At 56.6% G+C, this 54,641-nt stretch carries 57 protein-coding genes and 1 tRNA gene; 34 read left to right on the forward strand and 24 right to left on the reverse strand.

The genetic code is table 11. The annotated features are described in order from the left end of the window. Positions 1-101: 101 nt before the first annotated feature. Positions 102-1,622, reverse strand: a complete 1,521-nt coding sequence (locus tag HZB29_00145) for a hypothetical protein (protein ID MBI5814004.1) — start codon at positions 1,620-1,622, stop codon at positions 102-104. A gap of 153 nt (positions 1,623-1,775) precedes the next feature. Here HZB29_00145 and HZB29_00150 point away from each other — a divergent pair, with 153 nt between their 5' ends. Both HZB29_00150 and HZB29_00155 read left to right on the forward strand, forming a co-directional pair. Next, on the forward strand, positions 1,776-2,759 hold the full coding sequence (locus tag HZB29_00150; GenBank protein MBI5814005.1) for a hypothetical protein: 984 nt from the start codon (positions 1,776-1,778) through the stop codon (positions 2,757-2,759). Positions 2,760-2,773: 14 nt separating this feature from the next. Beyond that, complete coding sequence (locus HZB29_00155; GenBank protein ID MBI5814006.1) at positions 2,774-3,139, forward strand: hypothetical protein; 366 nt, start codon at positions 2,774-2,776, stop codon at positions 3,137-3,139. A 39-nt stretch (positions 3,140-3,178) separates the two neighbouring features. On the opposite strand, the gene HZB29_00160 is transcribed toward HZB29_00155, so the two are convergent. The 6 genes from HZB29_00160 to HZB29_00185 all read right to left on the reverse strand — a co-directional run bounded on the left by HZB29_00160 (position 3,179) and on the right by HZB29_00185 (position 8,847). Beyond that, positions 3,179-3,255 (reverse strand) — tRNA-Ile (locus HZB29_00160). A 64-nt stretch (positions 3,256-3,319) separates the two neighbouring features. Beyond that, on the reverse strand, positions 3,320-5,059 hold the full coding sequence (rpoD, locus tag HZB29_00165) for an RNA polymerase sigma factor RpoD (protein MBI5814007.1): 1,740 nt from the start codon (positions 5,057-5,059) through the stop codon (positions 3,320-3,322). A gap of 40 nt (positions 5,060-5,099) precedes the next feature. After that, entirely contained in the window at positions 5,100-6,866 is a 1,767-nt protein-coding gene (locus HZB29_00170) for a DNA primase (GenBank protein ID MBI5814008.1), read from the reverse strand. A gap of 36 nt (positions 6,867-6,902) precedes the next feature. Continuing rightward, positions 6,903-7,349, reverse strand: coding sequence for a GatB/YqeY domain-containing protein (locus HZB29_00175; GenBank protein ID MBI5814009.1), 447 nt, complete (start codon positions 7,347-7,349; stop codon positions 6,903-6,905). A 71-nt stretch (positions 7,350-7,420) separates the two neighbouring features. Next, the gene (locus HZB29_00180; GenBank protein ID MBI5814010.1) at positions 7,421-8,206 is read right to left on the reverse strand and encodes a TPM domain-containing protein; all 786 of its coding nucleotides are present in this window, start codon (positions 8,204-8,206) and stop codon (positions 7,421-7,423) included. Positions 8,207-8,247: 41 nt separating this feature from the next. After that, a complete protein-coding gene (locus HZB29_00185) occupies positions 8,248-8,847 on the reverse strand; it encodes a LemA family protein (protein ID MBI5814011.1) in 600 nt (199 codons plus the stop codon). A gap of 77 nt (positions 8,848-8,924) precedes the next feature. On the opposite strand from HZB29_00185, the gene HZB29_00190 reads away from it, so the two are divergent. From HZB29_00190 to rsmI, 4 genes are read left to right on the forward strand one after another with little or no spacing between them, the layout of a single operon-like run. Beyond that, positions 8,925-9,269, forward strand: coding sequence for a histidine triad nucleotide-binding protein (locus tag HZB29_00190; protein MBI5814012.1), 345 nt, complete (start codon positions 8,925-8,927; stop codon positions 9,267-9,269). Positions 9,270-9,305: 36 nt separating this feature from the next. Continuing rightward, the gene (gene rsmB, locus HZB29_00195; protein MBI5814013.1) at positions 9,306-10,682 is read left to right on the forward strand and encodes a 16S rRNA (cytosine(967)-C(5))-methyltransferase RsmB; all 1,377 of its coding nucleotides are present in this window, start codon (positions 9,306-9,308) and stop codon (positions 10,680-10,682) included. Continuing rightward, positions 10,679-11,629, forward strand: coding sequence for a PASTA domain-containing protein (locus HZB29_00200; protein ID MBI5814014.1), 951 nt, complete (start codon positions 10,679-10,681; stop codon positions 11,627-11,629). The genes rsmB and HZB29_00200 overlap by 4 nt, the downstream gene beginning before the upstream one ends. Then, complete coding sequence (gene rsmI, locus HZB29_00205; protein MBI5814015.1) at positions 11,626-12,366, forward strand: 16S rRNA (cytidine(1402)-2'-O)-methyltransferase; 741 nt, start codon at positions 11,626-11,628, stop codon at positions 12,364-12,366. Before HZB29_00200 ends, rsmI begins: the two co-directional genes overlap by 4 nt. Positions 12,367-12,375: 9 nt before the next feature. On the opposite strand, the gene HZB29_00210 is transcribed toward rsmI, so the two are convergent. Together HZB29_00210 and HZB29_00215 are read right to left on the reverse strand one after the other, a co-directional pair. Then, positions 12,376-13,086 (reverse strand): hypothetical protein, encoded by a 711-nt coding sequence (locus HZB29_00210; protein MBI5814016.1) that lies wholly within the window; start codon positions 13,084-13,086, stop codon positions 12,376-12,378. Then, positions 13,083-13,478, reverse strand: coding sequence for a hypothetical protein (locus HZB29_00215; GenBank protein ID MBI5814017.1), 396 nt, complete (start codon positions 13,476-13,478; stop codon positions 13,083-13,085). The genes HZB29_00210 and HZB29_00215 overlap by 4 nt, the downstream gene beginning before the upstream one ends. 126 nt (positions 13,479-13,604) lie before the next feature. Here HZB29_00215 and HZB29_00220 point away from each other — a divergent pair, with 126 nt between their 5' ends. Beyond that, on the forward strand, positions 13,605-14,783 hold the full coding sequence (locus tag HZB29_00220; GenBank protein MBI5814018.1) for a PQQ-binding-like beta-propeller repeat protein: 1,179 nt from the start codon (positions 13,605-13,607) through the stop codon (positions 14,781-14,783). Positions 14,784-14,804: 21 nt separating this feature from the next. Here HZB29_00220 and HZB29_00225 read toward each other — a convergent pair whose 3' ends face one another. Beyond that, entirely contained in the window at positions 14,805-15,554 is a 750-nt protein-coding gene (locus HZB29_00225; protein ID MBI5814019.1) for an ankyrin repeat domain-containing protein, read from the reverse strand. A 43-nt stretch (positions 15,555-15,597) separates the two neighbouring features. Next, positions 15,598-17,022 (reverse strand): amidophosphoribosyltransferase, encoded by a 1,425-nt coding sequence (locus HZB29_00230; GenBank protein MBI5814020.1) that lies wholly within the window; start codon positions 17,020-17,022, stop codon positions 15,598-15,600. Between the two features lie 172 nt (positions 17,023-17,194). On the opposite strand from HZB29_00230, the gene polX reads away from it, so the two are divergent. Then, positions 17,195-18,913, forward strand: coding sequence for a DNA polymerase/3'-5' exonuclease PolX (gene polX, locus HZB29_00235; GenBank protein MBI5814021.1), 1,719 nt, complete (start codon positions 17,195-17,197; stop codon positions 18,911-18,913). Beyond that, the gene (gene nth / locus HZB29_00240) at positions 18,910-19,542 is read left to right on the forward strand and encodes an endonuclease III (GenBank protein MBI5814022.1); all 633 of its coding nucleotides are present in this window, start codon (positions 18,910-18,912) and stop codon (positions 19,540-19,542) included. The genes polX and nth overlap by 4 nt, the downstream gene beginning before the upstream one ends. 44 nt (positions 19,543-19,586) lie before the next feature. Here nth and HZB29_00245 read toward each other — a convergent pair whose 3' ends face one another. Further along, a complete protein-coding gene (locus HZB29_00245) occupies positions 19,587-19,997 on the reverse strand; it encodes a hypothetical protein (GenBank protein MBI5814023.1) in 411 nt (136 codons plus the stop codon). Between the two features lie 236 nt (positions 19,998-20,233). Here HZB29_00245 and HZB29_00250 point away from each other — a divergent pair, with 236 nt between their 5' ends. Then, positions 20,234-20,869 (forward strand): hypothetical protein, encoded by a 636-nt coding sequence (locus tag HZB29_00250; protein MBI5814024.1) that lies wholly within the window; start codon positions 20,234-20,236, stop codon positions 20,867-20,869. A 32-nt stretch (positions 20,870-20,901) separates the two neighbouring features. On the opposite strand, the gene HZB29_00255 is transcribed toward HZB29_00250, so the two are convergent. From HZB29_00255 to udk, 3 genes are read right to left on the reverse strand one after another with little or no spacing between them, the layout of a single operon-like run. Next, on the reverse strand, positions 20,902-21,204 hold the full coding sequence (locus tag HZB29_00255) for a hypothetical protein (protein MBI5814025.1): 303 nt from the start codon (positions 21,202-21,204) through the stop codon (positions 20,902-20,904). Positions 21,205-21,238: 34 nt separating this feature from the next. After that, positions 21,239-22,897, reverse strand: coding sequence for a phosphotransferase (locus tag HZB29_00260; GenBank protein MBI5814026.1), 1,659 nt, complete (start codon positions 22,895-22,897; stop codon positions 21,239-21,241). Between the two features lie 34 nt (positions 22,898-22,931). Next, positions 22,932-23,573 (reverse strand): uridine kinase, encoded by a 642-nt coding sequence (gene udk / locus HZB29_00265; GenBank protein ID MBI5814027.1) that lies wholly within the window; start codon positions 23,571-23,573, stop codon positions 22,932-22,934. A gap of 59 nt (positions 23,574-23,632) precedes the next feature. Here udk and HZB29_00270 point away from each other — a divergent pair, with 59 nt between their 5' ends. From HZB29_00270 to HZB29_00310, 9 genes are all read left to right on the forward strand, one after another. Then, on the forward strand, positions 23,633-24,265 hold the full coding sequence (locus HZB29_00270; GenBank protein ID MBI5814028.1) for a hypothetical protein: 633 nt from the start codon (positions 23,633-23,635) through the stop codon (positions 24,263-24,265). Between the two features lie 70 nt (positions 24,266-24,335). Continuing rightward, positions 24,336-25,889, forward strand: a complete 1,554-nt coding sequence (locus tag HZB29_00275) for a hypothetical protein (protein ID MBI5814029.1) — start codon at positions 24,336-24,338, stop codon at positions 25,887-25,889. Then, positions 25,886-27,256 (forward strand): diguanylate cyclase, encoded by a 1,371-nt coding sequence (locus HZB29_00280; GenBank protein ID MBI5814030.1) that lies wholly within the window; start codon positions 25,886-25,888, stop codon positions 27,254-27,256. Before HZB29_00275 ends, HZB29_00280 begins: the two co-directional genes overlap by 4 nt. 46 nt (positions 27,257-27,302) lie before the next feature. Then, complete coding sequence (gene plsY, locus HZB29_00285) at positions 27,303-27,959, forward strand: glycerol-3-phosphate 1-O-acyltransferase PlsY (protein MBI5814031.1); 657 nt, start codon at positions 27,303-27,305, stop codon at positions 27,957-27,959. Between the two features lie 295 nt (positions 27,960-28,254). Further along, positions 28,255-29,151 carry a DnaJ domain-containing protein gene (locus HZB29_00290; protein ID MBI5814032.1) on the forward strand — a complete coding sequence of 299 codons (897 nt, stop codon included), beginning with the start codon at positions 28,255-28,257 and terminating at the stop codon, positions 29,149-29,151. A gap of 476 nt (positions 29,152-29,627) precedes the next feature. Further along, on the forward strand, positions 29,628-30,941 hold the full coding sequence (locus HZB29_00295; protein ID MBI5814033.1) for a KamA family radical SAM protein: 1,314 nt from the start codon (positions 29,628-29,630) through the stop codon (positions 30,939-30,941). Then, entirely contained in the window at positions 30,938-31,951 is a 1,014-nt protein-coding gene (locus tag HZB29_00300) for a D-alanine--D-alanine ligase (GenBank protein MBI5814034.1), read from the forward strand. The genes HZB29_00295 and HZB29_00300 overlap by 4 nt, the downstream gene beginning before the upstream one ends. Positions 31,952-32,101: 150 nt before the next feature. Further along, positions 32,102-33,682, forward strand: a complete 1,581-nt coding sequence (lnt, locus tag HZB29_00305) for an apolipoprotein N-acyltransferase (GenBank protein MBI5814035.1) — start codon at positions 32,102-32,104, stop codon at positions 33,680-33,682. 1 nt (position 33,683) lies between these two features. After that, positions 33,684-34,601, forward strand: a complete 918-nt coding sequence (locus tag HZB29_00310; protein MBI5814036.1) for a glycosyltransferase family 9 protein — start codon at positions 33,684-33,686, stop codon at positions 34,599-34,601. Here HZB29_00310 and HZB29_00315 read toward each other — a convergent pair. From HZB29_00315 to HZB29_00325, 3 genes are all read right to left on the reverse strand, one after another. Then, positions 34,571-35,383 carry a glycosyltransferase gene (locus HZB29_00315; protein ID MBI5814037.1) on the reverse strand — a complete coding sequence of 271 codons (813 nt, stop codon included), beginning with the start codon at positions 35,381-35,383 and terminating at the stop codon, positions 34,571-34,573. The genes HZB29_00310 and HZB29_00315 overlap by 31 nt on opposite strands. Positions 35,384-35,414: 31 nt before the next feature. Further along, complete coding sequence (locus tag HZB29_00320) at positions 35,415-36,107, reverse strand: hypothetical protein (protein MBI5814038.1); 693 nt, start codon at positions 36,105-36,107, stop codon at positions 35,415-35,417. Between the two features lie 87 nt (positions 36,108-36,194). Continuing rightward, entirely contained in the window at positions 36,195-36,719 is a 525-nt protein-coding gene (locus HZB29_00325; protein MBI5814039.1) for a hypothetical protein, read from the reverse strand. A gap of 321 nt (positions 36,720-37,040) precedes the next feature. Between HZB29_00325 and HZB29_00330 the strand changes: the two genes are divergently transcribed. Genes HZB29_00330 through budA form a run of 3 tightly spaced genes read left to right on the forward strand, consistent with a single transcriptional unit; the run spans position 37,041 to position 39,240 of the window. Continuing rightward, positions 37,041-37,526 carry an SH3 domain-containing protein gene (locus HZB29_00330; protein MBI5814040.1) on the forward strand — a complete coding sequence of 162 codons (486 nt, stop codon included), beginning with the start codon at positions 37,041-37,043 and terminating at the stop codon, positions 37,524-37,526. Beyond that, positions 37,523-38,416, forward strand: coding sequence for a M48 family metalloprotease (locus HZB29_00335; protein ID MBI5814041.1), 894 nt, complete (start codon positions 37,523-37,525; stop codon positions 38,414-38,416). Before HZB29_00330 ends, HZB29_00335 begins: the two co-directional genes overlap by 4 nt. Before the next feature lie 50 nt (positions 38,417-38,466). Beyond that, a complete protein-coding gene (gene budA, locus HZB29_00340; GenBank protein MBI5814042.1) occupies positions 38,467-39,240 on the forward strand; it encodes an acetolactate decarboxylase in 774 nt (257 codons plus the stop codon). 40 nt (positions 39,241-39,280) lie between these two features. On the opposite strand, the gene HZB29_00345 is transcribed toward budA, so the two are convergent. Beyond that, a complete protein-coding gene (locus tag HZB29_00345; protein MBI5814043.1) occupies positions 39,281-39,499 on the reverse strand; it encodes a DUF1858 domain-containing protein in 219 nt (72 codons plus the stop codon). A 100-nt stretch (positions 39,500-39,599) separates the two neighbouring features. On the opposite strand from HZB29_00345, the gene HZB29_00350 reads away from it, so the two are divergent. Both HZB29_00350 and HZB29_00355 read left to right on the forward strand, forming a co-directional pair. Then, positions 39,600-39,794 (forward strand): 50S ribosomal protein L28, encoded by a 195-nt coding sequence (locus tag HZB29_00350; GenBank protein ID MBI5814044.1) that lies wholly within the window; start codon positions 39,600-39,602, stop codon positions 39,792-39,794. A 77-nt stretch (positions 39,795-39,871) separates the two neighbouring features. After that, positions 39,872-40,324 (forward strand): GNAT family N-acetyltransferase, encoded by a 453-nt coding sequence (locus tag HZB29_00355; protein ID MBI5814045.1) that lies wholly within the window; start codon positions 39,872-39,874, stop codon positions 40,322-40,324. A gap of 49 nt (positions 40,325-40,373) precedes the next feature. Here the strand turns inward: HZB29_00355 and HZB29_00360 are convergent, their stop codons facing one another. The 4 genes from HZB29_00360 to HZB29_00375 all read right to left on the reverse strand — a co-directional run bounded on the left by HZB29_00360 (position 40,374) and on the right by HZB29_00375 (position 45,367). After that, positions 40,374-40,697, reverse strand: a complete 324-nt coding sequence (locus HZB29_00360; GenBank protein MBI5814046.1) for a putative addiction module antidote protein — start codon at positions 40,695-40,697, stop codon at positions 40,374-40,376. 35 nt (positions 40,698-40,732) lie between these two features. After that, complete coding sequence (locus HZB29_00365; protein ID MBI5814047.1) at positions 40,733-41,062, reverse strand: type II toxin-antitoxin system RelE/ParE family toxin; 330 nt, start codon at positions 41,060-41,062, stop codon at positions 40,733-40,735. A gap of 207 nt (positions 41,063-41,269) precedes the next feature. Next, positions 41,270-43,096: an excinuclease ABC subunit UvrC gene (gene uvrC / locus HZB29_00370; protein MBI5814048.1), complete on the reverse strand. Its 1,827-nt coding sequence runs from the start codon at positions 43,094-43,096 to the stop codon at positions 41,270-41,272. Positions 43,097-43,099: 3 nt separating this feature from the next. Next, a complete protein-coding gene (locus HZB29_00375) occupies positions 43,100-45,367 on the reverse strand; it encodes an adenylate/guanylate cyclase domain-containing protein (GenBank protein MBI5814049.1) in 2,268 nt (755 codons plus the stop codon). Between the two features lie 64 nt (positions 45,368-45,431). On the opposite strand from HZB29_00375, the gene HZB29_00380 reads away from it, so the two are divergent. From HZB29_00380 to HZB29_00420, 9 genes are all read left to right on the forward strand, one after another. Beyond that, a complete protein-coding gene (locus HZB29_00380) occupies positions 45,432-45,755 on the forward strand; it encodes a nucleoside triphosphate pyrophosphohydrolase family protein (protein ID MBI5814050.1) in 324 nt (107 codons plus the stop codon). Next, positions 45,752-46,714, forward strand: a complete 963-nt coding sequence (locus tag HZB29_00385) for a glycosyltransferase family 4 protein (GenBank protein ID MBI5814051.1) — start codon at positions 45,752-45,754, stop codon at positions 46,712-46,714. Before HZB29_00380 ends, HZB29_00385 begins: the two co-directional genes overlap by 4 nt. Before the next feature lie 151 nt (positions 46,715-46,865). After that, positions 46,866-47,408, forward strand: a complete 543-nt coding sequence (locus HZB29_00390) for a DUF177 domain-containing protein (protein ID MBI5814052.1) — start codon at positions 46,866-46,868, stop codon at positions 47,406-47,408. Positions 47,409-47,422: 14 nt separating this feature from the next. After that, positions 47,423-47,605 carry a 50S ribosomal protein L32 gene (gene rpmF / locus HZB29_00395; GenBank protein ID MBI5814053.1) on the forward strand — a complete coding sequence of 61 codons (183 nt, stop codon included), beginning with the start codon at positions 47,423-47,425 and terminating at the stop codon, positions 47,603-47,605. A gap of 25 nt (positions 47,606-47,630) precedes the next feature. Beyond that, positions 47,631-48,785 (forward strand): phosphate acyltransferase PlsX, encoded by a 1,155-nt coding sequence (plsX, locus tag HZB29_00400; protein MBI5814054.1) that lies wholly within the window; start codon positions 47,631-47,633, stop codon positions 48,783-48,785. 3 nt (positions 48,786-48,788) lie between these two features. Then, the gene (locus tag HZB29_00405) at positions 48,789-49,775 is read left to right on the forward strand and encodes a ketoacyl-ACP synthase III (protein ID MBI5814055.1); all 987 of its coding nucleotides are present in this window, start codon (positions 48,789-48,791) and stop codon (positions 49,773-49,775) included. Between the two features lie 127 nt (positions 49,776-49,902). Beyond that, a complete protein-coding gene (locus tag HZB29_00410) occupies positions 49,903-50,628 on the forward strand; it encodes a cytidylate kinase-like family protein (GenBank protein MBI5814056.1) in 726 nt (241 codons plus the stop codon). Positions 50,629-50,743: 115 nt separating this feature from the next. Further along, entirely contained in the window at positions 50,744-51,901 is a 1,158-nt protein-coding gene (locus HZB29_00415; protein ID MBI5814057.1) for a tetratricopeptide repeat protein, read from the forward strand. A gap of 175 nt (positions 51,902-52,076) precedes the next feature. Further along, positions 52,077-53,210, forward strand: coding sequence for a Fic family protein (locus HZB29_00420; GenBank protein MBI5814058.1), 1,134 nt, complete (start codon positions 52,077-52,079; stop codon positions 53,208-53,210). A gap of 9 nt (positions 53,211-53,219) precedes the next feature. On the opposite strand, the gene larE is transcribed toward HZB29_00420, so the two are convergent. After that, a complete protein-coding gene (larE, locus tag HZB29_00425; GenBank protein ID MBI5814059.1) occupies positions 53,220-54,077 on the reverse strand; it encodes an ATP-dependent sacrificial sulfur transferase LarE in 858 nt (285 codons plus the stop codon). A gap of 131 nt (positions 54,078-54,208) precedes the next feature. On the opposite strand from larE, the gene HZB29_00430 reads away from it, so the two are divergent. Beyond that, the gene (locus tag HZB29_00430; GenBank protein MBI5814060.1) at positions 54,209-54,526 is read left to right on the forward strand and encodes a hypothetical protein; all 318 of its coding nucleotides are present in this window, start codon (positions 54,209-54,211) and stop codon (positions 54,524-54,526) included. The last annotated feature ends 115 nt before the right edge of the window (positions 54,527-54,641 follow it).

Genomic DNA, 54,641 nt, shown 5'->3' on the forward strand with positions numbered 1-54,641 from the left:
ATCCATTCTTCCCTTGCCAGTTTTCCCGTTACCGTTTACTCTTTTCATGTGACCTCCTTGCTTTCCGTTGTTTTCGTTCAAAAACATGGTAGCAGGTGAGGTCATACCTTCGTTTCAACTAAGTTTAGGACACTTTCCCCGTGCGACTTAAGTTCGTCCGTCAGCGGATTGAATGAAAGAGTCCCCGCCAAAGCGTATGCAATGACTATCTCCGGGCTTGAAATGAACGCCCGGGTGGCGGCGCTTCCATCGTTGCGTTTCGGGAAATTGCGGTTGTAGGAGGTGACTATCGAGTTTGGCGTGTCCTTGCCCATCTCGTCCCGGCGCCATTGGCCGATGCACGGGCCGCAGGCGTTGGCCAGCACGGTCCCGCCGATTTTCTCGAACGATTTCATCTGCCCGTCGCGCTCTATGGTGGATTTTATGAGGCGCGAGCCGGGGGTCACAAGGAATGGGACGGCAGCTTTCAATCCCATCGCCGCGGCCTGTTCCGCCACGTCCGCCGCCCGCGCTATGTCCTCGTACGATGAGTTTGTGCACGAGCCAATCAGCGCCGCCGAAAGTTTCACCGGGTAATCGGCGGAGCGCGCCTCCTCGGCCATCAGCGACACCGGGCGGACCAAGTCCGGCGTGTGCGGCCCCGTCAATTGAGGCTCCAGTTCGTCCAGATCTATCTCGATCACCCGTTCGTAATAGTTTTCGGGATCGTCCAGAGTTTCCGGATCCGCCCGCAGAAGGTGGGCGATCTGGTCCGCCGCCTCCGCGCAAAAGCCGCGCCTTGTGGCGGCAAGATACACCCGCATCCTGTCGTCATAAGGGAAAATTGATGTGGTGGCTCCGATCTCCGCCCCCATGTTTGTTATTGTCGCCTTGCCTGTGCAGGATATGGAGGCGCAACCTTGGCCGAAATACTCGATGATCCGGTTCGTCCCCCCCTTTGTGGTGAGTATCCCGGCAAGATGCAGGATCACGTCTTTTGGCGCCGCCCAGCCGTGCAACTCCCCTGTCAGTTTCACCCCGATGATTTTCGGATAAAGCGTCTCCCACGGCATCCCAGCCAGCGCGTCCACCGCGTCCGCCCCGCCCGCGCCGATGGCGATCATCCCAAGCCCGCCGGCGTTTGGCGTATGGGAGTCCGTGCCGATCATCATCTGGCCGGGGAAAGCGTAGCGCTCCAGCGCCACCTGGTGGATTATGCCAGAGCCCGGCTCCCAGAACCCGACGCCGTACTTTAAAGAGACCGTCCGCAGGAAATCATACACCTCGGCGTTCTCGGAGGTGGCGGTGGCAAGGTCCGTCCCGGCGCCTTTATGCGCCCGGATAAGATGGTCGCAATGGACTGTGGCTGGGACGGCCACTTTGGGTATCCCGGCGCTCATGAATTGCAAAAGAGCCATCTGCGCGGTGGCGTCCTGCATCACCACCCTGTCCGGATTGAGTTTCAGGTAGCTTGCGCCCGGGATCAATTCCTGTCCGGCGGGATCTGCCAGGTGCCCCAGCAGTATCTTTTCCGCCAGGGTCATGGGGCGTGAAAGCCGTCCACGGACCATCGCCAGTGTCTGCTCCAGTTTCGTATAAACCTTCTCGACGGTTTCCGGTGTCAGATTTATGCTGTCGCTCATGGTTCGATCCTTAATTTATGGCGCAAGACATCACCTAAACCAGTTTATCTTTTAAAAGGAGACGAAATCAAGGATGGTAAAGTCCGGCCATGATTGGATACAATTCAATCAGCGGGGGCGTTGCGCGCTCCGCTTAATTCGGGGGTGGTCATCATGCGAGGACGGCTTGTTCACGCGATAGTTCTTGCCACAGGGCAGGAGAGCGCCGCCAGCGCGGAGATCGCCTTCAAGTCCACCAAAAGCTCCCCCAGCTACGAGGCGTACTGGCCCACATACAAGATCATCTCCCAGGAAGAAAGCTCCTGGCCGTCGCTTGAAAGGCCGGTTGCCACGAGGGTGAAGTCCTTTAAAGGGGCCTTTGTGGTGGTGGAACTGGAGACTGATTTCGCCGCCGCCGCATGTTCACATGCGCAAGCCGTCAAGAACGCCCTGCACGAGCGCGGACTTTCAATCGCCAGGAATTATTCGCCCGGCGCCGATTACGAGGAATACACGTTCTTTTGCGTGTGTGAATACAGCGATTACGACCGGTTCCTTTCTGAAAACGGCCTGCTGGTAAGCCAGCTATTAAAGGATGAATCAGCCACGCTGGCGGCCGAGGAGATAAACGAGACGCTGCAAAGCTCCCTGCGGTACGACACGGAGGACCTGACCGTGATCGAATGGGACGGCGCCCTGCTGCTGGACAAGAACGGCGACTTTGAGGACAACATGACCCTGCTGGAACTGGCCAACATCCAGCTTCTCGCATTGAGGACGCTGGACGCAAACCTCACGCGGGAGATAGACCGCTTCAAGCAGTTCGGCGACATCAAGACGGTGAACCTGTTCCGGCTTTCCACATTTTTAAAGTCCATCATCAAGGTGCGCACCCGGAGCCTTTTTGAACTGGAGGCGATAGACAACTCCATAAAGCTTTTCGGCGACTGGTATTCGGCCAAGGTCTATTCCATCGCCGCCAAAAAGCTGTACCACACACGGTGGCGCGAGTCCGTTGACAAGAAGCTTGCGCTGCTGGAAAAAATGTTCGAGATGGTCTCCCACCGCCAGATGGAGACCTTCAACGTGGTGCTGGAGTTTTCCATCGTGCTGCTTATCGTGGCGGAGATAGTATTGATACTGGGGGGGAAGATGTGAATGGGCGGAAAACCATGAAAGTGGAGATAGGAATTAAAAACACAAAATCCGCGCTGGACGAATTTGCGATGGCAGGAGAAGCTATCGGACGGGGTGAGAGGGTGCGGCCGGAGGAAAAAGTATATTTTGAAAGCCTCGCAGGCTTCAGGAAAGCATTGACTCCCAAACGCCTTGAGCTTTTGCGCCTGATACGGGAGCGCAATCCAAAAAGCATGCAAGAGCTTTCCCGCTTGTCGAGCCGCCACATGAAAAACGTGCTGACCGATGTTTCACTCCTGGAAGGGCTCGGCCTTATAACAGTCCGGCGAGCCACAAAGGGGCGCAAAGAAGCAGCGCCACATGTGAACTATGCGCGGATAAATCTTGAGATAGCGGTGTGAGGGCTGGGCCAGTTGATTTGGCCATCATAAAGGGGAAATTGGTGGGCCCACAAGGACTCGAACCTTGAACCGCCCGGTTATGAGCCGGAAGCTCTAACCAGTTGAGCTATGGGCCCCCACCAAAACCGTGACAAGACGGGGCAGCCGCCCCGCCTTATTTAGTAATTATAACGCCGAAGCCTAGCTTTCGATGAACGAGCGGAGCTTCTTGCACCTGCTCGGGTGGCGCAGCTTTCGCAACGCCTTGGCCTCTATCTGCCGGATGCGCTCGCGCGTCACCTCGAAGTCCTGCCCGACTTCTTCAAGGGTGTGCTCCGAGTCCATCCCGATGCCAAAGCGCTTGCGTATCACCCGCTCCTCGCGGTTGCCAAGCGTCGCCAGTATCTGCGCCGTCTGGTCCCGCAGGTTCGTGCGGATAACAGACTCTATCGGGCTCATCACCTTCTTGTCCTCGATGAAGTCGCCCAGATGGCTGTCTTCTTCTTCGCCTATCGGGGTCTCCAGCGAAATGGGCTCCTTGGCGATCTTCAGCACCTTGCGGACCTTGTCCACAGGCATGCTCATCTTCTCGGCGATCTCCTCTGGCGTCGGCTCGCGCCCAAGCTGCTGCACAAGCTGGCGCGAGGTGCGGATGAGCTTGTTTATCGTCTCGATCATGTGCACCGGGATGCGTATCGTCCGCGCCTGGTCGGCAATGGCCCTTGTTATCGCCTGGCGTATCCACCATGTGGCGTATGTGGAGAACTTGTAGCCCCGCCGGTATTCAAACTTGTCCACCGCCTTCATAAGCCCGATGTTCCCTTCCTGTATAAGGTCCAGGAACTGCAGGCCGCGGTTCGTGTACTTTTTCGCGATGGACACCACAAGCCGCAGGTTCGCCTCCGCCAGTTCTTTCTTTGCGGCGCGTTCTTTCATGTACCCGCGGGTGATCGCCTCGATGGTGGCCTTAAGTTCGCTGACAGTAATTTCGGCCTCCGCCTCCACCTTCTTTATCTCTTTGCGCGCGTTGGAGACGATGCCCGAAAGCTCCGCCTTGCGCTCGGCGCTGATCACCTTTTTCTTGGCGTTTTTGCGGACCACTTCCACACGCCGGGGGGCCCGCAGGCCAAGCTTCTCCTCGGCGTCCATGATCACCCGCTCCCAGGCGGCGCAAGACCTGCCAAAGCCTGTGATCTTGCCGATGATATCGTCCATCCGCGAAGGGTCCAGCTTGATGTCCTTGATCAGATCGGCGATAGTCTTGCGGACCTTCCCCTCTTCCTTCGCGTACTTTTCGCGTTCTTTTACCGTGAGCTTTTTAAGCCCCAGTTTTTTCTTCACCGCGGCGTGTTTTTCGCCGGCGGTCTTAAGTTGCCGGACAAACCCCATCACCCTTTTGGTGGCGGCCTTGAGCTTGGCCTCGGATGTTTCCTCCGCTGGTTCGTCCCAGTTGATGAAGGTCTGGAGGGAAATCTCCTCCTTTTTCACCTGGTCGGCCAGGGAGACGATCTCGTTTATGGTGATCGGGCAGTTTATGACGGCGTTGATAACCTCGTTCTGCCCGGCTTCGATCCGCTTGGCGATCTCCACCTCGCCCTCGCGGGTGAGCAGGGAGATGGAACCCATCTCCTTAAGGTACATCCGGACGGGATCCTCTGACGAGGCGAAGCTTTCCTCTTCGGCTTCAGCGCCTTCGGCTACGCCCTTGTCTAAAAAGCCGGACTCGCCTTTTTTCAAGGCGTTGGGGCGGCCCTCTGCTTCCGGCGAGTCAACAACGCTGATTCCCAGTTCGTCGAACCGCGTCATGATACCTTCAATCTTATCGGGCGCCACCAGGTCTCCGGGGAGGGAGTTGTTCACCTCCTCGTAGGTCAAAAAGCCCTTTTCCTTGCCACGCGCGATCAGCTTGTCAATTCCAGCGGTTTTCGCGGCTTTCCCCATCCACCAGTCTCCTTTAGCCTTGGGAAAACGTAAACTCACATCATATCTCTTTTTTCCGTATTTCAAAATATTTTTTTTGCGCCTTTTCCGCCCCTTCTTTATCCCCTCTCAAAGCGGCGCCGGTGAAGTCCGCCATCGCCTCCTTGCGTTTGGGTTTGTCCGCCCGGAGCCGTTTCGCGCAATCGCGCGCCGCCGCCTCCATCACCTCCTCGTCAACAAGCCCCCTGTCGAGCATTATGGAGGTGACCGCGCGGCGCACCTCTTCGTCCTGAACCGAGTTTAGAAGGTCCGCCGCCGCCGCCGGTTCGCCTTTGAGGAAAAGGTCTTTTATCAGAGTGAATATCGCCCGGTGGGCCGCATCGGAGAATTCATCTTCCCCGACTCCATAGGCGGCGGTCTCCAGAAATTCCGGATGGGACATCAACGCCCGCAAAAGGACCCGCTCCGCGTTGAGTATGGGTGATAGTTTTGAAGGTTTGCCCGCGGCCGGTTTTACCGGAACCCGCTCCATCTCCGCCTTGCCCATGGCCTTTGCAAGCTTTTGGCGGACAAGTTTCGGGTCGGTCTTCGTCCTGTCCGCCAGCGATTGTATGTAATGGCTTCTCTCTATCTCTTCTTTAATTCCTTTGAAACTTATTACTATTTCGTCAATCGCCGCCACTTTGGCGTCAATGTCGTTCACGTCCACCCCCTTGAGGATGTTGTCCATGATGAACTGATGGAACGGCGGGGCCTTGGCGGCCAGCGCCTGAAACTCCTCCTTACCGTTCTTTTGAAGATATTCATCCGGGTCCTTGAAACCTTCCAGGGTGAGCACCCGCACCTTGATCCCCTGGTCAAGCAGCACGGGCCCGCTCCGCTTTGCCGCCGTGACCCCCGCCGTGTCCGAATCGAACAGTAACGTCACCCTGTCGCATACCCGCTTGATAAGCTCCGCCTGCCCTGGGGTGAAGGCAGTGCCAGACACCGCCACGCAGTTTTCCACCCCGGCCCGGTGCAGCGCCGCCAGGTCCATATACCCTTCCACTACAATCATGGAGTTTTCCCGCCGGGCCGCCTGCTGGCCAAGATGAAAGCCGTACAGGAGCCGATTCTTCACATATATGGGAGTTTCCGGGCTGTTGAGGTATTTGGGCTCGCCCGGCTTGTCTTCCAACACCCGCCCGCCGAAACCCAGCGCCTTGCCGCCGGGGCTGAATATGGGGAACAACAGGCGCGCCCGGAACCGGTCTATGTAATTGCCCCGCGAAGATGGTTTGCAAAGCCCCGCCTTTTCCATCACCGCCTGGGAAAAACCCTTGCGCCCCAGATGCAGGGCCAGTCTGTCCCACTCCTCTTTCGCCCAGCCGAGCTTCAATTTTGCGATCATCTCATCCGGCAGCCCTCTTTTCGCCAGATACCGCCTCACCTGCGAACCGGCGTTTTCGTTTAGCAACGTCTGGTGATAGAACTCCACCGCTTCTTCCACAACGGCATACACCTCTTCGAGCGCAGAGTCGCTTTTTTTCCCGGTCTCCGGGACCGCCACGCCGTATCTTTTCGCAAGGAACCTAACCGCCTCCGGGAACGCGATCCCCTCCCGTTTCATCACGAAGGAGATCACATTCCCCCCCTCGCCGCAGCCGAAGCAGTGGAATATCTGCCGTTGCGGATTGACGTTAAAGGAGGGGGACTTTTCCTGGTGAAACGGGCAAAGGGCGCGGAAATTGGCCCCGCTTTTTTTCAAGGGCAGATAGCCGGAGATCACCTCCACAATGTCCGCCCGGCGGCGGACTTCCTCTATCACGTGATCGGGTATCTGGCCCATGCGCTGTTTCGGGATATTTCCGGCGATTGGGCCGGACTAGCCTCCCAACGCCTCTTTCACAAGGCGGTTGACCACCGCGCCATCGGCCTTCCCCTTGGTCTTGGGCATAAGGGCCTTCATCACCTTGCCCATGTCATTCGCGCCGGAGGCCTGTGTTTCGGCGATTGCCTCGGCGACGAGATTTTTCACCTGCTCTTCGGAAAGCTGCTCCGGCAGATAGGTCATAAGGATAACTATCTCCGCCTCTTCCTTCTCCGCAAGTTCGTTCCTGCCGCCGGCCCTGTATTGCTCCGCCGAATCTCGCCGCTGCTTGATGGCGGTTCCGATCACAGCCTCCACCTCGCCGTCGGTGAGCGGATGGCGAAGGTCTATTTCCTTGTTCTTGATCGCGCTTGTGACCATGCGGATGGTGGACAGCTTCAGCGCATCCTTGGCCTTCATCGCCGTTTTCATGTCTTCGGTCAGTTTTTCTTTTATGCTCATAGGAATACCTTTCCGTTACGGTTCGCCAGTATTGTATCCCGAATTTGGCGGCCGATCGGGCATTTCACGGCTCACCAACTGTCCGACGAGCCGCCTCCCCCCGATTCTCCGCCACCGCCGGAAAACGAATCGCCCCCGGAACTTCCGCCCGAATCGCCGCTGGAGCTTCCGCTGTCCGGAAAGCTTGTGTAAGTGGTGCTGTTGTCACTCCCCAGGCCGCGACGTGAGATTGCCCCCGGCCTTCGCCTGACGTGGCGAGTGAATTTGAACACAGAAAGGATTATGAAAAGTATCGGTACACCAACGGACAAGGCGAGAAACCAGAACATATCATCGTCACCTTGCGTGCCAGTGGCGTGACGCGGTTGCGGAGCAGGGAGGTTTTCTCCGGAGGCTGCTTGCATGATGGCGCGAGTCCCCTCGATGACGCCGCCGCCGAAATCCCCCTGTTTAAAACGTGGGACGATGATTTCGCTTGTGATCCGTTTTGCGATGGCGTCCGGCAATGCCCCTTCAAGGCCGTAGCCCACCTCGATGCGAAGCGTCCTGTCCTGCGCGGCGACTAGCAGCAGGACGCCGTCGTTTATTCCCTTGCGGCCAAGTTTCCATTTTTCCATCACGCGGATGGAGTATTGCTCTATGGTCTCCGGCTTTGTGGTGGGTACGGTGAGCACAGCCAGCTGGCTCCCTTTGCGCCGTTCAAAGTCCTTTAGCGTCCGGTTCAGCTCGTCCCGTTGCGCCCGGGTCAGTATCCCCCCCACGTCTGTGACCGGTGATTTGAGCGGAGGTATGGCCATGTCGGCCATCGCAGGGGAGGCGAAGGTGAGCAGCAGGGCAAGAAACAAAGCATGCTTCATCAGATCACCAGGAGGCGATGGCGGCATGGCTCATCGCTGTTTTACTTTCCCCCGCCAAACTCCACCTTGGGCGCATGTGAAATTTCCTTCTCGTTCTCCACCGCGAAGTTTGGCTTCACCGTGTATCCGAATACCATCGCCGTAAGGTTGTTCGGGAAGGTGCGGACCGAAGTGTTGTATTCCTGCACGGCCTTGATGTACCTGTTGCGGGCGACGGCGATGCGGTTTTCCGTCCCCTCAAGCTGCGCCTGGAAATCGCGGAACGCGCCATCGGCTTTCAACTGCGGATAATTTTCAGCCACCAGCAAAAGCCGGGATATGGCCGATTTGAGCTCAGTCTGCGCCGCCTGGAACTTCTGGAACGCCTGCTCGTTGTTCACAAGCTCCGGGGTGGCCTGGATGGAGCCCACCTTCGCCCTCGCCTCGGTCACCTGGGTCAGCACATCCTTTTCATGGGCGGCGTATCCTTTCACCGTGTTCACAAGCCCCGGGATAAGGTCGGCCCTGCGCTGGTACTGGTTTATCACTTCCGACCAACTGGCCTTGATCTGCTCGTCGGTGGCCTGGAAGGTGTTGTAGCCGCAGCCTGAAAGAAAGACCGCCATCAGCGGCGCTATTATGGCCAATATCGTTCGTCGCATCTTTGGAACCGTCCTTTAAACTTGTTATGCCACCTGCGGGTTGCCCCCGATAACCGCCATGATATACAATCACAAACATGAGCGCATGCATATTCTGCAAGATAGCGGCGGGTGAGATACCGTCGAAAAAGGTGATGGAGACGGACACGATCTTTGCGTTCGAAGACATCCATCCACAGGCGCCTGCACATATATTGATTGTGCCCAAAAGGCACATCGAGTCGAGCCTGGCTTTCTCGAAAGACGAAGCTTCGCTGTTGTGCGAGATATTTCTCGCCGCCAACGACATAGCGCGCCAGCGCGGGCTGGACAAAAAGGGATTCCGGATTGTCACAAACACCGGCCTTGAGGCGGGGCAGTCCGTTTTTCATGTGCATTTCCACCTGCTCGGCGGCAGGCCCATGGGCTGGCCGCCGGGCTAGGCTTATATCAACCGCATCCAACCTTAAGATTATCCCTTGACCGACCTGCCAAGGCTGACAGCGCTCAAAATACTCCACAAAGCGAGCCAGAAAGGGGCTCGGCTGGAGCCTGTGCTGGAATCCCATCTGGCCAAAGAAAAGATGGAAGATCGCGACAGGGCCTTCGTTTCCGAGCTTGTTTACGGCGTCGTAAGGTGGCGCCGGGGGCTTGACGAAATCATCCAGGGGGCTTCCGGCCGGCCGGTGAAGGCCATTGATCCTTACGTTCTGGACATTCTCAGGCTGGGCCTAGTCCAGATGACGGTGCTGACAAAGGTGCCGGTCTCCGCGGCGGTCAACGAGTCTGTCAACCTGGCCCGTTCCGCCTCCAGCACAAGGCCATCCACCGGATTTGTCAACGGCGTGCTGCGGGGGATCATCCGTAAATTCGGATTGAACAAGAAGCGCCGGACGGTGATGGAGATGGCCGAGTCCATAGTTCCCAAAAAGGCGCCGCCGCGCGAGAGGCTTGCGGTCAAATATTCATTTCCGGACTGGATGGTGAAACGCTGGGCCGCAAAATACGGCGAGAAGGGGGCGGAGACGATATTGGCCGGGTCGCAGAAGCAGGCGCCCGTCTTTTTCCGTTTGAACGTGAGAGAACATGCGGCCGGAGAAATCGAAAAGAAATTCGCCGAATGGGGGATCGCGGCGGAAAAGTTCGAATACGTGGAAAACGCATACCGGCTGACCAAGGGGAAGATCACCCCGCGTTCCCCGTTTTTCATGCAGGGGCATGTCCAGCCTCAGGACGGCGCCTCCATGATCGCCGCAAGCCTGCTCGAACCGGCGGAAAACGGCCTTTCCGCGGACATTTGCTGCGGCAAGGGGATCAAGACAGGCTTTTTTGCGTCGCGTATCAGGGACGGCAAAATTGTGGCCATGGACAATTCGTTTCTAAAACTTTCACACCTTAAAACGAACATGAGGCGGCAGGGGATCGCCAACGTGAAGGCCGTCGCCACGGACGCGGCATCCCCATGGCCGGTGAAGGCCCGGTTTGGAGCGATATATATAGACGCCCCCTGCTCCGGCTCCGGGCTTTTCAGGCGACATCCGGAAGGGAAATGGAACAAGGGGCTGGAGCTTGTGCATGAAATGGCCAAATTGCAGCTTGCCATGCTGGGCCGCGCCGCGGTGGAACTGGCGGCTGGCGGCGTGATGGTCTATTCCGTCTGCTCCATCGAGCCTGAGGAGGGAGAAGAGCAGGTGGAACGTTTCCTTTCCGGCGACAGGCGGTTCAAAAGAGACAATATAAAGTCAAAGCGTCCCGATCTGGCCGAATTCATCACGCAAAAAGGGGACATCCTGATCCTGCCGGGGCAAAAGGGGATGGACGGATTTTTCGCGGCGCGTCTTGTCCGGGCAAAATGAGCAAGGCGGCGGAATACCTCCAGGCATTCGCGCTTCTGCTGGCCGTCGCCGTGGTCAGCGGGATTCTGGTGATGCGGCTTGCGATGGCGGGAGGGGGCGAGACGGTGGACACGCCAGACCTTCGCGGCAAAGGCATAATCGCGGCGCTGGAGACGCTGGACAAATACGGGCTGTACCTTCGCGTCACGGGGCTTGAGGACGATCCACTTATCCCCAAGGACCATGTTGTAAGCCAAGACCCTATTCCCGGCGAGCCGGTGAAAAAAGGGCGCGATGTCAAAGTGGTGGTGAGCAGGGGAGCCAAAAGCGTTGTCACCCCGGATGTGGCCGGATCGTCGGTGGAGCGTGCGGAGGCGATACTGGCGCGCAACGGGATCAAGATGGTCAGGAAGCTTTCTATATACTCGGAAAAGCCGGAGGGGACCGTGCTGAAAACCCGGCCGGGCGCGCAGGTGGAGATAAGCAAAGGGGGAAGCGTCGCGATGCTTGTTTCGGCCGGGCCGGAGCCCGAGTACATAATCACTCCAGACTTCACCGGCGGCAAGCTTTCTGAAGCCATGGAAAAGCTGGGCCGGGCGGGGCTCAAGGTTGGGAAAGTTCTGCATGAAACTGGAGGGGGCAGGGAACCGGGGACGGTGACAAAGCAGGAGCCCAGGGCGGGGGCGCGTTCGGAGGCCGGGTCTTTTGTCACGCTAACAGTCTCGGAAGGCCCGGGAAGCGGAGGCGGAAAGCCGGAGTCGTACAACATCCTGTATTACACCATTCCAAAGGGGCGCGGCCAGTCCAAGGTTACGATAACCCGTGACAACGCTTCCGGATCCAAAGAGGTCTACAATGGCGTCCACAAACCGGGAGACACGATTTCACTGCTTGTGGAGATTCAGGGAAAGACTTCTGTGCGGATATATCTGGACGCAAGCCTGGCCGAAGTGAGGAGCTTTGAATGAAAGAGGAAAACAGCGCGCCTGGAATCCTGTACCTTGTGGCCACGCCCATCGGCAACCTTTCGGACATGACGCCAAGGGGGGTGGACACATTGAAGCTTGCCGATGTTGTCGCCGCCGAGGACACGCGCCATTCCAGGATACTTTTTGAGCGGTTCGGCGTGAGCCCCAAAAAGCTTGTCTCATACCATGCCCACAATGTGGAAAGACGGACCCCGGAGCTTGAACGGGCGCTGCAAGACGGCCTGTCGGTGGCGCTCATTTCCGACGCGGGAACTCCGGGGATAAGCGATCCCGGCTATGCGCTGGTGTCCGCCGCCGTACGCATCGGGGCCAGGATATGCCCCATACCGGGAGCCTCGTCGCCGGTGATGGCGGTGGCCGCGTCGGGTTTTCCGTCACACCGTTTTGTTTACGAGGGATTCCTTCCAAGGAAAAAGGGGCGCAAGACCATCATCGAGTCCTGGAAAGACGAGAAGAGGACGGTGGTGTTCCTCGAATCGCCCCACCGGATAGTAAAGACGCTGCGTGATATCGCCGGATATATTGGCGAGAGGATGGTGTGCGTGGCCCGGGAGATGACCAAAGTGCACGAGGAGTTTATCAGGGGGCGCGTTTCACAAGTGGCGGACAGGATCGAAAAAAGCGGCGCGGCGAGGGGGGAGATAACGGTGGCGCTGGCGCCGGAGCGGGCCGGCGGCCGATGGGAAGAGCAAGGGCTTGAGGAAGAAGGGGACTGACCAGCCCCGTCACTTCTTCTTTTTCTTCTTCTTCGTTTTCATGTAAAGGGCCGCCGCCTCGCTTTCAGGGGAGGTGGGGGCGTTTTGCCTGGCCAACTCCTTGAGATTGGCCTGCACTTTCGCGGATTCAATCTTGGCGTAAATTTTCTTTTTGGCTATGCGCCTCGCGGCGAATATGGCCGTCCACAGCAGGATGGACAGCGCCATGGTGGCCAGGAACGTGTCCACCCCGTTGATAAACGCCTTGTTTGTGAGCGCGGGGACGTTTCCCCCGGCGCTCATCACGAAACGTTCGCCCGGATTGACCGGCGTTGAAGACGACACGTTGACCATGTAAACGCCCGCCGCGGCCGCGTCAAAATAGCCGTGGCTTACTCCCTCCATGCCACCCATGAAATACTTGAGAAGCTTGTTCGGATACACTATGACCGAATTGCCCGCCGGGTCTTTCACGGAAAAAGAGAATCCCGCCGGGAAACCTGGCTTTGCGATTATTGATTCGCCCTTAATGATGCTTTTGTGTTCGTGGTAAACGTAATAGCGGCCAGGCTCGTCGATCTTCATCGTCAGCGAGCCCGGGACGAACTCCCGCCTCGTAGTGTCCTGCACGTTCCAGAATCCCCGCACCACGATCACCGCGGCGACCAGGGCGCCCATGAACATCACCAGAATGATGATCAGATAAACTTCTTTTTTGGGGGTCACATCCTGTTCGGTCATTTGTTCCGTCCCGCGCGAAGGTTTAACGCCGTGGCCGCCAGCATCACGAGGAATACCGCCGCTGAAAGCGACGCGCCGGTGTACGCTATCTCCCAGTCGCTCGCGTTCTGGTCCGCGTCACCGGTTATAAAGGCGGGAATGCTGCTCGCCACCATCCCCGCGAAAGCCGACGCGATGTTCACGATTGATACCGGGTAATGCCCGCGGATGATTATTAACGCCACCCCGAATGTGAGGAACATCGGGTTGAATGTCAGCAGCAGTATCACGAACAGGTAGGACGCTCCGGGCATGAACAGATAGAACACCGCCGTGAAGAAAGCCGTGGCCAGGGCTGTGGCGCTTACGACCATGTAGTACGTCTGCCACGGATTGCGGGCCGTCTGTTCCATGTCTGAAACCGCTCCATCAATAAAAAAGAAAATGATTATACATCATGCCCCCCGTAAAAGTGGAAGCGGCGGCGAAAAGACGTCTATAATGTGAGCCTTACTTTAAACGAAGGCGGTGCTATCAAGATGGGAAAATGCAGGGTGATCACGGCATGCCTGGTGGCTGCCTTTTTGGCGGGATGCTCCGGCGGCGCTTCGCAGGGGAGTTTTACCGGCGACACGGGGCGCAAAATAACCTCCGCCGGAGAGGCGATGTACCGCGGTGGGAGCGAACGCAACGGCGTGTACAACCACACGGGCCTTGCAAAGCTCAACGGCCTAAAATGGAAGTTCACCGCAGGCTCTCTGTTAAACAAGTATACCGGCTCCCTATGGATATACTCCAGCGTGGCGGTGGCGGACGGGATTGCCTATTTTGGGGCTGGCGACGGCAGGATGTACGCCGTGGACGCCCAATCCGGAGAGCTTAAATGGAGCTTTAAGAGTTCGAGGATGTATGGAGGGTGGTTTGTCTCCTCCCCGGCGGTGGCGGACGGGGTGGTCTATATAGGCTGCGGCGATGGCTTTTTGTATGCGCTGGACGCAAAATCAGGCGCCGGGCTATGGAAGTTTGACGCCGAGGCGGAGGTGGCCTCTTCACCTGCGGTGGTGGACGGGGTCGTGTATTTCGGCGATTACAAGGGGACTATGTACGCGGCGGACGCGCGGACAGGGAAAATAAACTGGCGGTTCGACGCAAACGGGACGGTCACATCGTCTCCAGCCGTCTCCGGCGGGGTGGTGTTCTTCGGCGGCAGATCAAGCCATGTTTACGCTCTCGACGCAAAGTCCGGCAAGGAGATATGGCGCTTCAAGGCCGGAAAGGACGTGGACAGCTCCCCGGCTGTGGCGGGGGGGATGGTGTATTTCGGAGCCGCCGACAAGCATATATACGGCGTGGACGCGGCCACCGGCAAGGAAGTTTGGAAATTCAATGCCGGGCATAACGTCTATTCTTCCCCGGCGGTGTTCAATGGCTTTGTGATAGCCGGCAGCTGGGACGGATACCTTTACGCCCTGGACGCGGCCACAGGCGCCGAAAAGTGGAAGGTGAAAACGAAGTACAGGGTCGATTCAGCCCCTACCATAGCCGGAGGTGTGGTATATTTCGGCAGCGGGGACAAGCACATATATGCGCTGGAGCTGGCCACCGGCAAGGAACTTTGGCGGTACCAGACTGGAAAGGAAGTGCGCACCTCCCCGGCGATTCTCGACGGGATGATTATCACCGGAAGCGAGGACGGCTCCGTTTACGCGCTGAATTGAAATGAAGCAGGCGGCCTCCGGTCATCCCTTTGCGGATTCGAGCAGCCGGGCCGCCTCCTCGTTTCCTTTGGACACGGCGATGTCGTGCGGGGTTTTCCCGGCGATGTTCTTGGCCCGCAGGTTCGCCCCGTTGGCCAAAAGCATCCGGATCATGTCCGCGTCCCCTCCTTCCGCGGCGGCGTGAAGGGGGGTAATGCCTAATTCGTCCTGGGCGTTGACGTTGGCCCCTTTGTTAAGCAGATCCACCGCCACCCGCTCCTCGCTGTTCAAGGCAGCTCCCATTAAAGGGGTCCATCCCTCGTCATCCGGCGCGTCCACTGCCGCCCCCTTGTCCAGCAAGAGCCGCACGATGTCGTCCATGCCGAACTCGGCGGCCATCAGCAGCGCCGTTTCGCCATAGATGTTCTTCGCGCCGGGATTTGCCCCCATCGCTATAAGTTCGCGCGCCATGTCCGGCTGGTCGGAGGTGACGGCCCGCATCAGTGGCGTCTCGCCATACAGGTTGGTGATGTCCGGCGTTGCGCCGTGCATCATAAGGTACCGCGCCATCTCAAGCTTACCGTGTTCCACGGCGGCCAGCAGCGGGGAGGAACCGTTCTGCAGTTTCGCGTTGATGCCGGTGCCTTTGTCCATCATCTCCCGGGCGGTGGACATATCCCCATCGGCGGCCGCGCCCAGAAGTTTGCGGATTTTGGCGCCAGGGCCCAATGACCGGAAAAGCCACGCAGCCCCGGACACGAGGATGGCCGCCGCAATCAGAATTTCGTCCATAATGGCAGAAACGGGTTGAAAGGTAATCCAAACAGGAAGCCGGTCAACCGGCGATTCCGCGCGGCTCCGGTGTCTCGTCCAAAAGCATCAGTTGCGCCTCTATCGCCGGTGTTGTGACGGGATATTCTCCGTTGAAACACGCCTTGCAAAAGTCCTCACCCCGCCCCTTCAGGGCGTTGAGCATACCTTCCATGGAAAGATAGGCCAGCGAGTCGGCCGCCAGGAATTTTCTTATGTCCTCCACCCCGTAGGTGGCGGCGATCAAGTCTGAACGGGCCGGGGTGTCTATCCCGTAAAAGCACGAATGGGTGGTGGGCGGGGAGGATATGCGCATATGCACCTCCCTGGCCCCGGCTTCGCGCACCATGCGGACAAGCTTTCGGGAGGTGGTGCCGCGGACTATTGAATCGTCCACCAGAATCACCCGCTTCCCCTCTATAAGCTCCCGCACCGGATTGAGCTTTATTTTCACCCCGAAATGGCGGATCGACTGCGCCGGCTCTATGAACGTGCGCCCGACGTAATGGTTGCGGATAATCCCTTTTTCAAAAGGTATTCCGGACTGTTTGGCGAATCCCAGCGCCGCCCCTATCCCGGAGTCCGGCACCGGGATCACGTAATCAGCGTCAACCGGCGATTCAACGGCCAGCGCCCGGCCGAACCTTTTGCGCACGGCGTAAACGTTGGCGCCGAACACGTCGGAGTCCGGCCTGGCGAAATATATGTATTCGAATATGCAGTGCCGCCTTGGCTGGCGCTGGAAGGGGAAATGGCTGAAGACCCCTTCCTCGTTGACCAATATCACCTCGCCCGGTTCAACCTCGCGGATGAACTTCGCGTCTATCAGGTCGAAGGCGCAGGTCTCCGAGGCGAAAACATACGATTGGCCGAGCCTGCCCATAACAAGGGGGCGGAAACCGTGCGGGTCCCGCGCCGCGATTATCTCCCCCGCGCTCATGATCGCCAGCGAATACGCCCCTTTCACGTGCGAAAGGGCGTCCACCACCTGGTCTAGCAGGCGCTGTTTCCTGCTCATGGCGATAAGGTGGATTATCACCTCAGAGTCCATGGTGGAGCGGAATATGGAGCCGTTTCTTTCCAGCTCCTCCCTTATGGACTTGGCGTTTATCAGGTTGCCGTTGTGCGCCAGGGCCAGCGGGCCGCTGTGGTATGAAATGTAAATCGGCTGGGCGTTCTTAATTTCCGACTCCCCCTGGGTGGAATACCTGTTGTGGCCGATGGCCATTGTACCCTTGAGGTTGTCTATCATGGATGAGTCGAAAATTTCGGAGACGAGCCCCATGCCGATCTCGGCGTAATGGCGGATCCCGTCCGATGACACTATGCCGGCAGACTCCTGTCCCCGGTGCTGGAGCGAGTACAAGCCCAGATAGGCAAGGTTGGCCGCTTCCGGGTGGCCATACACGGCCATCACGGCGCATTCTTCCTTGAACTTGTCCAATGCCATTTTTTAAGTCAAACGCCTTGCAAGAATGTCTTTATAGGATAGACCAGAAAGAGGACGTTTTGCGTATTTTCTTGCGGACGCCAGATTAAAAGCCCGCTGCAGCTTCTTCCGCCCGCTTTTTCCATTCCGGATGTTAACATAATCATAAAAACAGCCCGGTGAATTGCGATTCATGGAAAAATCAGCCGTAGCCGCAATGCTCAGCGAGATCGCCGTGATTCTGGACATTCTCGGCGAAAACCCTTTCAAGGTCAAAGCACACCAGAGCGCCGCCCGGGCCATCGAGACCCTGCCCGGCGATCTGGACGAAATCATGGCAGGGGATCATCTGACCGACATCAAGGGGATCGGATCGCACATCGCCGAAAAGATAAAGACCTTCGCCGCCGCAGGAGCGCTGCCGGAGCTTGAAGCGCTTCGTAAAAAAGTCCCCGCCGGGCTGTTTGATATCCTTAAAATCCCGGGACTGGGGCCGAAAAAAGCCAAGGCGCTGTGGGACAAGCTTGGAGTGACCACAATCCGCGAGCTGGAATACGCCTGCAACGAAAACAGGCTTGTGGAACTTTCCGGGTTCGGCGCCAAGAGCCAGGAAAATATCATCAAGGGGATCAAGAACGTCACAAAATTCGCCGGGAGGCGTCTGGCGCCGGAAGCCTTCGCCGCCGCTGGACCTGTTATCGAATGGGTGCTCAAAGGCCCGGCGGTCAAAAGAGCCCAACTTGCCGGCAGCGTCCGCAGGGGGTTGGAGACGGTGAAGGACATTGATATCGTGGCGTCGTCGCAAAATCCCGAGAAAGTTATGGATAGGTTCGTGAAAGCCCCCGGCGTTGCCGAAATCATCGGGCAGGGCCCCACAAAATCGTCCATCCGGCTTGAATCCGGCTTCCAGGTGGACCTGCGCGTGGTGGACGACGCTCAATACCCTTTCGCTCTGCATCACTTCACCGGCAGCCGGGAACACAACACCCTGATGCGGTCACGCGCCAAGGCCATGGGGCTGAAGATGAACGAATACGGCGTGTTCCGGGGTGAAAAGCTGATCGCGTGCGGCGATGAGGAGGAGATATTCGCGGCGCTAAAGCTTGCCTATATCCCGCCGGAGCTTCGGGAAGGGATTGACGAGATTGATGAATCGGAAAAAGGGCGCATCCCAAAACTCGTCGAACCCGGCGATATAACCGGAATATTCCACGCCCACACGGTGGCCAGCGACGGGGTGGACACGCTGGAGAACATGGCGGCCGCATGCAAAAAGATGGGGAGCAAATATCTGGGGATATCAGAACATTCCCGCACGGCAGCCTACGCAGGGGGGCTTTCGATTGACGAACTGGAAAAGCAGGGGGACGAAATAGACGAGGTGAACGCAAAACTTTCCGGATTCCGGGTGTTCAAGGGGGTGGAGTCGGACATTCTCAACGACGGGTCGTTGGACTATCCGGACAAGGTTTTGGCGAAGCTCGATTTTGTCATCGCATCGGTCCATTCCGGATTCAACATGGACGAAAAAAAGATGACGGAGCGGATAGTCCGGGCCATCGAAAATCCGTTCACCACCATGCTCGGCCACCCCACCGGAAGGCTTTTGCTGGCAAGGGACGGATATCCTGTGAACATGGGAAAAGTTATCGAAGCCTGCGCGAAACATGATGTGATAATCGAACTTAACGCCAATCCCCACAGGCTGGACATAGACTGGCGCGTGATGAAGCTTGCGAAGGACGCAGGGGTGAAGATATCCGTCAATCCAGACGCCCACAGGGTAAGCGGCCTTGCGGACGTGGCATGGGGGGTGGCCGCCGCCCGGAAAGGCTGGCTTGAAAAAGGAGACGTGTTCAACACAATGGCCCCGGACAAGATTGAGAAAGAACTTGAGCGGAGAAAAAAATGAAGATTAAGGATTTGGCGGTCAAAGTTGACGCCGTTTTAAAGAAGAGGTATCCAGACGCGAAAACGAGCCTCGATTTTTCCACTCCGCTGGAATTGCTGGTGGCCACCATATTGTCGGCCCAGTGCACGGACGAACGGGTGAACATGGTCACCAAAACGCTTTTTAAAAAATACCGGACGGCGAAGGACTACGCCGCCGCCCCCATTGAAAAACTGGAGGAGGACATACGGTCCACCGGGTTTTACAAGAACAAGGCAAAATCATTGAAAGCGTGTAGCGGGGACATAGTGGAAAAACATGGCGGAAAAGTCCCCTCCACGATGGAGGAGTTGACCAGCCTTCACGGCGTGGGGCGCAAGACCGCCAATGTGGTGCTAGGCGCGGCGTTCGGTGTGCCGGGGGTGGTGGTGGACACGCACGTGGGGCGCGTCTCCCAACGGCTCGGAATCGCAAAAGAGAAGACGCCGGAGAAGATAGAGATCGAGCTTATGGACTCCGTGCCGAAAAAGGACTGGACCGGATTTTCGCTGCGGATGATCCATTTCGGGCGCGAATTCTGCCAGGCGAAAAAACCGCGATGCGGGGAATGCCCAATTTATGATTTATGCGGATGGGAAGGGAAGAAATAAAAAAGGCCGCGTAATACGGCCAGCCTCCAAGGGGAGCTTTAATCTTACGCCACAGCCTTGAATCCGTCGCTCCCGCTGTAAACGTTGGCGATATTCGCCTGGCTTGCCGGGGTCAACGTGGGGGTGGCGAAGGACTTGGTCTCAGGCTTTGCCCCCTGCGGCTTTGCCGCTTGCGTCTTCGTGGTCTGGGTTTTTGCGGCGGCCGCCCCAAGTTTGGTCTCTTTTTTTGCCGGAGCGGCGGCGCTGATCCCTTTGCCGTCGTCTTTCTTGGGAGCGGGAGTGGCCGCGGCGTTTATCTGTTTGCGGCTGGGCTGGGCGGTGAGCGCGAGTTTTTGGATTATGTCAGTCCTAGCCCCTTCCGGGCCAAGAACCTTGGCTTCCTTGACCTTCGCTTGAAGCGCAAACTCCTCACGCGCCTGAACTAAAGGTGAATTGACCATCCTTCCAACCGCCATTTTGTTTTCTCCTTATTGGAGCAAACCCTGCTTATTCCATGTAGCTTGCAAAGCCGCATGGCGCGCTGGAAAGTTTCCTCACGGCTCTTTCTATCTGATTAAATTTAAACGCTATTTGGATGAAATGTCAATGCCTGCGCAATGTTTTGAAATAAAAGGGGATATTTTGCCATCAGGCCTTAGTTAAACCCTGGATTATATAAAAATCAGGCTGTGATATATTAGAAGCCATGCCGATGAAAAAAGCGATCCTCATCGAAAATATCCCATTTAACATAGACCCGTTGCGCGTTTTGCGTGAAATGAAGATCCCGCATATCAAGTCGCTGGACGAAATCACTGAAAGGCCGCTCGCCGCCGCCATCAAAAGGGGGATAGACAAAGCCTACTCTCTTATCGAGGGCAAAGGAGTGTTCAAAACATACGCCCTGAACGGTGTGCATGGCGAAGAGGTGGAATGTGAGGGCTTCAGCGGTGTTTTCAGGGGGAAACATATGATCAAGCTGCTGGCCGAATGCGATCACGCGACGCTGCTGGCCTGCACCATCGGGCCAAAGCTGGAAAGCGAGGTCGAGCGCCTGCAAAACAGCGGAGAACTTACGGAAGCGTTCACCCTGGAAATGATAGGCGGATGGATGGCCGACTACATGGCCGAAAGGGTGGACGAGCGTATAGCGAGGGAAATAAAAAAAGCCGGGTATGTTGAAACTATGCGGTTCTCCCCCGGCTATGGAGACTGGGGGCTGGAGAACCAGCCGCAGGTGTTGAAAATGGCCGAAGCGGAACGGATCGGCGTCAAGCTCACGGAAACGAACATAATGATCCCCCGCAAATCAGTCTCCGCCGTCATCGGCTGGAAACGGGCCGGCTGACACGGCCCGCCGGGCTGTCCGTTTCACGCAGGTTACGACCCGCTCCCCATCATCGCTTGCATCTCGGCTATCTTTTTCTTGAGGTCTTCCACCTCCGCCTTGGTGGCAAGCCCAGCCTTGTCCAGCGATTTTTTCACCGCCGTGTCAATGAACTCGGTCAGTTTTTTGCGATGGTCCTCGCCCGCCGTTTCCATCTCCTTAAAAAGCCGCTCACCCTCTTCCTTGCTGGCCTTGCCCGCTTCCGCAAGGTTGTCCGTGAGCTTTTTAAGGTTTTCCTTGGACAGCCACAAGGCGCCCACTCCGATTTTCGCCGCATCTTTCAGGATTTCAAACATAAGCCCTCCTTTTAGCCGGATTTATTAACGACCGTCACTCAAGCCTTCCTGACACCATTATCGCCCATAAAATGCGTAATCCCATAAAAAGCGACACCGCATATCCCAACATCCCAAGCGCCGAAAGGCCTAATATCTTCGGCGGCACCCCGGCGCTTAAAACCATCGAGGAACCCACGAAAAGGGCCGCCGTCAGTATGCCGAACACAAGCCTGTTTGCCGAATGCTCCAGCCCCCGGTGCTCCATGTGTATCTCAAGCGTCTCCTTGCGGAACCGCTCAAGTATGTCCACCATGGCCGGCGGCACGTATTCCAGGAAGTCCCGCATCGACTCCGCCATCCTGCGCGCCTTGTTTAATTTCCGCAGAGGTGAGGAGATAGCCGCCCCGAAGCTCCTTTCGTAGGGCTTGATTAGCGACACCAGGCTGAACTTCGGTTCCAGCGCCCTGTTCGTCCCCTCCAGCGTCACCAGTGTTTTCATGAGCATCACCGCTTCCGCCGGAAGGATGATGTGCCGCCTGTGGATGATGGAAATGGCCTCGTTGAGCGCGTCTGAAAGCCGCAGGCTGGCGACAGGGATTGCCCCATAGTAGGATATGAAATCGGCAAGTTCCGTTCCAAGGGCGCTCTGGTCGAAATCCGGAGGGAGCGATCCGATCTTCACAATTATCCTGACAAGCCTGTCAGAGTCGCCTGAAATCACCGCCGGAACAAGTTCCTCGATGTACTCACGTATCCGCGCTGAAAGCCTTCCGGCCATTCCAAAGTCCAGCAGCGCCACTTTGCCGTCCTCGGTGACAAGGATGTTGCCGGGGTGCGGATCGGCGTGGTAGAACCCTGTCCCGAAGATCATCGCCAGGTATATCCTCGCCACCTTCTCGGCGATCCGCTGCAGGTCAACCCCTTTTTTCAAAAGCTCGTCCGGCCTGCTTAAGAACGTTCCGTCCAGCCATTCCATCACCAGCGTTTTGGAAGAGGTCAGGTCATCGTAAACCTTCGGTATCTTGACAGAAGGGTCGCCGGAAAGGTCATCGGCCAGATTGGCTATGTTGCGCGCCTCTCTCTGGAAATCCATCTCGCGGGTGAGGGTCCTTGCAAACTGGGCCACGGTTTCCTTTGGCCGGAAATGGCGCGATTCCTCCACGTAGGACTCCAGGAACGACGCGATGTCCAGCAATATCTCCATATCCGTGGCTATCATTTTTTCAATGCCCGGATGGCGCACTTTCACGGCCACTTTCTCGCCCGTCTTAAGCCATGCCACATGGACCTGCCCGATGGACCCGGATGCCACGGCCTTGGGCTCGAACTTGTCAAAAACGTCCTCCACGCTTTTGCCCAGTTCCGATTCGATGACGTTTTTGACCAAATCGTATGGGTCCGCGTCCACGTCGGCCTGGAGTTTTTTCAACTCTTCGGAGAGGGGTATCCCGGCGATGTCCGGCCGCACGGAGAGTATCTGGCCGAACTTGATGAACGTGGGCCCAAGCTCGATGAGGGCGAGGCGGATACGTTCCTCGGTGGAAAGGTTCAAAAGCTCCCTGGGGGAGCCTCGCTGCAGTATTTCGCGGGCGAAATCGAACTCCACCCGGTGGGCCCAGTCCGCCAGGCCGTAGCGCACCAGTACCGTGATTATTTCACGGTATCTGGCGATGTGCCTGCCGGCGCGGGACAGCCTCACTCCTATGGCCATGGTATGGCGTCCAGTTGGATTTTTACTGCCATGATTATACCATCCGGCCGCGTATAATTTCCGCCGCCCGGGTCAATGACCGCATATCTTTTATATTCCAGACGAGGATGAAGTCCGACTCCGCCCGGGTGGGCAAGATGTATTTTTCAAAGCCCGGCTCCACGGTATCGTTGAACTGGCGGATGACGGACTGCTCGCACCTCCCCCGTTCCAACGTGTCCCGGGCGATCCGTCTTTTCAGCCGCACATCCCTGTCCGCGTCCACAAACAATCGAAAGTCCAGAAGAGGCTGTATTGCGGCGGGGTGGAAAAGGAGTATCCCCTCCACGATGACAAGCCGGGCATGGGGGACCGGCTCCGCGTTCTGGATGGCCGCGTGGTTGGCGTAATCATAAATGGGCATCGCTATCCCCTCGCCGCGCCGCAATGTGGCCAGGTCTTCGGCCAGCAGCGAAAAGTTTAGCGCTTCCGGTTCGTCGTAATTTATCCTTGCGCGCTCTTCGGCGGATAGTGAGCTACGGTCAAGAAAATAGCGGTCCACGCCGATCACAAGGGGGGAGATATCGGCCATCATCTCCGCCAGCAGGTTGGCCACCATGGTCTTGCCCGCCGCCGATCCGCCGGAGATCCCGACGATGAAAGTTTTGCGGGGATTTCCGGTAAAAGATGCGTCCAATTTAAATAGTCTCCCAATCAGCGTATGCCGAAGGGTCATCATAATGTAAAATTGAACGTATGGATAACAAGCTTTCAAACCGGCGCCAGTGGTTCCGCGACGGCGTAAACTTCCTCGGCCGGGCGGTGATGGAGTTCAACGACGCCGCGAAGGACACCGTAGAAGTGACGGATGATTTGCCGCGACATAATCCGCTGGATCCCGCGCGCGGTTTCCTGCGCCCCCCCGGTGCGATAGCGGAGACTGAATTTGTTGTCCGGTGCGACAAATGCGGCGACTGCGTGAAAGCCTGCCCCGAAGGAGTTTTGTTTGCGGCAACCGCCCAAAGCGGGGCCATGGAGGGATATCCGGTATTCGACCCGGCGCGCAAGGCCTGCTTTCTTTGTTCGCCCCTGCATTGTGTGAACGCGTGCAAGGCAGGCGCGCTAAATCCGGTGGCGGACATAAGCGAGCTTGCAATGGGCAAGGCCAGGATGAATCCGGCCAAATGCAAGGCCAGCGAAGGGGATGAGTGCCGCCTGTGCCACGACTTCTGCCCGTTGTCCGGCAGGGCGGTGATATTGCTCGGCGGCCGGGCGGCCATACAGGCGTCCGAATGCGTCGGCTGCGGCCAATGCGAGTATCATTGCCTGCACAACGCCGGGCGCGGGGCTATCACCACATTGCCGAGAATTTCGGGCATGGCGGTCTGAAAAGAGGCGCGATTGCCCCGTGGTTCCTTTGCGTGTATCATAAACCGTTACAAATTATTCAAGCGGCGTTTTGACTTCCAACAAAACTAAAATACTGGTTGTCGGAGGCGACAACGGCAGGCGCGAGGCCATCAAGCGGGCCTTTCAAAGCGCCGGGGGCGCGCGGTTCAACATCGAGTTCCGCTCCTTTGCCCGGACGGCGGGAGTCCGTTCCACGCCACCGGACTTCGCCGCGGCCATCGTGGACTTTGAGACCGATCCCAAAGAAGCGGCCCACGCCGCCTTTCTACTGCGCTCGGCCCGGGCGGAAATGGGGATTGCGGTGATCGTCCCCTCCCTTGAATTCCAGACTCCCGTGGAGGCGCTCGACCTCGGGCTCGGCCCGGTGGTGATTTCCGACGAGGAAGGGATCGCGTCGCTTCCGGCCATCGCCGAGGCGATGACAAACGGAGATGAGCAGGCAGGGTCCGTTTCGGCCAGCAGCGCGCTGCGCGTGCGCAATCAGGAACTGCGCGACATAACCGACTCCTTGGCGCGCCAGAGCGTCCACCTGATCCATTTGCGGAACGAGCTGGCCGCGGAGAAAAGCAAGCTGGAGACAGTTATCAACGGTATGACCGACGGGGTGATATTCTTTGACGTTGACGGCAGGCTGGAGATGATAAATCCCGTGGCCACGGCCATTTTTCCCAGCCTTGACGCGGACGGGTATCCCGTAAAAGATGATTTTATCAAAACGATCGGGCGTGATGCGGCCGCCGAAAACAGGAAGGGGGATGACAAAGCCCACTCTTTTGACGCCATGATCGGCGGCAAGGCGTACAGGATCCGCCAGGCGGATGTGACGGACGCGTCGGGAAGCCCCGCCGGCTCGCTGATAATGCTGATGGACATAACCGCCGACAAGGAATATGAAAAGCTCAAGAACGATTTCACAAGTATGATCTCGCACGAGCTTCGCACGCCCCTTACCTCCATAGGCGCCGCCGTGGACAACTTTATAAGCGGAGCGCTTGGCGAAGTGACGGAAAACCAGCTCAAGTTCCTGGAGATGATCAGACGGAACGTGGACCGCCAGCAGGCGCTTATAGACGACCTTCTGGACATAGCCAAGTTCGAGGCGGGGCAGATGGAGCTTTGCGCCGAGATGTACAGCCTGCCGTGGGTTGTGAACTCATGTGTAGAGCAGTTTTCACTTGCCTACAAAGACCGCAAAATATCGCTGGAAACGCGGGCGCAACCGGATTTCCCCAAAGTCAGATGCGACCACAGGCTAATGACCCAGGCGGTCAACAACCTGCTTTCCAACGCGCTCAAGTTCACCGAAGATGGGGGATCGGTGGTGGCGGCGGTTTTGCCGGAGGAGCATGACGGGACGCCGATGGCCTGCGTCTGTGTTTCGGACACCGGCATCGGCATCCCGCACGGGCAGCGGGAGCGTATATTCGACAAGTACACCCAGTTGGACAGCTCCACCCGCAGGCGGTATTCGGGCACCGGGCTGGGGCTGGCTGTTGTCCGTGAAATCATGAAGGCCCACGGAGGTTTCGCGGCCGTGGAAAGCGAACCGGGCAAAGGGAGCGTATTCAAGCTGTTTTTACCAATAAGGGGCGAGGCGGCATGAAAAAATCAACCATCATGATCGTTGACGACGAGGAAGACATACGGCTAAACCTTGCCACTGCGCTGGGGCCGGAAGGTTACGAGGTTGTATGCGTTGAAAATGGCGACAAGGCGCTGGGAATGCTTGATGATGTGCGGCCCGGCCTTGTGATACTGGACATAATGATGCCGGGGCTGGACGGATACGAGGTGTGCCGCCGCATCAAGGAAAGCGGCCCGCAGAGCCCGGCGGTGGTCTTCGCCTCCGCGCTGCGGAAGACCCGGAACAAGGTGGAGGGGCTGGACCTGGGGGCGGACGACTATATAACCAAACCGTTCAACCTGGCCGAACTTAAAGCCAAGATCAGGTCCATATTCCGTGCGCAGGAAAGCCACAGGCAGTTGCTGGCGCTGGTGGACTTTTCCCGTTCGGTCAACTCCATAGATCCCGCCGCCCTGGGCGCCGCCTTCGCCGCAAGGTTTGGAGAGCTTGTGGAGGCCAACCTTTTTTCGCTGTTCTACCTGGAAGAGGAGGGGGGTGAGCTCAAGCTCGTAGGCCACAATCATTCAGAAAAAGAAATGGACGGGCTTTCTCTGCCCGCCGCCGAATCGCCGATCATGGCGGCGGCGCTTTCGGCCGGGAACGAGATAATGGTGGACAATTTCGCAACGACCCCATACGCCACCGGGGCCAGGCGCCCGAAATACACAGACGGGTATGCCATGTGCATCCCCCTTTCGGCCGGGGGTGAGTTTGTGGGGGTCATCAACGTCAGCGGGGGCGGAGCCGGATTTTTCATGAAAGATGATTTCGGCGTTCTGCGGCTTATGGCGGAGATCACCGCCGCATCCCTGGGCAATTGCAGGATGCACTCCCGGATAAACAGGCTCGCGGTCACCGACGGGCTCACAAAGGTGTTCAACCACCAGCATTTCCACAACCTGCTGGCGCTGGAATTCGAGCGGGCCAAAAGGTTTGGCCAGGACCTTTCATGCGTAATGCTGGACGTCGATTTTTTCAAGCGTATCAACGACACGTATGGGCATCAGGCAGGCGACACGGTGTTGCGGCATATCGCCGCAAAGCTGATGGGCCATCTTCGCAAGATAGACGTGGTGGCGCGGTACGGCGGCGAGGAGTTCGCCATCCTCCTCCCCCAGACAAATATCAAGGCGGCCGTGGCCGTGGCCGAAAGGATACGCGAAGACGTGGGCGCGAATCCGGTGGTCACCGAGGCTGGCTCCATCGGCGTCACGGTGTCCATGGGAGTGTCGGACATGACGGTGAAAGGGGTCAAAAAGGAGGCGGACCTGATCAAGAAGGCCGACGAGGCCCTTTACGCCGCCAAGCATGAAGGCAGGAACAGGACCAAGGTGCTATTGGCATGATTACCGGCGCCGCTTCTTTCAACTTTACATTCAGGATTCCCGGTAAATGACCATGCTGGCGGCCGCGTTGATCGCAAGTTATCTGGCCGGATCGATCCCCACAGCCCTCATCGCGGGCAAAATGGCTGGCGGGATAGACATACGAAAGCACGGCAGCGGCAACGCCGGGGCGACCAACGTGTACCGGCTGTTCGGGATGAAGCCGTACCTTGCCGTGCTCTCCTTGGACATGTTCAAAGGATTCATCGCGGTCACCTTGATTGCCCCGTTTGGCGCGGGAATTCTTTCCGGGGAGAGGACGGCGCTGTATTGCGGCCTTGCGGCGGTGGCCGGGCATATATGGACAGTGTTCGCCGGATTCAAGGGGGGCAAAGGGGTGGCCACTGCGGCCGGAATATTTTTAGGACTAAGCCCGGTGGTCACACTGCTGGCGGTGGCCATTTACCTGGCCGTGACGCTTACCACCAAATACGTGTCGCTAGGCTCCATGACAGCGGCCATAAGCGCGCCGATACTGCTTCTGCTGGACAAGTCGCTTTTTCATCCCACGCTGCCAGCGGAGCTTGCCGGAGCCGGTGTTGCGTTGGCGGCGCTCATCGTTTTTACACATAGGGAAAATATCAAGAGGCTGTTAAAGGGAGAAGAGCGCAAGACCGATTTTCTTGAAAGTTTCAAAAGCAAATCCACCGGCCAATCATCCTGATTTCCGTTTCCGGTCTTCGGCGCAAAGCATGTTCCATTCTGTCCATACCGCGATGTCGTTATAAAGCTTTAGAGTTCCGCCTGATCTGCCGAAATTGACTGTATGGGAAAACGGGCCTATTATGGTTTTAAAGCGCGTGGTGGCGCAAAAATGGCAATTGAAAGCTAATATGGCGATAGTGTCATGTCAATAATTTGACATTGACATTAATTTGCATGTAAATTAGCATACATTGTCATATAATTATTGCGGAATAGATTAAAGGGCGTCCATGTCGTACGGCTACGAACAAGAGATGACTCTGAAGCAGGCTTATGGCTTGCTGGAAGTCGCCGAAAATTCGGCAATAGAGACTGTCAAGCAGTCCTACAGGCGCGCCGCCAAGCTTTATCATCCCGACGCCGCATCAGGCCTTGCTGACACAGAGAAATTCCACAAAATAGTCACCGCGTACAACCTGATAACAAAAGACATCAAGCGCAAGCAGATCCTTTTCAAATCCACCCGCAAGGGGGCAGGAAAAGCTCCCGCCGGGGCGGAGGCCGCGCAGGCAGGCGGATGGAGGAGGTTTGCCGGGAAGACCGGATCGAAGTTCATGGACTTCATGGGTGGGATGCGCTCCAAGTCACAGCCCAAACCTTCGCATGAGAATAAAGCCAGGACCGGCAGTGAATGGAAAAGCACCAGCACGTTGACCTATGACGAACTGATCATACGGTTTGACAAGTCGCCCAACGTCTGGCTCCAGATAGAGGCGGCGCACGAAATATACAGCAGGTTCCGGGGAAGGTTTGAGTCCTTCGCCATCCCGCGGCTTCCCCGGGCGCAAGCCAGGGCGCTGGTGGAGCTGATCCAGGTGCTGGGCAAGATAAAGACGCAAACGGCTCTTGGCGCCATCGCGCCGTATCTTTCATCCGGCGACAAGGAGGTGTGCTGCTCGGCGTTCATGTCGCTTGAAAACGGAGGAGCCATCGGCCAGGAGATTCTGGACAAGTCCATACGGACCCCCTCGCCCATGATGTATTACATCACGGGACTGTTCAACCGCTCGCCGTTCGAGAAGCACGTTTTGAAAAGCCGCCTGGTGCCGTCGCAGAAGATGCGCCGGCTCACCGCCGTCACCCGCCGCACCGGCCTTCCGCTGCAGGACCTTCTCGAAGGGGTGGGCGTTTCGCTTCAAAGCCTGGCGTAGGCATCGTCTTTGCCCAAGATTGCGCCGGTGTCCGGCTCCCGCTGGTCTTTAACTAAAATAATATATATATTACTCCATCGCCTCTTGCCGGTTCACCCTGTAAAAAAATGACTGGAAGCGATCCTGTAAAAAAGAAACAATCGCCACAAATTTTTATTGACATATTTTTGAGTATTGTGACATATTATCCATCGAATATACATAGATGAGCATGGACTCTGAAACGTTTTGATTACTATAAGGTAACGGCGTTACATGATGTTCGCAGGGGTAATCAGTCCAAGCTCTTTCAAGTCAAGGCTATCCATTAATCGGCCTTACGCAGTTTACGGTTTAAGGGTAGTTTTGACCGGAGTTGTCAGTTTGTTCCGGCGCGAAGTTTCGCCTTTGTGACAGGCCCGTTATCAACGATAAGGAAAGGTAAGATGGACATAGCCAACATTCCAGACCAAGAGGCGGAATCCAGCGGCGAGGAAATGGAACCTCCCAGTAATTCTGGCTCCGCCGTCATTTCAGAAGAATCTCACAATTCCCGCCAAACTATGCTGACCGTGGCCCCTCCTCCGGCAAGGACGCAAAAACGAAAGCCGGTGCGTGGCGCTTCTTTCAAGTCCAGCAAGGATTCGCAGCTTTTCCGCCAAAGGTTTTTTCCGGATGTCTCAATCGAGGACTGGAACGATTGGCGATGGCAACTGCGCAACAGGGTAACAAACGCTAAAGACCTCGGCAGGATTGTCAACCTGACCGATGAGGAGGCCCAGGCGGTGGCCGCGCACAAAGGTTCGTTGCCGGTGGGAATCACGCCGTACTATGCGAGCCTTTTGGAGGACACCGGCCACTTCCAGCCGGTGAGAAGGACCGTTATCCCGAGGATGGGCGAATACATCAGGGGATTCGGCGAGTCGGACGATCCTCTCGGCGAGGATGGCCACAGCCCGGTTCCCGGGATAGTGCACAGGTATCCGGACAGGGCGTTGTTCCTGGTCACCGGTTTTTGCTCCACATACTGCCGTTATTGCACGCGGTCGCGCATGGTGGGCGCGGCGGGTGAATACCGCTTCGACGAGAGGCAGTGGGAACGGGCGATCGAATACATAAAATCCAACAGCGCGATACGCGACGTGCTGCTTTCCGGCGGCGATCCGTTGACGTTGCCGGACGAGCGGCTGGAATGGCTTTTATCGAGGCTGCGGAAAATTCAGCATGTGGAATTTTTGCGGATCGGAACCAAAGTCCCGGCGGTGTTGCCGCAACGGGTGACTCCGGCTTTGACCAGGATATTGAAAAAGTATCACCCGTTATGGTTGAGCCTTCATTTCACACATCCATCGGAACTGACCGAGGAGACGGCCCAGGCTTGCGAAAGGCTGGCGGACGCCGGGATTCCGCTTGGGAGCCAGACGGTGCTGCTGGCGGGGGTGAACGACGAAGTGGAGACGATGAAAAGACTCTTCCACGGACTGCTGCGCATAAGGGTGCGGCCATACTACATGTACCAGTGCGATCCGATCTCCGGCTCGTCCCATTTCCGGGCGCCTGTGGAGCGCGGGCTTGAAATCATAAAAGGGCTGCGGGGGCATACCACCGGCTACGCATCGCCGCAGTATGTGATAGACGCCCCGGGGGGCGGGGGCAAAATCCCGTTGCTGCCGGAATATTATTCCGGGCGCAGGGGGGATTACCTGGCGCTGAAGAATTACGAGGGGGAGACATTCCTGTATCCGGATCCGCTTGGCCCGGCCGCCACCCGCGACCAGCCTGCGCACGACAAGGTCAGCAAAGCGGTATGAAGATCGGGATCACCTACGACCTGCGGCGCGACTACGAAAAAGAGGGGCTCAGCGACGAGAACCTGGCTGAGTTTGACAGTCCGGACACCGTGGACGCCATCGAGCGGGCCTTGACCTTGAACGGCTATGTCACCGACCGGATAGGCAACATACGCGCCCTTGTCGCGCGGCTTGCCGAAGGGGAGCGGTGGGACATGGTGTTCAACATCGCCGAGGGGCTTCACGGCTTCGGCCGGGAGGCGCAAATCCCGGCGTTGCTGGACGCGTATTCCATCCCGTACACTTTTTCGGAGCCTTTGGCCCTTTCGCTTACCCTGCACAAGGCGATGACCAAAAGGGTGCTTCGCGACCTTGGCCTGCCGACGGCGGATTTTCGTCTGGTGGAGGCGATTGAGGATGTGGCGGCCATAAACCTGCCGTACCCTTTGTTCGCAAAACCTGTGGCGGAGGGGACCAGCAAGGGGATCAACGCCATGTCCAAGATAGCTTCCAACGATGAACTGGAGAGCGTGTGCCGCAGGTTATTGGTCCAGTTCGCGCAGCCTGTGCTGGTGGAGACATACCTTCCGGGGCGCGAGTTCACGGTCGGCGTGATAGGGACCGGGAAAGAAGCCCGGGCCGCAGGCGCCCTGGAGATAATCATGAATGGCGCGGCGGAGAGCTGCGAAGTGTACACCTATTTGAACAAGGAAGAGTGCGAAAGCCGCGTGGAATACCGCCTGGTAAAAGACGCGGCGGCGAAGGCGGCGGAGAATGTGGCCCTGGCGGCCTGGCGGGGGGCCGGGTGCCGCGACGGTGGAAGGGTGGACGTGCGGCTGGACGTATATGGCGTCCCCAACGTCGTGGAGATAAATCCACTGCCCGGCCTTCATCCCACCCATTCGGACCTGCCGATTATGTGCTCGCAGGCCGGCATGGAATACAAGCAGCTTATCGGGCAGATAATGGAGTCGGCCCTCAAGCGTTCCCGAAGGACAACGGGCGGCGCCCGGATGGTCATGAACGTTTAGGAGCCTTCCCTCGCACCCTGTTCCCTCAACCTCAAGGTTCAAATTCTTCTTGCGGAGCTTCCCCCGGCATGGGAAGCGGCATATGCGGCGAACCCATATTTAACTTTCATTTCATCAATCCCGGTGTGGTAAAACTTCCCTGAATACCATATGACGAAAAAGACAAATTACTCGGCAGCGGCCTCTGATCTTGGAATCGCCGCCATCTCCGGGCTGGCGCTGGCGGCAAGCTTTCCGGACATGGGCCTTTGGGGCATGGCGTGGGTGGCGTTGGTCCCGCTTCTATATTCCATCAGGGGCAAATCAGTCACCCGCGGCTTCTTCATGGGTTTCGTGTTCGGCCTTATCTACTTTGAGCTTTCGGTATGGTGGGTGATAAACACCATCACAGAATATGGCCACCTGCCACTATGGATGGCCGCCATCGTCCAGACGCTGCTGATTACGACAATGGCCTGTTACACGGGGCTTTTCGGGGGGGCGGTGGCGTGGGTCTCCTCCCGTGTTTCCAAGGACATGGGGCTGGCCATGGCTCCATTCGGGTGGGTGACCATAGAATTTTTCCGCATCCACTCCGCGGACTTTTCTTTTCCCTGGGCGCGGATCGCCGATTCGCAGTATCTTCTGCTTCCGTTGATCCAGATCGCCGATGTGGCGGGGGAGGAAGGGCTTGGATTTATCATCGTGATGTTCAACGCCGCACTGGTCAAGACCGTGGAGTGGGGAGTCAAACGCCTGGCATCTGGCGGGAAAGAGCCGCTCCGTGAAAAATTCCCTGCTGTATGGGTTTTAATAAGTTTTGGACTTGTGGCCGCCTGCTTGATATACGGCTTTGCAAAGCTCGATAAAACGTACAATGGAACGCCAGTTTCAGTGGCGTTAATACAGGGGAACATAGACCAGGCTCGCAAGTGGGACCGCAGCTATATCCAGCCGCAGATTGACATATATATGTCCCGGACGCTGGAGGCCGCGCGCAATGGCGCAAAATTGATCATATGGCCGGAAGCGGCGGCGCCATTCGTGTTCGGCAAAGATCCAAAGCGCGATCCCGCTGTGCTGGCGCTGGCAAGGGATTTCGGCGCGGACATGATACTTGGCGCGCCGTGGGCCCAGTGGGAAGATGGCGCTGTCCATGAATACAACAGGGCATGGCTGATAAGGCCGGACGGAATGGCAACAAGTTACGACAAGCTCCACCTGGTGCCGTTCGGCGAGTATGTGCCGTTTCAGAATATTCTGCGGTTCATAAGCCGCGTAGTGGTGGCGATAGGCGAGATGAAGCCCGGCGGGAGGATAACCCTGCTCGACGCCGGTGAATTCAAGGCCGGGGCGCAGATCTGCTACGAGATTATTTTCCCGGAATACTCGCGGGAAATCGCGCGGTTGGGTGGCGGCGTGATTGTCAACATCACCAACGACTCATGGTATGGCGATTCCCCCGCCTCCCGCCAGAGCATGGCCATGGGGGTGTTCCGCGCGGTGGAGAACAGGCTGCCGCTTCTTCGGGCGGCCCAGTCCGGAGTGTCCGCCATCATTTCGCCCGACGGCAGGATTTTGGCGCAGACTCCGCTATTTGTGGAGACCACGCTCAACGGAAGTTTCACGCCCGCAACTGGAGGCGAAATCACAATGTACGGAGCCACCGGCGATTTGTTCGACTGGCTCTGCGCCGCCGCCAGCCTGCTCTTCATGGTGTATGCATACACCCGGGGCGCAAGAAGCAGGTAATGTGAATACACTGATAATCCGCACGGGGGGGCTCGGCGACACCATATTGACCCTCGGCGCGGCGCAATGGCTGAAAGAATCGGGGCGCCATGTGACCGTGATGGCCCACGGCGGATACCGTGAGATCGCAGACCTTTTCGGGTTTGCCTTTATCGCGGAGGAGGAAAGCGGATTTGAAAGTATTTATTCGGAAACTTCGGCAAAGCTTAGAGTAATATTGGGCGGCTTTGACACGATAATAGCCATCAAAGCGGATATGACCGCGGATATGACTGCCGGGCTTGCGAAAGCGTCTTCTGGCCGGGCCTTTCGGATTGCGCCGCTGCCGCCGATGGACTATGAAAAACCGTATTCGCTATATCTGGCCGAGTCCATCGCCAAAACTCTTGGAATCGCCCCGCCATCCGAGCCTCCCTTCCCAAAACCTTTGGCAGGATGGAAAAAATGCGATCAACTTACAGCCACTATTCATTCCGGCTCAGGCTCGCCAAAAAAGAACTGGCCGTTCAATAATTTTATGAGTCTGGCGCGGACGTTGGCAGGCGAACGGGCGGCCCGGGTGAATATTATTTTCGGCCCGGCGGAATTGGAAAGAATGGAAGACGCGGTCAAAAAGGCCGGTACGCTGGAAGATGTGAACATCGTTACCAACCCGGGATACGGCCGCTTGGCCGCAATACTGTTGAAGTCTTCCGTTTATATCGGATGTGATTCGGGAGTGACCCACCTGGCGGCGGCGCTGGGAGTTCCAACGGTGGCGCTTTTCGGGCCGTCAAACGCGAAGGTTTGGAGACCGGCGGGAACTCGGGTGAAAATAATGGCGGCGGAAGATGGCGATATGGAAAGCATAAGGGTGGAACAGGTAATCGAAGCGGTCAACACCGCGTCTCAAGGTTGCGGCGCGACGGAACCTTTGTAAAATCCCATCGCCTGCCTTGCACGGAAATATAGCGAGAAGAAAAGCCACTGCGGCTTTCGCTTCGATAGCGCGAAGGCAGCGTCCCGGCCAATTCCGCGCCAAAACAGCTTTAAACTTTCTCGAAGAGGTTTTCCAAGGCCGCGCGTATGCCTGCCATACCTGCGATACGCCTCGACGAAACCATCCAGCGAAATGTGTTCAAGATGCGTCACAACGGCGTCCGCGACGAACCTGTGGGGGATGGAATTGTCCAGCGCCCAGCGCAAGGCGAAATCGTCTATGCCCGATGAGGGGAAAGGATTTGCGGCCAAAACGCTTTTTTTCGCGGCGAAGTTCGCGAACTGGAAGTAAAAGGGAGGGAGCCCACCGCGGTTGACCAGGTTCTGGTCGCACGCGAAATCGTTCTGGATCAGCCAGTTTGTGTAAAGGTCGTGCGCCAGCCGGCCTGTCACCACCTCCGCATCGCCCGCCTTTAGCGGCGCCGTCAGCCTGTTGAGCCACACCTGGTTGCTCGGCAGGAACGCCGAATCAAGGATCACGATCAACTCCCGTGCCGCGCTTTTCACCGCCTCGTTGAGCGCCCCACCCATATCGTCGCGCGCCACCACCCGAGTATTTTTGAAATTGCGCTCCACCATGTGAGCCGTGGCCTTTGAAAGGTCCGGCGGGACGAAGGCGATGGTCTCAAACCCTTCCTCGTCCTGGCGGCGGATCATGCCGGTCAATTCACTAAAGCCGTATGGCTCGTCCCTCACAAGGATGAAAACGGTGATCTGGCTCATGCGATTTCCGGTCCGTCCGGTGGGCGCAAAATCAGGCCAGCTTGCCGCTGTAAAGCGCGGTGGCCGCCAGCGCGGACTTGTAACCGATGCTCCACAGCAGCGCAAGATCTTCACGGCTGGAAACGCCCCCTCCGGCGATCCATTCCTCGCCATAACGGGGTTTTATCAGCGAATCCGAGTCGAGGTTTCCGGAGCCCACCGCGTCCAGCCTTAAATTTATAAATCTGTTGATTCCAGCCATTCTTGCCAGCCGCAGGAGTTTTTCCATTTCCTCCCCTTCGGAAGCGCCGATAAGTTTACCACCCCTTGTGTCCAGCGAGACCACCGGATTGGACGCAGTCCCAAGGTTCGCCCAATCCTTAAAAGTTTCCGTGGCGACAATCGGGGACAATCTTGGATGGCGCCCGGGCAGGTCTTCAGCCCGTCTGTATCCGCCGTCTAGCATGAAATCGCACACGGCCCCACTGAGCAACCGTTCCATGACCTCCAGGTTCGGCTTTCCTCCTTCGATGGAGTCCAGGTCCGCCACATAAAAAATCCTGAACCCGAAATGGTGGCTTAACCGTTTGACGATGTGGACGGGATCGGCGGATGAAAACATCGGAGAGGCCACCGGCCTGTATGCCGCGCGATCGCCCCCCATCGCATGGACGGCCACTCCGCGCCGCACATCAATGACCGGGATTATACTGGCGTATTTTTGAGCCTTGAAGGTCATCATCAAACATGGAAAAAAACCTCGCCCGAGGGCGTGAACCATTCACGCTGACGGGCGAGGCAGGGAGGACATGTGTCAAAAGTCCCGCGCCGTTTAGTGCGCCGCCGCCATCACTGGAGCCTGGGCCATTTCGGCGTTTTGCGCTTCAGCCATTGCAATGGCCGCCAATCTGCGCCGCTCCCGCAGTTCACCGATCATGTTCTTCGCTTCGGTGTTGGCGGGATTGTTCTGCATCGCAAGCTGGAAAGATTTTTCCGCCTCAACAGGCCTTTCCATTTCCATCAGCGCAAGGCCGCGGAAGGTGTAAAGCCTGTCGGCGGCTGAATCCAGACCGGCGGCCGGCAGCGCTTCGTCAGCCGATCTTAAAAGAGCCTGCGCGGCCATGTCCCCGTAATATTTCCGGAAATCGGAAATAAGGGACTTCGAATCGCTTCCTGTTTTCTGCAAATGTCTGGTAAGAAGTTTTGCTCCTTGGGTGGAATAAAAGGGATCCACGCTTCTGGAGTAAAGCACAGAAGGCTCGGTCTTATAATTTGCGCCGATAAAGGTGAAAACCAGCGCCGCGCAACCCATTACAATAGAAACAATCGCGGTCAAAGGAATGTTCAAAACATCCATTTTTGAAAACCTCCCGATTGTTTGGGGATGATTCAATATACAGTCTAGATCAAGCATACACTATGCCAAGTGTGATAATTGCGAACCATATTAAATTCAAATGATTGTAAATGCAATATAAAATTCAACTTTAAGTAATTTGCGTCTCCTCCAAAATTTGACGGTTATCCCGCTACATAAAATGTAGTACGCCGTCCCTCTTATTCTGTCATGTAGTGTTGCGCATGGGATGAAAGCTTGAGGATTTTATCTCCTTTTGCCGTTGATTACGTTCCATTGGGTGGGTTATCATCACTTTCGATGTCACAGGGGGAATTGAAAATGAAAATGGGCCTTACATTCCTCATCTTTTCCGCCCTCCTTGCGCCGCAAATCGCGTTCGCCACTCCAAAATCCATAACCATCGCGGTCAAAAAAACATCTGTCCGGTCGGACAAGCAATTTTTCGCTCCTGCGATAGCCGAGGTGAACCGGCTCGACAAGCTGGACGTGGCCGAGGAAAGCGGCGGGTGGTACAAGGTGAAAGTGGGAGGCAAGACAGGCTGGGTCCACAAGTCGGCGACGGGGGAAGAATCAAAGGGCGCAAGCTCTTCCCTTTTCGGCGGTGACGACGCTTCCAAGGTTTCCGCCGATGAGGTGGCGCTGGCCGGCAAGGGATTCAACGAGAAGGTGGAGAAGGAATATAAAAAGAAGAATCCCGAGCTCAATTTCGCCGCAGTGGACAAGATGGAGAAAATAACCGTGAAGGACGAGAGGATCGCCTCCTTTGTCAAAGACGGAAAACTTTCGCCAAGGGAGCTTAAATGAGGCGCGCGTTCTTAATTGCCGCCGTGATCGCCATAGCGGCGGTTTCCGGCGTCCGCCCGGCCGCTTCCTTTGATATCGGCGACGTACTGATGAAAGGGCTGGAGAAAAAGGACGCCATAATAAAGACCACCCAGGCATTGCGAAAGGGCTTTACGGACCTGACGGAGGAAGAGGAGTATTACATTGGCCGGTCCGTTGCAGCGAAGATATTAAACGATTACAAACCGGCGGACGACGCGGCGCGGACCGAATATGTAAACACCTTGGGGCAGACGCTGGCGCGGTTCTCGTCCCGGCCGGAGACTTACGCCGGATACCATTTCCTGCTGATAAAGTCGGACGAGGTGAACGCCTTCGCCGCCCCCGGTGGCTTCATTTTCATCACCACCGGGCTTTATTCAAAGCTTCGCAACGAGGAGCAGCTTGCCTGTGTGCTGGCGCACGAAATAAGCCACGTCACGTTAAAACACGGCCTTGGGGCGATAAAATCGTCCCGGTTGACGGAGGCCTTCACAATCATCGGGACGGAGGCGGTGAAGGAATATTCATCATCCCAGATAGCGCAGCTTACCACCGCATTCGAAGGGACGATTGACGACATCGTGAACAAGATGGTGGTCAACGGCTATTCCCGCTCGCAGGAGTTCGAGGCGGACGAGGAGGCGGTGAAGGTCGCGTACAGGGCCGGGTACAACCCGGCGGGGCTCACGGAGTTCCTTGCCACGTTAAGCGAGGAATCGAAGGGTGAGAAGGACCTGGGATTTTACAAGACCCATCCACCGGCTTCAGACCGCAAATCCAACGCCGAAAAAGTCATCAAAGGGAAAAAGCTGGAAGGGGAAGACGATCCGGCCAGGACGAAAAGGTTCTCCAAATATCAGGCCAGATGACCTTGAGGCCGGCTCCATTATCACTTAATCGCTAATATCCAGAGGATTGCATGTCCGCAAATAAACTTATCGCCGCGTTGATAATCGTCCTTGCCCTTTGCGGCCATTCCTTCGCCGGGGAGGGTGGCGTGTGGCAGGTGGGGGTGATCAACGCCCTGTCCGTTGGGGTGCTGGAGGGTGACACCACAATCGGGGAATTGAAAACAGAGGGGGACACAGGCATCGGCACGTTCAACGGGTTGGACGGCGAGATGGCCGTGGCGGATGGAATCGTTTACCGAATCGGGAGCGACGGGGCGGCGGCGCCAGCTTCGGACGCGATGAAGACCCCATTTGCCACGGCGACCAGGTTCGCTCCGGAGATGGAAGCGAAGCTTGCCAAGGTCGAGAGTTTCACGGACATGGCCGATCAGCTGGATAAATCATTGCCAACGCAAAACGGCATTTACGCCATCCGCATAGACGGCAGGTTTGATTACCTGAAAGTCCGAAGTGTTCCCGGCCAGAAGCGGCCATACCCCACACTAAACGAAGTGGTGAAAGCCCAGACCGTGTTCACGCTGGAGAATGTGGAGGGGACACTTGTCGGGTTCCGGTTTCCAGCTTATTTGAAAAACGTGAACGTCCCCGGATGGCACATGCATTTTTTGACGAAAGACAGGAAGCGCGGCGGCCACGCCCTTGATCTGCGCGCGGCGGGCCTTGGGGCGAAACTGGCCATGGCGCGCCGTCATACTGTGAAGATGTTCTACAACGCGGATTTTAACCAGGCGGACCTTGCTGGCGCGGGGGAATATTCAAAAAGTTTCGCGCCGGACAGGTAGGAGCAAAGCGCGTCTGCATGAGTTGAGACGCGGATGCAGGCTACTTCCCTTTTGCCCCTTCAAGGGCTGCCTGGGCGTTGAGCTTTCTTAAAAACTCGTCGAGGTCAATCCCGTGCACGGTGGCGCTCCATTCGACGGTCTCTATCTTCCCCCCGCCACAGGATTTGCACCCCATGCCATAAGAATCAAACACTTTCAGGGTATCCGGGTGCGCCTTGATAAGCTGATGGAGCACCATGTCTTTCGTCACTTTTTCCATTTTACGGCCAATAGATGGTGAAAAAGTTGTTGTAATTTACAGGGATCATGCTAACATTACTCTTTTTTATTTTAAACACATTTTTCTGTAAAGAGCGTTTATGGCCAAGCAATGCGAAGTATGCGGCAAAAAGCCGATGTTCGGCAATAACGTGTCCCACGCCCACAACGTGACCAAACGGCGCTGGAACCCGAACTTAAAGTCCGTCCGGTCTGTGCAGCCCAACGGGGGCAACAAGCGGATCACCGTATGCGTGGACTGCATCACCTCCGGCAAGGTGACAAAGCCCTCATAAAGCGGCTTTTGATGACAGGCTCCGCCACGCCACGGGCGCGGCGGGGCTTTTTCGTTTAGGCGCGGAGGATTGCTCCATTGTCCGGAATCATCGTGCGGGACGCCCGGCGGGAGGATGTCCCCGCCATCGCAGATCTGCTGGCCGAGCTTTATTCCATAGAGTCCCAGTTCACTCCTCGTCCCGAAAAACAGCGGGAAGGGATCCGCCTTGCGCTTGAAAATCCCCAACTCTCCCGCCTGCTGGTGGCCCAGGCCGGCGGGCGCGTGATCGGCTTTGCCAACCTGCAGCTGATGGTCAGCACATATCACGGCGCCATCACCGTCCACATTGACGATTTTATAATCGCAAGCGCAAACCGGGGCGGCGGCGCCGGGCGCACATTGATGGACGGTGTTTTGGCCAAGGCCCGGGAGCTTGGCGCCCCCCGCGTCACCGTGAACATAGACAAGGCCAACACGCAAGCTTATGCGTTTTACGGGAAGATGGGATTTATGGCGATGGACATGGAGAGGTGGCAAAGGGCGATGTAGCGCCACTTTTGGCGATTGCCGGCGGGACATCGGCGCTGCGAGCGTCGTTTTACCCGGCGTGGGCGCGATGAACTTTTCCCGCGGATGGTTTGTTTTTTTTCCCGGTCTTGCTCAATGCCTCCACCCTCAAACCGAGGCCCAAGGGTTCCATCACCAACATAAGGGTTTCCGAAGAGGGATTGCCGTTTTTAGAAAGCGACCGGAACAGCGATTCCCGGCTAAGTCCCGTGGCTTTGGCGACGCCTCGCACACCGATCCCCTGGGCATTGGCGATCATCTTGAGCGCGTCCAAAAATTCCTCCCGGTTGCCGTTTTCAAGAGATTCGTTCAAATAAGCGGCGGCATTTTCAATATCCGCCAGCCATTCACGCATGAAGCTGTCATGCGTTCTAAAACCTCTGCTCATTTTCAATGCTCCTTTCGGGCCAGATAATCCAGCCAATACTGCTTGGCTTTTTTGATGGCCCTGTTTTGGTCACCTTTTGCGCTGGCCGATAAAAGCACAATGACGGTTTCACCTTGCCTGCCGAAGTAAACACGGTAACCAGCGCTCGCGTGCATTCTCAACTCAAAAACACCGTCACCCAATTGCTTGTGATCACCCAGATTTCCGCCCAACTCGATTCGGCGCACCCGCGCCACAATTTGAGCGGCGCCGATTGGATCCCCAAGACTTTTCAGAAAATCCACATATGGTTCATCACCCGCCATAGTCCGGTAAATCTTGGCCGTTCTCATGGTTATAGTACCTTATCGGCTACTTTAAATCAAGGCTTAAATGGCAAATTGAGATTTTCATGGCTCTTATAGCCGACATATTATAATTTAATATTACTACTGGCAAGCAAAATGCTGATTAAACAGGGTTTGTTCACGGCAGAGGCCAAAAGATGATGTTTGCATTCCATCCCATGATTTGGCAAAACAATAACAGAGTCGAATGTTCTACATCCCCTCCCTTATCTTCTTCGCCATCTTCTCCGTCACCTTCAACGTTTCCATCAACTCCTCCACAGTCGCCTCTCTCGCCCGTTTCAATGAGCCGAATTTAGTCAGCAACAGTTTCTTGCGTTTCGGGCCGAGGCCGGCCACTTTGTCGAGTTTTGAGGCCATCATCTCGTCGCCGCGCACCTTGCGGTGATACGCCACGGCGAAACGGTGGGCTTCGTCGCGCACCTGCTGCAATAGGCTTCGCCCGGGGGATGATGGGGGAAAGTCCACCGGTCTGCGCTGGCCGGGAAGGTAGAACTCGTCAGTCTCCGGATTCTCCCTGTCCGCTCCTTTGGCCACGCCGACGATGGCAGGTGGCTCCAAATTAATCGCCGCGAACCGTTCCATCACCGCGCTCAATTGCCCTTTGCCTCCGTCTATCAGCAGAAGGTCTGGCGCAGGTTCGCCAGTTCCGGCAATACGCGTGAACTTGCGCTCTATCACCTCCGCCAGCGATGCGTAATCGTCCGGCCCGGCCACGCTTTTGATCTTGTATTTGCGGTAATCCGGCTTTGACGCGGCGCCCTCCTTGAAACATACCACCGACCCCACGGAGGCCAGCCCGCTGGTGTTGGATATGTCTATCCCTTCGATCACCACTGGTTTGCGGTCCAGCCCCAGCCTTTCACGGATTTCTTCCATCGCAACATCCCGCGCCGACGAGGTGTTCAGCAGGCTTGCAAGCTGCAGCGCCGCGTTGCGTTCGGCCATGTCCAGAAGTTTCCTTTTCGGCCCGCGTTCCGGCACGATGATCTTCGCCTTCGTCCCGCGAATGACGGAGAGCCGCTCCTCCAGCGATTCGCGCCCGTCCGGCTCCTCGCCCACCACCACCTCCGATGGAACTTCCATACCGCCTGTGTAGAACTGGCGGATGAACGCCGCCAGAGCCTCCGGCCTGTCCAGCTTGTCCAGCCTTTCGAACATGAAATGCCTGTCCCCGACGATTTTGCCCCGGCGCACCTGGAATATCTTTATTATCGCCTTGCCAGCCTCTTCGTTGATGGCGATCACGTCTTCGTCGGTGAGCCTTGTCTGCGTGGCCATCTGCCTCTCGCTCAATATTTCGATGGCGGCGATCTGGTCGCGATATCGCGCCGCCACCTCGAAAAGCTCCATGTCCGCCGCCTCCATCATCCGCCCCTTCATGCGCGCCAGAAGCTCGGTGTTCCGTCCTTTCAGGAACAGGATCACTTCGTTGACAAGCTCGGTGTATTCCTCCTTGGACACAAGCCCGGCGCACGGGGCCAGACAGTGTTTCATCTGGTAGTTCAGGCAAGGCCGGCGCGGGTCCTTTCCGTCCAGGTTGTCCCTGCTTTGCCGGAGCGGGAAAATCTTGTGGATCAGCCGCAGGGTGGAGCGCACCGACCTGGCGGAAACGTATGGGCCGAAATACATCGCCTTGTCGTCCTCCCGCCGCCGCACAAACATAAGGCGCGGGAACGATTCGCCGGTGGTGAGCTTTAAGTACGGGTAGTTCTTGTCGTCCTTTAGCATCACGTTATAGCGGGGCTGTTCGCGCTTGATGAGGTTGTCCTCCAGCACAAGCGCTTCCATTTCCGACCCGGTGACGATAAGGCCGATCTGGGCCACTTTTTCCACCATCAGCGCAATGCGCGGCGAAAGCTCCGCCGACTCCTGGAAGTAGGAGCGCACGCGGTTTTTCAGCGATTTCGCCTTGCCGATATATAGGATTTTCCCGGAGGGATCCTTCATCTGGTACACCCCCGGATCGGCCGGGAGGTTTTCCAGGGTCTCACGCAAATGGGCGAATCTGTCTGCCATGGATTAATTATAGAGGAAAAGGAATCCGTGGTCGGGCCGGACTGTTGCCCAAAAGGGAAAACACGCGAAACGAACGCTGTCCGGGGTGTTCTTCACCCCGGACTCTATGTTTATAAGAGTGCTAAACTCTTGACTTTGGGACATCGGGGTGAAGAACACCCCGATGAGCATTTGGGCAATATGCTTGAACGATCCGTCCCAATCGGCTGGCGGCGGCGAGACTCGATATGCCGCAATCCGTTCGAGCATCGTTCTCGAAGGTCCGTCGCCAAAATCATTCACGAGATTTTTGGCGATGTGTTCCGCTGTATCCCAATCCCGTTTCAAATATGCATTGAAAGCCGATTCATAGAGTTCTTTCAACTTCATCTGCTCTGGCGTTTCCTCACCACCCTTTGCCATGATTTCAAAAACAAGGGTGGGTATGTCTTTTCCCTTCACTTTCAGAAAGTCTATTTTCCTGCCGAACACGGCGCAGCCCGCCGCCATAAACGCAGGTTCGGCGGCCAGTATCCGTGTCCCGTAAGCCTTGTTGAGCCCCTCGAGCCGGGACGCCTGGTTCACCGCGTCGCCTATCGCCGTGTAATCGAAACGGTCTTTCGACCCCATGTTGCCCACTACACACTCGCCTGTGTTCAGGCCGACCCGCATGTCCACAGCCGGCCCCCCCGAGGCCGTCAGCGCCGCGCGGAAAACGTCCAGCTTCTTCAAGCACTCGATGGCGGAAATACATGCAAGCCCCGCGTGGTTTTCCTGATCCAATGGCGCTCCCCAGAATGCCATCACAGCGTCGCCTATGTATTTGTCCACAGTGCCGTCGTGGAGGGTGATGGTGTCCGCCATAAGCGTGGTGTATTCGTTTAGCATGTGGACAAGGCCGGACGGCGGCAAAGTTTCGGACAGCGTAGTGAACCCGACCAGGTCCGAGAAAAACACGGTTATAGTCCGTTTCTCGCCACCTAGTTGCAGCCGTTCCGGTTCACGGATTATCTGGCTGACAACCTTGGGGGAGACGTAATGCTGGAACGCACGTTGGATATACCGCTTCTGCTTTCCTTCCACCTGGTATTTGTAAAAAGCGGATCCGACAAGGGAGAATAAGGCGCCGTTTAGCAGGGTGACAAGGTTCATCCATTGTCCGTGCGTGAAAAGTTCGTACGACGCTGCGAATAGCGCCGCAGCCACGGACAATGAAAGCAGCGCGGCGATGAACCACGACGGTACAAGTATCACCGCCGAAGCGACGAGCGCCGCGCCAATAAAGGCTATCAATATAGTCCACACATAGGGGACGGTCCGCAAAAAGTCGCCGTTCAAGATGTTGTCAAGCGCGGCGGCGTGCACTTCCATGCCGGGGGAGACGGACGACAGCGGCGTCGGTTTCAAATCGAAAAGCCCTGCTGCGGTGTAGCCGACGATGACGTAAGCGCCCTTGAATTCATCTCCGGGGATAATAGGCTCGCCCCCGCCGGATTCCACCGTCCACGCTGAAATGACCTTTGCGGCGGAATATCGTTTGTATGTCCCGCGCGGGCCGTGATAGTTGATCCACATCCGCCCCTCGCCGTCCACCGGGATGGCAAGATCGCCCATGGCCAGCATCCCCCCGTAAAACATTCCTTCGGCGCCAATGGGGGCCACAGGGGCGGCGAAAAGGGCCGGGATGAGCGAACCGCCGAACTGGATGAAAGGCGCCGCCCGCCGGTACACCCCGTCGGCGTCAGGTTTGTACGACACCGATCCGATCCCCCTGGCGGCGTCCAGTATCGCCTGCAACGGGAGCGACACGCCGTTTTTAACAATGGCTTCCGGGGCCATGCCGGAAAGTTTTACGCCATACTTTTCCAGGTTTGCGGTGGTGGATGTTTCGTCGCTGCCGGTAAAGCTTGCCGCAAGATATGTGATCCCGGATTTTTTTATGGATTCTGCGAACGTAAATTCCTGATCCTCCCCGAAGGGGGAGATGTTGTTGAACAATATATCGAACACCACCGCTTTCGCCCCGTGTTTTGCGGCGAAATCAATGATCGGGGCGTACATCCCTCGCGGCCATGGGAAGGGGATGTTGTCCTTTTCGTAATGGTCTATGCTCGCCTGGTCCACTTCCACGAGGACGATCCTCCTGTCCGCCTTCTCCGGCCGGGCGGCAAGGCCGAACATGGCGTCCATGGCCTTGGAGCCGAAAGCCTCCACGATGGGCATTGCGGCCGTCAACGCGCAAAGCGCGGTTGAAGCGAGCGCCATGAACAGTATTACGGCGGTTTTTTTCATTCGTATCACAATCCGGCCAAGGTTGTGTCATCATATCAGAAACATAAAGCGGGGAAGGAGGGGCATGGGAGCCGCGTTTTCGGAGATGATGGAGCGGGTGCGCGCGTTCCACTTAAAGCACGATTTCGCCAACACCGGCGGCGAGGAGATGAAATACCGTATATGCCTTATGGCGGAGGAATTGGGAGAGATATCCGCCGCCGTCACAAAAGGCAAGTCCGGGGAGGAGCTTGCCGAGGAAATCGCCGACCTTCTGATCCTGGTGATGGGATGCGCCATCGCGATGGACTTTGACATGGAGGCGGAGTTTTACCGCAAAATGGAAAAGCTGATGAAACGCGAGGCAAAGTTCGTCAACGGCGTCATCAGGGTGACGGACCACCGATGAGAATATATTTCCTGTGCACCGACGCCACACAGCCATACGGCGGAGTGAAAAAGCTGTACCGCCACGTGGACATCCTTAACAAGAATGGGCTGGACGCCGTGATAATGCACGAGCGTCCGGGATTCCGCTGCGAATGGTTTGCAAACGAAACGCCGGTGACAAACGCCGCGGAAGCGCGGCTTGGCGGCGATGATTTTCTTGTGGCCCCGGAAATATACGGCCCGAAAATAGCCACGCTGGCGCGGGGGGTCCGCAAGGTTGTGTACAACCAGAACTGCTATTACACGTTCTGGAACCACTCGCTGGCAAAGGATGACATGCAGACGCCGTACACCGATCCGGAAGTTGTGGCCACGATGGTGGTGTCGGCCGATAGCCTCGATTACCTGGCATACGCATTTCCCCGCCACAAGGTTTTGAGGATAGTCCATTCGATAGACAGCACGGTATTCCGGCCGGATGGTGAAAAAAAGCCGCACATAGCCTTCATGCCGCGCAAGAACATTGCCGACGTGACGCAGGTGATAAACATTTTAAAATTCCGGGGGGCGCTGGATGGATTCGGCCTGGCCCAGATAGATGGAAAGAGCGAGGCGGAAGTGGCGGCGATTTTGCGGGAATCGGCTTTTTTCCTGAGCTTTGGATACCCGGAGGGATTTTCACTTCCTCCGGCGGAGGCGATGGCGTGCGGCTGTGTGGTGCTCGGCTTTCATGGAGGAGGCGCCAGGGAATTCATGCTGCCCGAATGCGCGTATCCGATACCCCAGGGGGATATTTCAGGTTTCGCCCGGACGGTGGAGGGGGTTCTGGGCGAATACCGGCGCGATCCTTCAAGTGTGTTGGCAAAAGGAAAGGCCGCGGCGGAGCTGATACATTCGAGGTACAACGAAGCGAATGAAGAGCGAAGCGTGCTTGAAGCCTGGGGGGACATCCTGAAAAGCGCGGCAGGCGGGGCATAGCCCGTCTGGCCGTGGTGATTTGACATAATCAAACCCTTCATGATATAAAACTAGTTTATTTTGAAGTTGGTGGAGCTTATCCAGCGGTGTTTTGCATGGGTTTGATTTTCCGTGCTTTCGCCGTGGCGGACGGGCCGGGTTTTCGGAAGGTATGAGCGAAGAGACAAAAGGGATAATTCTCGTCAAAGTCGCGCTCGTTTCCGAGGACGGGACGGACGAGAAATGGACCATATCGCCGGAAAGTTTTGCGGCCGATACGCATCCTTTGCCTGTGACGGGAAACGTCACGGTGGAAGGGAGGCTGTACAAGGCTGACAACACGATATACTTCAACGGCGAGGTGGAAGCTGTGATGGGTCTGGAATGCTCCAGATGCCTGAAAAGCTTTAACTTGCCCGTGAAAGATACCGTTGCGGCGGTGTTCATGCCAAAGGAGGAGTTCTCCGCCGCCGGAGAAGAGCAGGAGCTTTCCGGCGAGGACATGGACATCACCGTATATGATGGCGAGCAGATAGAGCTTTACGGCCCGGTGCGGGACCAACTGGCGCTGGCGGCGCCCATGAGGCCGTTGTGCTCGGAAGATTGCAAAGGACTTTGCCCCGTGTGCGGGGCGGACCTGAATGTTGAAAAATGCGGATGCCAGGCCCAGGTGTTGGACCCGAGGCTGGCGGCGCTCAAGAAACTGATCAAGTGATGGAGGTTTAGAAGATGCCAGTACCGAAGAAAAAAACCACGCGCGGGAAAAGAGGAAATCGCCGCTCCCATGACGGGATAGCGGCCCCCGCCAACTCCGCATGCCCCAACTGCGGAGAGCCCAAACAGCCGCACAGGGTGTGCCCGGCCTGCGGCCAATACAAGGAAATGCAGGCCCTGGAAGTCGAAGAGGCCTGACGGCGTTTCCGGGACGGACCTGAATATGAGCGCGGCTGGGCCTTATGCAAGAAGCGGTTCCTCGCGCAGGGTCCATTCCGGCCGGACCACCCGGATAGCCATAGACGCCATGGGGGGGGACAACGCCCCCGGCGTCAACATAGACGGCGCCATCATGGCCGTCCGGTCCATCGAGGACATAGAGATAGTCCTTGTGGGGGACGAGGCCACAATCCGCAAGGAATTTGCCAGGCGCTCCTTTTCCCACCCCTCCGTAATCATCGAGCACGCCGGAGAAGTTGTCCGCATGGACGAATCGCCTTCGGTGGCTTTGCGCAAAAAGAGAAACTCCTCCATGCATGTGGGGATCACCATGGTCCGTGACAAGCAGGTGGACGCCTTCATATCCGCCGGCAACACAGGGGCGGTGATGGCCATCGCCGCCGTGATACTCCGGACGCTGGAGGGGATAGACAGGGCGGCCATAGCCGTGCAGCTTCCCACAGTAAAGGGGCACACTGTGCTGCTGGACGCGGGCGCCAATGTCACCTGCAAGGCGGCGCATCTTTACCAGTTCGGCATAATGGGCTCCATCTATGCCCAGTACGCGCTCGGGGACGTGCGTCCCACAGTGGGGATACTGTCCATCGGCGAGGAAGAGACCAAGGGCAACGATGTCACCCGCGAGGCGTTTGAGCTTCTGGCCAAGAGCGACCTTAATTTCATCGGCAACGTGGAGGCCAAGCTCCTTTACAAGGGGGTCTCCGATGTGGTGGTGTGCGACGGGTTCACCGGCAACATAGCGCTGAAGATATCCGAGTCCCTGGCGGAGATGATCTCCACCTTCCTGCGCGGGATGTTCGCCACCAACTGGCGCACAAAGCTGGGATACATGCTCGTAAAGCCGTTTTTGGCTGCGATGAAAAAAAGGGTGGACCACGCGGAGGTGGGCGGGGCTCCGCTTCTCGGCATAGACGGGGCGGTGTTCATTTCCCATGGATCCAGCGAACCGAGGGCGATACGAAACGGGATATACGCCGCCAAAAGGTTTGTCACTGGCGACGTCAACGGCCACATAAGGGAATGCCTGGCCCAGAACCTCCATATCCTCGATCCGAAGGCCCTTGAAAGCGGCGGCAAGCCCGGGTTCTTTGAAAGGATGAAAAACAAGATGGGCCTGGGCGGGCGCGAGGGGGACTGACGGATGAAAAAGGAGGGGAAACGCTCGCGGATCGCCGGGATCGGCATGAACATGCCATCGAAAATACTGTCCAACGCCGATCTTGAAAAGCTTGTGGACACTTCCGACGAATGGATCGTCACCCGCACCGGGATCAAGGAGCGCCGGATCGCCGAGGAAGGGATGACGGCCTCCAAGCTGGCGGTTCCGGCTGTGCTTGAAGCCATTCGCAACGGCGGGATCGCGGCTGAAGATATCGACCTTATAATCTGCGCCACATCCACTCCGGACATGACCTATCCGTCCACCGCCTGCTTTATTCAAAGCGAGATTGGGGCCGGCGATTGCCCCGCTTTTGACATATCGGCTGCATGCTCCGGCTTTGTGTACGGGCTGACCATCGCCGACAAATTCATAAAGACAGGCTCGGCGCGAAACGCAATAGTGATAGGAAGCGAGCTTAATTCGCGGTTGGTGGACTGGGACGACAGGAGCACCTGCGTGCTGTTCGGCGACGGGGCCGCCGCGGTTGTGCTGTCAGCCTCGGACGGGCAGTCCGGGATAATGGAGTCCATGATTTTCGCCGACGGGTCCTATTCGGACATGCTCACCGCCGGGCACGGCTCGGCCAATCCCGCCAAATCCGGCGCGGACCCCAAGTCCCACTGCATAAAAATGAAGGGCAACCAGCTTTTCAAGGTGGCCGTAAAAAGCATGGCGGACGTGGCGGGGGAACTGCTAAAAAGAAACGGGTTGACCGCCGATGACGTGAAGCTTGTGATCCCCCACCAGGCCAACGTGCGGATCATAAACGCGGTGGCCAAGGCCATGGGAGTGTCCGACGGCAAGATATATGTCAACGTGCACCGTTATGGCAACACGTCGGCCGCCACCATCCCAATAGCCATGTATGAGGCATGGGCGGAAGGGCGGTTGAAAAAGGGGGACATCGCGTTGCTGGTGGCCTTTGGCGGAGGGCTTACGTGGGGGGCCACTCTGCTTCGCTGGTGAAGGGATTTCCGGCTGTTTTTTAATCATTCAGCCCTTTTATTTTTCAGGCAATTGGCTATAAAATGATGTGCGCCGCGCAGGCGTACGGACAGGACAACCCTAAGCATATGAGACAGGAGGAGATGTGATGCGTGACCCCCATGAGAAGGAGGCCATTCTCGATATAAGCTTCTATCGCGACTGGGTCGCCAAAAGGCAGAAGTCGCTGGAGAAGGAAAAGAAGAAAACGGCGTTTTTCATCACCATCTCGCGGGAATTCGGATGCGAAGGGTATGAACTTGCGCAAAAGCTGGTGGAGCAGATCGGCGGAAAGGGCCAGCAATGGAGCCTTTTCACCAGGAAGATGATAGAAGAAGCCTGCGCCAATGAAAACATGGAGGCTACGGACGTCCACGAGATATCGGAAAAAAGGTGGACGTTCAAGGACTGGTTCGTGGATGCGCTGGTGCCAAAATACCTGCAGTCGCATTCCTCCGTGGTGTTCCAGAGGATGCGCAACATGATTTTAAACCTTGTGGACAAGGGCAACTGCGTCATCCTGGGCGCCGGATCGCAGATCATCACACAGAACCTCGATCCGAAGAAGTTTTTCGGCCTCCATATCCGGATAACGGCCTCCAATGCCTGGCGGCTCAACCGGACGGAACAGGTATTCAAAGTCTCCCGGGGGGAGGCGGAGGACATGCTAAAGGCCAGGCAGGACAGCCGGGACGAGTTCATAGCGGATTTCACCGGGCTGGACGCGGGGGACCAGTCGCTCTATCACATCACGTTCAACAACGCCCGCAACGACTCGGACATGATGGCCCGGCTGATTGTGGAGTATATGCGGCTTAATAACATACTGGAATGATCTTGCATTCCTGAAAAGGGATTCGCGGCCGCAATTTTTTTTGACCCGCCGCGATCCCCGCGGCCCGAGGTTCTGATTCTAAAAGGGGCTTTCTAAAAGGAAAGGTACGCAGGGGATGCCATCGGAATTGGGCGACATACGCGTGCTTGTCGTGGACAATCCCACGGAAGTGCGGAACATCCGCGAGGCGTTGAGGGATTCGGGTTTCCACAACGTGTCGGACATGGGCAACGGCCTGCAGGTGCTCACGGAAATAAAGAAAAGTCCCCCGTCGCTGGTGATAGCAAACCTGATCCTGCCGCAATATTCCGGGCTCCAGGTCTTCAAGTCCCTCCGGGCGGACAAGGCCCTTTCCGTCATAAAGTTCATAATGACCACCCCCAAGCTCAACCGGCGCGAGGTTGAAGACATCAGGAAAGAAGGTGTGGAGAACATTCTCTCCCGCCCGTTTGACGCCAATGAGCTTCGGGAAATGATCTATGACGCATTCGGGATGAAAGCGGCTGACCTGAAGGAGACCGCTGACAAGATTTTCAACGAGGGGAAGGCCCTTTTCGACGCCGGCTCCTTCCAGGACGCGCTCGCAAAGTTCCGGGAAGCCGGGATGACAAATCCAGACCCGTCATATTTCTACATGCAAGGCAGGGCGTATCTGGAGATGAACATGTACGACCAGGCCCTTGCCGCCTTCCAGAACACCATGGAGAAAGACCGCCGGTTCCACGAGGCGGACCACTGGCTGGGGGTGACGTTGCAAAAGAAGAAGGACTACCTGGCCTCCATTCAGGTGCTGGAGAGAGCCGCCAAGCGAGATGCGGCCAAGGCCGAGACCCACGTTGAACTGGGCAAGAGCTACCTTGGCGCCGACATGGTGGACAAGGCCGACGAGTCGTTCAAGAAAGCGGTGATTCTGGAGCCGGACAACGTCCAGCATAAAACGGCGATAGGCAACGCATACCTGGAAAAAGAGATTTACGACAAGGCCGAGCAGGCGTTCGGCGCCGCCTTGAGCATCAATCCAAAAAACGTGGTTCTGTACAACAGGATGGCCATCGCGTTGCGCAAGCAGTCCAAGTTCAACGAGGCGATCAACCTGTACATCAAGGCGCTGGGTGTTTTCCCGGACGACGAGGGGCTTTTCTACAATCTGGCGCGGGCGCTGTTCGAGTCCGGCCAGAAGGACAAGGCAATCAAGGCGCTGGACAAGGCGTTGTCGCTTGATCCGGAGTTCGGCGAGGCGAAGCGCCTGAGGGAAGAATACCAGAAACTGTAGGATATCCGGCCTGTTTGCTCATTTTCCTGCCGATAACACTTTGATAAGCATAAGATTGGGGCAACTTTAATTATCACGCCCGTATAATTAATGATGGAGGATTAACTTTAATTATGTGTTGACATAGTTAAGGATAGCGTCCTATGCTTAATTATAAATATGCATAGTTAAAGAAATGGCAAACGAAAAATTCAAGGCGGGTGTGTACCGTCAACAATATGGCTATAAAAGCTTTTCCCCTAATTTTATCAATAGGCGTTTTGTATGGAGTGATGGGGAGATAAGTGTGCTGCTTGAAGAGGCAACAAGACTGCTTGGCGAACTTAACGCCTACTCCAAACTTGTACCTGATGTGGATTTTTTCATCCATATGCACATTAAAAAGGAAGCCACCGCCTCCAGCAGGATTGAAGGAACAAGAACCGGCATGGACGAAGCGGTTCTGCCGGAATCGGAAATAAATCCTGAAAGAAAGAATGACTGGCAGGAAGTGCAAAATTACACAAAGGCGATGAACTTCGCGATAGAAAGCCTGAAAGAACTGCCTTTGTCCATGCGTTTGCTTAAAGAGTCCCATAAAAGGCTTCTGGAAAATGTGAGGGGGGAACATAAGTTGCCGGGAGAGGTCAGGTCAAGCCAGAACTGGATAGGCGGAGCCTCTCTTAAGGACGCATTTTTTATTCCTCCTCATCACTCGGAGTTGCCGGAGCTTGTGGGGGATTTGGAAAAATTCTGGCATAACGACAATCTGGAAATACCGCATCTTGTCAAAAACGCCATCAGTCACTATCAGTTTGAGACTGTCCATCCTTTTCTGGATGGTAATGGCCGCATTGGAAGATTGCTGATCACCTTGTATTTAATGAGCAAAGGAATGCTAGATAAGCCTACGCTGTACATTTCAGACTTTTTTGAACGCAATCGAGGGGCGTACTATGACGCGCTCACAATTGTCAGGACCTCGGACAATATCGAACACTGGATTAAATTCTTTTTAGTCGGAGTTGCGCAAACCGCCAAAAAAGGAAAATCGGTGTTCGAAAAAATCATACGGCTTCGAAGCCGTTGCGAGAATGATATAATGACAATGGGAAAGAGGTCGAAGGAAGGTTCCAATTTGCTTGGATTGCTTTATTCCATCCCGGCTGTAAATGCGGCCGTTGTCTCTAAAACGCTGAGAATTTCCGTGCCAACGACGCACCAACTTATTCGCAGCTTTCAGGAAAAGGGGATTTTAAAAGAAATCACAGGTTTTAAGAGAAACCGCATGTTTTTATTCGACGAGTATTTGCGGATATTCACCGAGTGAAATATATAATTACCTGGTTTTTTCAGCTTTCATCCCCTCGTTCATGCTCCCGGTGCGGTATCCGGCGATGTCCAGCGCCACGTATTTAAATCCGATTTCCTTAAGCTTGCCGTAAATAAGGCGAGAGGCCGCAGGCTCAATCGCCTTTGCCATCTGGGCGGCGTCAAGCTCGATCCGGGCCACCTCGCCATGATGCCGCACACGCAGTTGGGCAAAACCAAGCTTTCGCAAAAACTCCTCCGCCCGGTCCACCATCGTCAGCTTTTCGTTTGTGATCTGCGTCCCGTATGGAAAGCGCGACGCAAGGCAGGCGAATGAAGGTTTGTCCCACGTCGGCAATCCCATTTCCTTTGATAATGCCCTGATGTCATCCTTCGTAAAACCTGTTTCAATCAGCAAGCTTCGGACTCCATTTTCCCTCGCCGCCTTGGCTCCCGGGCGGTGGTCAGTCAGGTCATCCACATTCGCTCCGTCCAGCACGGCGGCGATCCCTTCTTTTCCGGCTATTTCCGATAGTTTGCCGAAAAGCTCCCCCTTGCAGAAGTAGCAACGGTTGACCGGGTTTTCCGCGAACCCGTCTATCTCCAGCTCTTCGCTTACGATCACCATATGTTCCGCGCCGATCAACCCGGCGATTTTCACCGCCTCCTCGAATTCCCGGGCCGGGTATGTGGACGACCTTGCGGTCACCCCCAGCGCCCGGCCGCCGGTTTTGGACAGCGTATCGTGCGCGGTCTTGAGCAGGAAAGAGCTGTCCACTCCGCCGGAAAACGCCACCAGGACAGAGCCAAGCTTTCTGATTTCAGCCTCAAGCTTTTCAAGTTTGTTATTCAAAGCCGATTGAGCCTCTGCAATTACGGAAGACATCCAAACCACCTTTCAAAAACACGATCAAGACCATATGCACCATTATAACCGGCCTTAAGTCCGAGTGGTATTGCGCAATGGAGCCTGGCGCCAGATAATGGCAAACCGGCAAAATACATGGAGTTGTGATTATGCGGTTTCGCGGATTTAAGATTGTTTCCATCATGGCGCTCATTGGGGCGGCCATGGCCTCCTGCGCCTCTCTTGCCCAAAAGGTTTCAGCCAACACCGAAGTGAAGCTGGAAAAGGTCTTCGCGGAAAATCCCCTTTCGCAGACGATCACCTTGGCCAAAGAGCTTGTTGGCGCCACCATCGGCGCGCCTTCCGAAGGGCGCGATTCAGACCTGATGCTGACCGTCAAGATGTACCTTAAGAACAACAACTCGTTCGACCTTGATCTTATGCGGGTCTCCTATACCCTTACGCGAAAGTGTCCTAAACTTAGTTGAAACGAAGGTATGACCTCACCTGCTACCATGTTTTTGAACGAAAACAACGGAAAGCAAGGAGGTCACATGAAAAGAGTAAACGGTAACGGGAAAACTGGCAAGGGAAGAATGGATT

The sequence above is a fragment of the Nitrospinota bacterium genome (genome assembly GCA_016235255.1).
Lineage (GTDB): Bacteria > Nitrospinota_A > UBA7883 > UBA7883 > JACRLM01 > JACRLM01.

Coding starts and splice junctions, on each gene's coding strand:
- HZB29_00145 (MBI5814004.1), bottom strand. CDS start 1,622: ATGAGCGACAGCATAAATCTGACACCGGAAACCGTCGAGAAGGTTTAT.
- HZB29_00150 (MBI5814005.1), top strand. CDS start 1,776: ATGCGAGGACGGCTTGTTCACGCGATAGTTCTTGCCACAGGGCAGGAG.
- HZB29_00155 (MBI5814006.1), top strand. CDS start 2,774: ATGAAAGTGGAGATAGGAATTAAAAACACAAAATCCGCGCTGGACGAA.
- rpoD (MBI5814007.1), bottom strand. CDS start 5,059: ATGGGGAAAGCCGCGAAAACCGCTGGAATTGACAAGCTGATCGCGCGT.
- HZB29_00170 (MBI5814008.1), bottom strand. CDS start 6,866: ATGGGCCAGATACCCGATCACGTGATAGAGGAAGTCCGCCGCCGGGCG.
- HZB29_00175 (MBI5814009.1), bottom strand. CDS start 7,349: ATGAGCATAAAAGAAAAACTGACCGAAGACATGAAAACGGCGATGAAG.
- HZB29_00180 (MBI5814010.1), bottom strand. CDS start 8,206: ATGAAGCATGCTTTGTTTCTTGCCCTGCTGCTCACCTTCGCCTCCCCT.
- HZB29_00185 (MBI5814011.1), bottom strand. CDS start 8,847: ATGCGACGAACGATATTGGCCATAATAGCGCCGCTGATGGCGGTCTTT.
- HZB29_00190 (MBI5814012.1), top strand. CDS start 8,925: ATGAGCGCATGCATATTCTGCAAGATAGCGGCGGGTGAGATACCGTCG.
- HZB29_00200 (MBI5814014.1), top strand. CDS start 10,679: ATGAGCAAGGCGGCGGAATACCTCCAGGCATTCGCGCTTCTGCTGGCC.
- rsmI (MBI5814015.1), top strand. CDS start 11,626: ATGAAAGAGGAAAACAGCGCGCCTGGAATCCTGTACCTTGTGGCCACG.
- HZB29_00210 (MBI5814016.1), bottom strand. CDS start 13,086: ATGACCGAACAGGATGTGACCCCCAAAAAAGAAGTTTATCTGATCATC.
- HZB29_00215 (MBI5814017.1), bottom strand. CDS start 13,478: ATGGAACAGACGGCCCGCAATCCGTGGCAGACGTACTACATGGTCGTA.
- HZB29_00220 (MBI5814018.1), top strand. CDS start 13,605: ATGGGAAAATGCAGGGTGATCACGGCATGCCTGGTGGCTGCCTTTTTG.
- HZB29_00225 (MBI5814019.1), bottom strand. CDS start 15,554: ATGGACGAAATTCTGATTGCGGCGGCCATCCTCGTGTCCGGGGCTGCG.
- HZB29_00230 (MBI5814020.1), bottom strand. CDS start 17,022: ATGGCATTGGACAAGTTCAAGGAAGAATGCGCCGTGATGGCCGTGTAT.
- polX (MBI5814021.1), top strand. CDS start 17,195: ATGGAAAAATCAGCCGTAGCCGCAATGCTCAGCGAGATCGCCGTGATT.
- nth (MBI5814022.1), top strand. CDS start 18,910: ATGAAGATTAAGGATTTGGCGGTCAAAGTTGACGCCGTTTTAAAGAAG.
- HZB29_00245 (MBI5814023.1), bottom strand. CDS start 19,997: ATGGCGGTTGGAAGGATGGTCAATTCACCTTTAGTTCAGGCGCGTGAG.
- HZB29_00250 (MBI5814024.1), top strand. CDS start 20,234: ATGAAAAAAGCGATCCTCATCGAAAATATCCCATTTAACATAGACCCG.
- HZB29_00255 (MBI5814025.1), bottom strand. CDS start 21,204: ATGTTTGAAATCCTGAAAGATGCGGCGAAAATCGGAGTGGGCGCCTTG.
- HZB29_00260 (MBI5814026.1), bottom strand. CDS start 22,897: ATGGCCATAGGAGTGAGGCTGTCCCGCGCCGGCAGGCACATCGCCAGA.
- HZB29_00270 (MBI5814028.1), top strand. CDS start 23,633: ATGGATAACAAGCTTTCAAACCGGCGCCAGTGGTTCCGCGACGGCGTA.
- HZB29_00280 (MBI5814030.1), top strand. CDS start 25,886: ATGAAAAAATCAACCATCATGATCGTTGACGACGAGGAAGACATACGG.
- plsY (MBI5814031.1), top strand. CDS start 27,303: ATGACCATGCTGGCGGCCGCGTTGATCGCAAGTTATCTGGCCGGATCG.
- HZB29_00290 (MBI5814032.1), top strand. CDS start 28,255: ATGACTCTGAAGCAGGCTTATGGCTTGCTGGAAGTCGCCGAAAATTCG.
- HZB29_00295 (MBI5814033.1), top strand. CDS start 29,628: ATGGAACCTCCCAGTAATTCTGGCTCCGCCGTCATTTCAGAAGAATCT.
- HZB29_00300 (MBI5814034.1), top strand. CDS start 30,938: ATGAAGATCGGGATCACCTACGACCTGCGGCGCGACTACGAAAAAGAG.
- lnt (MBI5814035.1), top strand. CDS start 32,102: ATGACGAAAAAGACAAATTACTCGGCAGCGGCCTCTGATCTTGGAATC.
- HZB29_00315 (MBI5814037.1), bottom strand. CDS start 35,383: ATGAGCCAGATCACCGTTTTCATCCTTGTGAGGGACGAGCCATACGGC.
- HZB29_00325 (MBI5814039.1), bottom strand. CDS start 36,719: ATGGATGTTTTGAACATTCCTTTGACCGCGATTGTTTCTATTGTAATG.
- HZB29_00330 (MBI5814040.1), top strand. CDS start 37,041: ATGAAAATGGGCCTTACATTCCTCATCTTTTCCGCCCTCCTTGCGCCG.
- HZB29_00335 (MBI5814041.1), top strand. CDS start 37,523: ATGAGGCGCGCGTTCTTAATTGCCGCCGTGATCGCCATAGCGGCGGTT.
- budA (MBI5814042.1), top strand. CDS start 38,467: ATGTCCGCAAATAAACTTATCGCCGCGTTGATAATCGTCCTTGCCCTT.
- HZB29_00345 (MBI5814043.1), bottom strand. CDS start 39,499: ATGGAAAAAGTGACGAAAGACATGGTGCTCCATCAGCTTATCAAGGCG.
- HZB29_00350 (MBI5814044.1), top strand. CDS start 39,600: ATGGCCAAGCAATGCGAAGTATGCGGCAAAAAGCCGATGTTCGGCAAT.
- HZB29_00360 (MBI5814046.1), bottom strand. CDS start 40,697: ATGCGTGAATGGCTGGCGGATATTGAAAATGCCGCCGCTTATTTGAAC.
- HZB29_00365 (MBI5814047.1), bottom strand. CDS start 41,062: ATGAGAACGGCCAAGATTTACCGGACTATGGCGGGTGATGAACCATAT.
- uvrC (MBI5814048.1), bottom strand. CDS start 43,096: ATGGCAGACAGATTCGCCCATTTGCGTGAGACCCTGGAAAACCTCCCG.
- HZB29_00375 (MBI5814049.1), bottom strand. CDS start 45,367: ATGAAAAAAACCGCCGTAATACTGTTCATGGCGCTCGCTTCAACCGCG.
- HZB29_00380 (MBI5814050.1), top strand. CDS start 45,432: ATGGGAGCCGCGTTTTCGGAGATGATGGAGCGGGTGCGCGCGTTCCAC.
- HZB29_00385 (MBI5814051.1), top strand. CDS start 45,752: ATGAGAATATATTTCCTGTGCACCGACGCCACACAGCCATACGGCGGA.
- HZB29_00390 (MBI5814052.1), top strand. CDS start 46,866: ATGAGCGAAGAGACAAAAGGGATAATTCTCGTCAAAGTCGCGCTCGTT.
- rpmF (MBI5814053.1), top strand. CDS start 47,423: ATGCCAGTACCGAAGAAAAAAACCACGCGCGGGAAAAGAGGAAATCGC.
- plsX (MBI5814054.1), top strand. CDS start 47,631: ATGAGCGCGGCTGGGCCTTATGCAAGAAGCGGTTCCTCGCGCAGGGTC.
- HZB29_00405 (MBI5814055.1), top strand. CDS start 48,789: ATGAAAAAGGAGGGGAAACGCTCGCGGATCGCCGGGATCGGCATGAAC.
- HZB29_00410 (MBI5814056.1), top strand. CDS start 49,903: ATGCGTGACCCCCATGAGAAGGAGGCCATTCTCGATATAAGCTTCTAT.
- HZB29_00415 (MBI5814057.1), top strand. CDS start 50,744: ATGCCATCGGAATTGGGCGACATACGCGTGCTTGTCGTGGACAATCCC.
- HZB29_00420 (MBI5814058.1), top strand. CDS start 52,077: ATGGCAAACGAAAAATTCAAGGCGGGTGTGTACCGTCAACAATATGGC.
- larE (MBI5814059.1), bottom strand. CDS start 54,077: ATGTCTTCCGTAATTGCAGAGGCTCAATCGGCTTTGAATAACAAACTT.
- HZB29_00430 (MBI5814060.1), top strand. CDS start 54,209: ATGCGGTTTCGCGGATTTAAGATTGTTTCCATCATGGCGCTCATTGGG.